This is a genomic window from uncultured Bacillus sp., assembly GCF_958411575.1.
Taxonomy (GTDB): domain Bacteria; phylum Bacillota; class Bacilli; order Bacillales; family Bacillaceae; genus Bacillus; species Bacillus spizizenii.
In genome coordinates, this window is sequence record NZ_CATYRA010000005.1 from 114083 (window position 1) to 171753 (window position 57671).

Genomic DNA, 57671 nt, shown 5'->3' on the forward strand with positions numbered 1-57671 from the left:
ACAAAAAAGGCTTAAACTATGCCAGATCCTATGATGAATCAAGGCCGGTCGTCAAAGATGCGCTCGCCTCAAACAAAAATCTGCAATATATCATTGATATCCATAGAGATTCAAGGCGCAAAAAAGATACGACGGCAACGATTAAGGGGAAAAGCTATGCCCGCGTAGCCTTTGTCGTCGGCAAAAAAAGCAAAAACTTTGAAGAAAATTATAAAATTGCGAGTGAGCTTCATAAGCTGATGGAGAAAAAATACCCCGGACTCAGTACAGGTGTCTTTTCAAAAGGCTCGCCAGGCGATAATGGTGTTTACAATCAGGATTTAACCGACAGAGCGCTTTTGCTCGAATTTGGCGGAGTAGATAATAATCTTGAAGAGCTGCAGCATGCGGCTGACGCAGCCGCGGACGTATTCAGCGAAATGTACTGGGATGCTGAAAAGGTCAACGCGGAGAGCGGCGAGACGAAAAAACAATAAGAAACAGGTGGTTGATTTGATTGCATACTTTGGCAAATGCTTGCTGCTTGTCACGATCATGTTTTTAGGCGTTCTGTTCGGCATGCAGCAGGCGAATAACGGGATGCTCAGTATGAAAGGTTATCATGACCCTTCACTTAAAGGGGCGTTTACGCTCACCGACGGAAAAAATAATGAAAAAGAAGCCTCGATCTTAGGAGAAACAGTCACAGCGAAAGATTTAGAAGAGAAACAAAAAGAGCTGGAACAGGTGGAAACGTTCAATGTGTTCTCTAAAGCCGGGAAAGCGCTTTCTGATACCGTAACCAACACTGCCCAGTCAATGTATGAATGGATACGCGATATGAATCAATAGGTGCGTGAAAGAGAAAAGCAGCCCAGGTATGACAGGGAACTTTTCTCTTTCTTGTTTTACATTGAATCTTTACAATCCTATTGATATAATCTAAGCTAGTGTATTTTGCGTTTAATAGTAGGAGTGATAGATTGTGACAGATAAAGAAAAGCGTTTAGAGAGGCAGTCGAGAATACGGAACTTCTCTATCATTGCCCATATTGACCACGGAAAATCGACCTTAGCGGATCGTATTTTAGAAAAAACGTCGGCAATCACTCAACGAGAAATGAAAGAACAATTGCTCGATTCTATGGATCTTGAACGTGAACGGGGCATAACGATTAAGTTAAACTCTGTTCAGCTTAAATACAAAGCAAAAGATGGAGAGGAATACATTTTTCACTTGATTGATACGCCGGGACACGTCGACTTCACGTACGAAGTATCCCGAAGCCTAGCTGCCTGCGAAGGAGCGATTCTTGTCGTGGATGCAGCACAGGGAATTGAAGCGCAGACGCTCGCCAATGTCTACTTAGCGCTTGACAACGATCTTGAAATACTTCCAGTCATCAATAAAATCGATCTGCCGAGCGCCGAGCCCGAACGCGTGCGCCAAGAGGTAGAGGATGTTATTGGCCTTGACGCATCAGAAGCCGTGCTTGCTTCAGCAAAAGCCGGTATCGGGATTGAGGAGATTTTAGAACAAATCGTAGAAAAGGTGCCCGCTCCGACCGGAGATCCGGAGGCGCCGCTCAAAGCACTGATCTTCGACTCACTTTATGACGCTTACCGCGGTGTCGTGGCGTATATCAGAGTTGTTGAAGGAACGGTAAAGCCGGGGCAAAAAATCAAAATGATGGCAACCGGCAAAGAGTTTGAAGTGACAGAAGTCGGTGTGTTCACGCCGAAAGCAACTCCGACAGATGAACTGACGGTCGGCGATGTAGGCTTTTTAACCGCTGCGATCAAAAATGTCGGTGATACACGCGTCGGTGACACGATAACAAGCGCGGCCGAACAAGCTGCCGAAGCATTGCCTGGATATCGCAAGCTGAACCCGATGGTGTATTGCGGTTTATATCCGATCGATACGGCCAAATACAACGATTTAAGGGAAGCTCTTGAAAAGCTTGAGCTGAATGACTCATCGCTTCAATATGAAGCAGAGACATCCCAAGCGCTCGGATTCGGTTTCCGCTGCGGATTTTTAGGTATGCTTCACATGGAAATCATTCAGGAGCGGATTGAGCGTGAGTTTAAAATCGACCTGATCACAACAGCACCGAGTGTTATATACGATGTGTATATGACAGACGGAGAAAAAGTGGTGGTTGATAATCCGTCAAATATGCCTGACCCTCAAAAGATCGAACGGATAGAAGAGCCGTATGTAAAAGCGACAATGATGGTGCCGAACGATTATGTCGGTGCAGTGATGGAGCTTTGCCAAGGAAAACGCGGCAATTTTATCGACATGCAATATTTAGACGCTAATCGCGTCAGCATTGTTTATGACATGCCATTAGCGGAAATCGTCTATGAGTTTTTTGATCAGCTGAAATCAAGCACAAAAGGCTACGCGTCCTTTGATTACGAACTGATCGGCTACAAACCGTCTAAACTTGTCAAGATGGACATTATGCTGAACGGAGAAAAAATCGACGCCCTTTCATTTATCGTGCATCGCGATTACGCGTACGAACGCGGAAAAGTAATTGTAGAAAAACTGAAAGAGCTCATTCCGCGCCAGCACTTTGAAGTACCGATTCAAGCGGCGATCGGCCAGAAAATCGTGGCCCGCTCTACCATAAAAGCGATGCGTAAAAACGTATTGGCTAAATGTTACGGCGGAGACATCTCGCGGAAACGGAAGCTTCTTGAAAAACAAAAAGAAGGAAAACGCCGAATGAAGCAGGTCGGCTCAGTTGAAGTGCCGCAAGAAGCATTTATGGCGGTCCTGAAAATGGACGACAGTCCGAAAAAATAATAGAAGCCGCCGCAGTCCTGTACTGCGGCTTCTTTCTGTAAAGAAGGTGAATACATTGAAATCAGCTTATATCCATATTCCATTTTGTGAGCATATTTGCCACTACTGCGATTTCAATAAATATTTTATTCAAAGCCAGCCTGTTGACGAGTATTTAAACGCGCTCGAACAGGAAATGATAAATACAATAGCAAAAACAGGAAAGCCTGACCTCAAAACGATCTTTATCGGAGGAGGCACGCCGACCTCTCTCTCTGAGGAACAGCTCAAAAAGCTGATGGATATGATCATACGAGTGCTGAAGCCCTCAAGCACCTTATCGGAATTTGCAGTTGAAGCGAATCCGGACGACTTGTCCGCAGAGAAATTAAACATATTAAAAGAATCCGGCGTAAATCGCCTCAGCTTTGGTGTCCAAACGTTCGAAGACGATCTGTTAGAAAAAATCGGCCGGGTGCACAAACAAAAAGATGTATTTGCTTCTTTTGAAAGGGCGCGGGAAATCGGTTTTGACAATATCAGTCTTGATTTAATGTTCGGGCTCCCGGGACAAACCCTCAAGCATGTGGATCATTCTTTAAACACTGCTTTATCGCTGGATGCCGAGCATTATTCCGTATACTCCCTCATTGTAGAGCCGAAAACGGTATTTTATAATTTGATGCAAAAAGGGCGGCTTCATCTTCCGCCGCAGGAGCAGGAAGCCGAAATGTATGAAATGGTGATGAGGCGCATGGAAGCTAACGGTATTCATCAATATGAAATCAGCAACTTTGCCAAGGCAGGTTTGGAATCAAAGCACAATCTGACGTATTGGAGCAATGAAGAATATTTCGGCTTCGGAGCAGGGGCCCACGGATATATCAGCGGCACACGGACAGTCAATGTAGGACCTGTCAAACATTACATTGACCTGATAGCCGAAAAAGGCTTTCCGTACAGAGATACACATGAAGTGACAACAGAAGAACAAATTGAAGAAGAAATGTTTTTAGGCTTGAGAAAAACAGCCGGTGTCAGCAAAAAACGATTTGCAGAAAAATACGGTCGTTCACTGGATGAACTTTTTCCAAACGTATTAAAAGATCTCACTGAAAAAGGGCTGATTCACAATTCTGAGTCTGCCGTTTGTTTGACTCATCAGGGGAAATTATTAGGTAATGAAGTTTTTGGCGCTTTTTTGGGTGAGTTATAATTGACATTTTTCTTGTGGTTTGATACTTTTGTTATAGAATTAGCACTCGCTTATCGAGAGTGCTAACAGAGGTGATGATGATGTTAACAAATCGTCAGCTGCTGATCCTTCAGGTCATAATCAACGATTTTATTAAATCGGCACAGCCGGTAGGATCAAGAACTCTTTCGAAAAAAGATGAAATCACATTTAGCTCTGCAACAATAAGAAACGAGATGGCTGACTTGGAAGAATTGGGCTTCATTGAAAAAACCCATTCATCCTCAGGACGAGTTCCGTCAGAAAAAGGGTATCGGTACTATGTTGACCATTTGCTTTCACCCGTCAAACTGACAAAAAGCGACCTGGACCAAATCCACTCGATCTTCAAAGAGAAAATTTTCGAGCTGGAGAAGACAGTTCAAAAATCAGCGCAAATTTTGTCCGATCTGACGAATTACACATCCATCGTACTCGGGCCGAAGCTGAGTGAGAATTATCTTAAACAGATTCAAATCATACCGATTCAGCCTGATATGGCGGTAGCAATTCTCGTTACCAATACAGGGCATGTGGAAAACAAAACAATTAATTTTCCAGCCAAAATGGATCTGTCTGATATTGAAAAACTGGTAAATATATTGAACGACCGTTTAAGCGGCGTTCCAATGGATGAACTGAATGAGCGCATATTTAAGGAAGTCGTCATGTACTTAAGACAGCACATTAAGAACTATGACAATATACTTGACGCGCTTCGTTCAACCTTTCATTCCACAAATCACGTTGAAAAATTGTTTTTCGGCGGAAAAATCAATATGCTGAACCAGCCGGAGTTCCATGATATCACCAGAGTTCGGTCGCTTCTCTCATTAATTGAAAAAGAACAGGATGTTTTAAAGCTCGTTCAATCCCCACACACGGGGATTTCGATTAAAATCGGGAAAGAAAACGACTATGAAGAGATGGAAAACTGCAGTCTGATTACGGCTTCTTATTCCGTTGATCAGAAGCAGATCGGCTCAATTGCGATCATCGGTCCGACCCGCATGAATTATTCCAGGGTTGTCAGCCTGCTTCAGCATGTGACTTCGGACTTGTCAAAAGCATTAACAAATTTGTATGATGAATAAGGGAATTTTGGCAAATTTTATCGAAGGGCAGCACCCGCCCTTCTCCTTACACTTTGAGGGAGGTGAACACAATGTCAGAAGAAAAACAAACCGTTGAACAAAACGAAACAGAAGAGCAAGAAGTCATTGAAGAACAAGCTGCCGCTGAAGAACAGCAGGAAGAAACAAATGAAAGCGAACTTCTTCAAAATCAAATTAACGAATTGCAAGGTTTGCTTGAGGAAAAGGAAAACAAACTTTTGCGTGTTCAAGCAGACTTTGAAAACTATAAACGACGCAGCCGTTTAGAAATGGAAGCGTCCCAGAAATACCGTTCTCAAAACATCGTTAGTGAATTGCTGCCGGCTCTAGACAGCTTTGAAAGAGCGCTTCAGGTTGAGGCCGACAATGAACAGACGAAAAGTTTGCTCCAGGGAATGGAAATGGTCCACCGCCAGCTCGTAGAAGCCTTGAAAAAAGAAGGCGTAGAAGCCATCGAAGCTGTAGGGCAGGAATTTGATCCGAACCTTCACCAAGCCGTTATGCAGGCTGAAGATGAAAACTACGGCTCCAACATTGTCGTTGAGGAAATGCAAAAAGGTTACAAGCTGAAGGATCGCGTCATTCGCCCTTCCATGGTTAAAGTGAATCAATAATTACATAGCAGGAGGTTATTCAAGTGAGTAAAGTTATCGGAATCGACTTAGGTACAACAAACTCATGTGTGGCAGTGCTTGAAGGCGGCGAGCCTAAAGTTATTGCTAACGCTGAAGGAAACCGCACAACGCCATCAGTTGTCGCATTCAAAAACGGCGAACGCCAAGTAGGGGAAGTGGCAAAACGCCAATCTATCACAAACCCTAACACAATCATGTCTGTTAAACGCCATATGGGTACTGATTACAAAGTGGAAATTGAAGGAAAAGATTACACTCCTCAAGAAGTGTCTGCTATCATCCTTCAACACCTTAAATCATACGCTGAAAGTTATCTTGGCGAAACAGTATCAAAAGCAGTTATCACAGTTCCTGCTTACTTTAACGATGCTGAGCGTCAAGCGACAAAAGACGCTGGTAAAATTGCAGGTCTTGAAGTAGAACGTATCATCAACGAGCCGACTGCAGCAGCGCTAGCATACGGACTTGATAAAACAGATGAAGATCAAACGATCCTAGTATACGACCTTGGCGGCGGTACATTCGACGTTTCCATCCTTGAACTTGGCGACGGTGTATTCGAAGTTCGTTCAACTGCCGGTGACAACCGTCTGGGCGGTGACGATTTTGACCAAGTGATCATCGATCACCTTGTGTCTGAATTCAAAAAAGAAAACGGCATTGACCTGTCAAAAGACAAAATGGCGCTTCAACGTTTGAAAGACGCAGCTGAAAAAGCGAAAAAAGATCTTTCCGGCGTATCTTCTACGCAAATTTCTTTACCGTTTATCACAGCTGGAGAAGCAGGACCGCTTCACCTTGAACTTACATTAACTCGCGCTAAATTCGAAGAGCTTTCTTCTCATTTAGTAGAGCGCACAATGGGCCCTGTCCGTCAAGCGCTTCAAGATGCAGGACTTACTGCAAGCGAAATCGACAAAGTCATTCTTGTCGGCGGATCAACTCGTATTCCTGCCGTGCAAGAAGCAATCAAAAAAGAAACTGGAAAAGAAGCGCATAAAGGCGTAAACCCGGATGAAGTTGTAGCGCTTGGTGCTGCGATTCAGGGCGGCGTTATCACTGGTGACGTAAAAGACGTAGTTCTTCTTGACGTTACACCGCTTTCTCTCGGTATTGAAACAATGGGCGGCGTGTTCACAAAACTGATCGACCGCAACACAACAATTCCGACAAGTAAATCACAAGTGTTCTCAACTGCTGCTGATAACCAAACAGCTGTTGATATCCATGTTCTTCAAGGTGAGCGCCCAATGTCTGCCGACAATAAAACACTTGGCCGCTTCCAGCTTACTGATATCCCGCCAGCACCGCGCGGCGTGCCTCAAATCGAAGTTTCATTCGATATTGACAAAAACGGTATCGTAAACGTAAGAGCAAAAGACTTAGGCACAGGAAAAGAACAAAACATCACAATCAAATCTTCTTCAGGTCTTTCTGATGATGAGATCGAACGCATGGTAAAAGAAGCGGAAGAAAATGCTGACGCTGATGCGAAGAAAAAAGAAGAAATCGAAGTCCGCAATGAAGCAGATCAACTTGTTTTCCAAACTGAGAAAACATTAAAAGATCTTGAAGGCAAAGTGGATGAAGAACAAGTGAAAAAAGCCAACGATGCCAAGGATGCTTTAAAAGCAGCGATTGAGAAAAACGAATTTGAAGAGATCAAAGCGAAAAAAGATGAGCTTCAAGCAATCGTTCAAGAGCTTTCTATGAAGCTTTACGAAGAAGCTGCTAAAGCACAGCAAGCTCAAGGCGGAGCAAATGCTGAAGGCAAAGCGGATGACAACGTTGTTGACGCTGAATACGAAGAAGTAAACGACGACCAAAACAAAAAATAAGTTTCTTTCTGAGTCAGCCCGTTTTTGGGCTGGCTGAAAAGAACATATTTCATAATCTGATTCAATGGTTAGAAAGTCAAAGTCAGGCATCTCTTGGCTTTGACTTTTTTTCTTGCCCGGGATAAAAGGAATTGAAAAATCATAATTCAAAATGATACAATCTAATTTATGTGAGAAATTCGGGAGAGTGAAGCGAGATGAGTAAGCGTGATTACTATGAAGTGCTGGGAGTAAGTAAGAGCGCTTCAAAGGATGAAATTAAAAAAGCTTATCGAAAGCTGTCAAAAAAATATCATCCTGATATTAACAAAGAAGCCGGATCAGATGAAAAGTTTAAAGAAGTCAAAGAAGCATACGAAACGCTGTCTGATGATCAAAAACGGTCTCATTACGATCAATTTGGCCATACTGATCCTAACCAAGGCTTCGGCGGCGGCGGTTTTGGCGGCGGCGACTTCGGCGGTTTTGGTTTCGATGATATTTTCTCAAGTATTTTCGGCGGTGGCACAAGACGAAGAGATCCAAACGCACCGCGTCAAGGTGCCGATTTGCAATATACGATGACCTTGTCGTTTGAGGATGCCGCTTTCGGTAAAGAAACAACGATTGAAATTCCTCGTGAGGAAACGTGTGATACATGTAAAGGCTCAGGTGCAAAACCTGGAACAAACCCGGAAACGTGCTCGCACTGCGGAGGATCCGGCCAGTTAAACGTGGAGCAAAATACACCGTTTGGAAAAGTCGTGAACAGACGGGTCTGCCACCACTGTGAAGGTACGGGCAAAATGATTAAAGACAAATGTGCGGATTGCGGCGGCAAAGGAAAAATTAAAAAACGCAAAAAAATTAACGTAACAATTCCAGCCGGTGTAGATGACGGGCAGCAGTTGCGTCTCTCAGGACAGGGTGAACCAGGCGTAAACGGGGGCCCTGCCGGGGATCTATTTGTCGTGTTCCATGTGCGTGCCCACGAATTCTTTGAGCGTGACGGAGATGATATTTACTGTGAAATGCCGTTAACGTTTGCTCAGGCCGCTCTTGGAGATGAAGTGGAAGTTCCGACGCTTCACGGGAAAGTGAAATTGAAAATCCCTGCTGGTACACAAACAGGGACAAAATTCAGGTTAAGAGGCAAAGGCGTTCAAAATGTCAGAGGCTATGGACAGGGTGACCAGCATATCGTCGTCCGCGTTGTCACGCCGACAAACTTGACAGATAAACAAAAAGACATTATCCGCGAATTTGCCGAAATCAGCGGAAACCTGCCTGATGAACAGGAAATGAGTTTCTTTGATAAGGTAAAACGCGCGTTTAAAGGCGATTAATTATTGGATGAGGAGTTGGTAGTTTTGAAATGGTCCGAATTAAGCATTCACACAACACATGAAGCGGTCGAACCTATCTCAAATATTTTGCATGAAGCTGGTGCGAGTGGGGTTGTGATAGAGGACCCGCTTGATTTAATTAAAGAACGTGAGAATGTGTACGGGGAAATCTACCAGCTCGACCCCAATGATTATCCGAACGAGGGTGTCATTGTCAAAGCATATCTGCCGGTCAACAGCTTTCTTGGAGAAACGGTAGAGGGCATTAAAGAAACAATTAATAATCTGCTCCTTTATGATATTGATTTGGGCAGAAACCACATCACAATTTCCGAAGTGAACGAAGAGGAATGGGCGACTGCTTGGAAAAAGTATTACCACCCTGTGAAAATTTCTGAAAAGTTTACGATTGTACCAACATGGGAGGAATACACGCCGGTCCATACGGATGAACTGATTATAGAAATGGACCCTGGTATGGCTTTCGGCACAGGCACACACCCGACAACCGTACTCTGCATTCAGGCGCTTGAACGCATTGTGCAAAAAGGTGATAAGGTGATTGATGTCGGTACAGGTTCCGGAATTTTAAGTATTGCGGCTGCAATGCTTGAGGCTGAATCGGTCCATGCTTACGATCTTGATCCCGTGGCTGTAGAAAGTGCACGCCTCAACCTCAAGCTGAACAAAGTGAGCGATATTGCTCAAGTAAAGCAAAACAATTTGTTAGACGGGATTGAAGGGGAACATGATGTGATTGTTGCCAACATTTTGGCTGAAGTCATTCTTCGCTTTACCTCACAAGCGTACAGCCTGTTAAAAGAAGGCGGCCATTTTATTACGTCGGGAATCATCGGGCATAAAAAACAAGAAGTTAGAGAAGCACTGGAACAAGCTGGCTTTACCATTGTAGAAATCCTTTCAATGGAAGATTGGGTCAGCATTATTGCGAAAAAATAACAGTTAGTAGGTGTCACAGCGTATGCAACGATATTTTATCGAGCTCACGAAGCAGCAAATGGAGGAAGCGCCGGCTTTTTCGGTTACCGGCGAAGATGTTCATCATATTGTGAACGTGATGAGAATGAATGAGGGAGATCAGATTATCTGCTGCTCTCAGGACGGCTTCGAGGCAAAATGTGAACTTCAATCTGTTTCCAAAGATAATGTGTCCTGCCTTGTGGTAGAATGGACGGATGAAAACAGAGAGCTCCCGATAAAGGTCTATATTGCGAGCGGCCTCCCGAAAGGAGATAAGCTTGAATGGATTATCCAAAAGGGGACTGAGCTCGGAGCTCACGCCTTTATACCTTTTCAAGCCGCGCGTTCTGTTGTTAAGCTGGATGACAAAAAGGCAAAGAAAAAGCGGGAAAGATGGGCGAAAATTGCGAAGGAAGCGGCTGAACAATCGTACCGTAACGAAGTGCCGCAAGTGATGGATGTCCATTCTTTTCAGCAGCTTCTTCAACGGATGCAAGATTTCGATAAATGTGTCGTTGCATACGAGGAGTCATCGAAGAAAGGTGAAATAAGCGCATTTAGCGCAGTTGTTAGACGCCTTCCGAAAGGATCATCCCTTTTGATCGTATTTGGTCCCGAAGGCGGTTTAACAGAAGCGGAGGTTGAACGGCTCACAGAGAAAGACAGTATGCCGTGCGGCCTTGGACCAAGAATTTTAAGGACAGAAACCGCTCCGCTATACGCGTTGAGTGCGATTTCTTATCAAACAGAGTTATTAAGAGGTGATCAGTAATGGCAACTGTTGCTTTCCATACGCTTGGCTGTAAAGTCAACCATTATGAAACAGAAGCAATCTGGCAGCTTTTCAAAGAAGCGGGCTATGAAAGAAGAGACTTTGAACAAACAGCTGATGTATATGTCATTAATACATGTACGGTAACAAATACGGGGGATAAAAAAAGCCGCCAAGTGATCAGACGCGCCATTCGTCAAAATCCTGACGGTGTCATCTGTGTCACAGGCTGCTATGCGCAAACCTCGCCTGCTGAGATTATGGCGATCCCTGGTGTCGATATTGTAGTCGGAACGCAGGATCGGGAAAAAATGCTCGGCTACATCGACCAATACCGTGAAGAACGCCAGCCGATTAACGGCGTCAGCAACATCATGAAAGCAAGAGTGTATGAAGAGCTTGATGTACCTGCTTTCACTGACCGGACAAGAGCGTCATTGAAAATACAGGAAGGCTGCAATAATTTCTGCACATTCTGTATCATTCCGTGGGCGCGCGGCCTACTTCGCTCCCGTGACCCTGAAGAAGTCATTAAACAAGCGCAGCAGCTCGTCGATGCCGGATATAAAGAAATTGTTCTTACAGGTATTCATACCGGCGGCTACGGCGAAGATATGAAAGATTACAACTTCGCAAAGCTCTTGAGCGAATTAGATACTCGTGTTGAAGGCGTTAAACGAATCAGAATTTCTTCAATTGAAGCCAGCCAAATCACAGACGAAGTGATCGAGGTCTTAGACCGCTCAGATAAGATTGTGAATCATTTGCATATTCCTATTCAATCCGGATCAAACACAGTGCTTAAACGGATGAGACGTAAATATACGATGGAGTTTTTTGCAGACCGTTTAAACAAACTGAAAAAAGCACTGCCAGGCTTAGCTGTTACTTCTGATGTCATTGTAGGGTTCCCTGGCGAAACTGAAGAAGAATTTATGGAAACCTATAACTTTATTAAAGAACATAAATTCTCTGAACTGCATGTTTTCCCTTACAGTAAACGTACAGGAACGCCAGCTGCGCGAATGGAAGACCAAGTGGATGAAAACGTAAAAAATGAACGTGTACACCGCCTGATTGCTCTATCTGACCAGCTTGCGAAGGAATATGCTTCTCAGTATGAAAATGAAGTGCTTGAGATCATCCCTGAGGAAGCGTATAAGGAAACGGAAGAAGAGAACATGTTTGTCGGTTACACAGACAACTATATGAAGGTTGTTTTCAAAGGTACGGAAGATATGATCGGCAAAATCGTGAAAGTCAAAATCCTAAATGCAGGCTATCCTTACAACGAAGGGCAATTTGTCCGTGTTGTTGAGGATGAAATAACTGAACACATGCGTTTGTCTTCTTAATCTAAAACCGGTGCATCTACATGTACCGGTTTTTTTTTATTTAGCTGGAATAAGAAAGTGAATCAATCGGTAAAACAAGTTTGTAAGCGGAAGAAATAAAAGAGCTGTCACCACATTAAATAAAAGGCTGAAATGGGCGATCCTTTGTGCGGGATCAGGGGATAACTGTTCTACAAAGCCGGTCGCTGCCGCCAGAAAAGGAAATACAAGAGCCACGCCCAGCACGTTAAACACCACATGGGCATACGCTGTCTGTTTCGCCGCATATCCGCCGGATACAGCAGCCATGACAGCTGTAATGCATGTCCCGATATTTGACCCGAGCACGACGCTCATCGCCTGTGTCAGTCCGATAATGCCTTCATTCATAAAGCTCATCAAAATGCCGATACAGACAGAGCTTGAGTGAATGATTGCAGTTAACACCATACCGATAAGCAAAGCGGACCAGTTTGAATCGTTAACATGGTAAAGAACTTCAGCTCCCGTTTTCAGCTTTGTAAGCGGCCCTGCAAGATGGCTGAACCCGCTGATGCAAAAAAAGATGATGCCGAGACCGAGGAAGCTTGTTCCCAGCTGTTTCAAAGGGTACCTGCCAGTCAGAAAAAACAATAAACCGCCTATCAAAAGAATCCAAATCAAAACATCCATTTTGATAGCAATAAATTCAGTTGTAAAGGTAGATCCGACATTTGTTCCCAGGATCATCGGTATCGTCCGCTTAAAAGAAAGAACGCCCGCACTGACAAAGCCGATGACAATAACCATAAAGGCTGAACTGCTCTGAAGAATCCCCGTAAATACAATGCTGATTAGAAACGCTTTTAACGGATGGTCCGTAAATAATAGCAAACGTTCTTCAATTTTTGAGTACGCCATTGAAATTAAGCCTTTTCGAAGCATGTTCATGCCTGCGAGAAAGAATAATATAAGAGCAGTAAAGCTAATCAGAATTAACATCCTATTCACCAACCCCTTTCTATCATTATATAGACAGGCAGTCCCACACATGACGGAAAAGTGAACTCACTTAGTTGACCTGACTGATGGCTTATATTATAATGTCAAAGTACATGTTTATATGTGTAACTTAAAGGTAGTCGATTGGTGTATTCGGAGGGAGGGAAAGAGAATGTCAAAAACGGTCGTTAGAAAAAACGAATCGCTTGAAGATGCTCTTCGTCGCTTCAAACGCAGTGTATCAAAGACAGGTACTTTGCAAGAAGCAAGAAAGCGCGAATTTTATGAAAAACCTAGCGTAAAGCGCAAGAAAAAGTCTGAAGCTGCTAGAAAACGCAAATTCTAAAAGAGGGTGGATTTATGAGTCTTCTTGAGCGTCTTAACCAGGATATGAAGCTATATATGAAAAACCGTGAGAAAGACAAACTGACTGTCGTTCGAATGGTTAAGGCTTCACTTCAAAATGAAGCAATTAAGCTTAAGAAAGACAGTTTGACCGAGGATGAGGAACTCACTGTCCTTTCTCGTGAACTTAAGCAACGTAAAGACTCCCTCCAGGAATTTTCAAACGCTAATCGTTTAGATTTAGTAGATAAAGTTCAAAAAGAGCTGGACATTTTAGAAGTTTATTTACCCGAGCAGCTGTCAGAAGAAGAACTGCTTACAATCGTAAATGAAACCATTGCTGAGGTTGGTGCGAGCTCAAAAGCGGACATGGGAAAAGTAATGGGTGCAATTATGCCTAAAGTAAAAGGTAAAGCTGACGGAAGCTTAATTAATAAGCTTGTCAGCAGTCAATTGTCTTAAATGGCGTAAAAAAGGACATCTTTCTAAGAGAGATGTCTTTTTTTATACATAAAAAAATGAAACCTTTGATACATTTGTTACGTATGAAGAGAAGGCACCTATTATAAATGGAAGGAGGGATACACCGCCCTTGCTTCAAACCAAAGGATTCCGTGCTGCTCTTTTGAGTATATTTTTACTTTCTTTATTAGGCGTACAGCTGAACGCCAAAGCAGAAAAACAAACGGTTTATGTGATCCCGGTTGAGAAAAATGTCGAACAGGGCCTCGCCTCGTTTTTGTCCCGTTCGTTACAGGATGCGAAAGAAGCACATGCAGATCACATTATTCTTGATATCAATACGCCGGGAGGATTGGTCAAATCAGCTATTGATATAGCGGACTCGATAACCGAAAGCGAGATCCCCGTAACTGCATATGTAAACAAACGTGCGTTGTCAGCTGGTGCATATATTGCCCTGCAAGCCGATAACATTTATATGGCACCTGGCGGAAAAATGGGAGCGGCCGCGATTATTGACGGTAAAGGCAATGCCGCTGACCAAAAAGCTGAATCACTTTGGCTGGCAGAGCTGGAAGATGCCGCAGTGAAAAATAATCGCGATCCGAAATATGCGCTTGCAATGGCTGACCCGGATATAGATGCCAAGGAAGCTGGCGCGCCGAAGGGAGATCTGCTGACACTTAACGCTGATAAGGCGATTGATGTAGGTTATTCAGAAGGCACGGCTGACAATTTATCCGTGCTCATTAAGAAGCTTGGATTGGAAAAGGCGGAAACTATCTATGCGAAGGAAAGTTTTGCAGAAAAGACAGCAAGATGGCTGACGAACCCGGTTATTGTTCCTATTCTGCTGACAATTGCTTTTTTAGGTCTGACAGTAGAGCTTTTTTCCCCAGGCGTCGGCATTCCTGGAACGGTTGGATTTATCGCCTTGTTGCTGTTCTTTTACGGGCATCTTGCAGCCGGCTTTGCCGGATACGAGACTGTTCTCCTCTTTATAGCAGGGGCGATCCTCATCTTGCTTGAGATATTCCTTCCCGGAGGAATCATTGGATTACTGGGCTTAGGAGCGATTATTGCGAGCCTGTTTTTAGCCGCAGGGAGCTTCACTGTCATGGCGGTTTCTCTCTTGATCGCCTCAGCTGTTTCTATTACAGCTTTCATCTTACTGACAAGGGTGTTGGGAAAGCGTATGAAATTCTTTAAGAAATTTGTATTAAATGATTCAACAAATACGGAGAACGGCTACGTATCAAATCAAACGCGCATGGACTTAATAGGTAAAGTAGGTGTAACCTTTACACCATTGCGTCCTGCTGGTACCGTTATTATTGATGATGAACGCCTTGACGTTGTTTCAGAGGGATCGTTTACAGAAAAGGATAAGAAAGTAAAAGTGGTTAAAGTGGAAGGCTCACGCATCGTCGTGAGAGAAATTTAAACAGAAACGAGGAGAATAGATATGGATCCATCAACACTCATGATTCTGGCTATTATCGTAGTAGGGATCATTGTTTTAGCTGTATTTTTTACATTTGTGCCTGTTATGCTTTGGATTTCAGCATTAGCAGCCGGAGTGAGAATAAGCATATTCACTTTAATCGGAATGAGGCTTCGCCGCGTTATACCAAACCGAGTGGTGAACCCACTGATCAAAGCGCATAAGGCTGGGCTTAATGTTGCCACCAATCAGCTTGAAAGCCATTATCTCGCCGGAGGAAATGTTGACAGAGTCGTCAACGCGCTGATTGCTGCTCAGCGAGCCAACATTGAACTATCATTCGAACGCTGTGCCGCTATCGATCTTGCCGGCCGCGACGTATTGGAAGCCGTTCAAATGAGTGTTAATCCTAAGGTGATTGAAACACCGTTCATTGCCGGTGTGGCTATGGACGGGATTGAAGTAAAGGCGAAAGCAAGAATTACAGTAAGAGCGAATATCGACCGTCTCGTTGGGGGAGCAGGGGAAGAAACCATTGTGGCCCGTGTCGGCGAAGGGATTGTCTCTACAATTGGTTCATCGGAAAGTCACAAAAAAGTGCTTGAAAACCCTGATATGATCTCTCAAACAGTGCTTGGAAAAGGATTGGACTCAGGAACTGCGTTTGAAATTCTCTCGATCGATATTGCTGATGTTGACATTGGCAAAAACATCGGAGCGATTTTACAAACCGATCAGGCCGAGGCTGATAAAAACATCGCGCAGGCAAAAGCGGAAGAACGACGTGCGATGGCTGTCGCTCAAGAACAGGAAATGCGCGCCCGCGTAGAGGAAATGCGCGCGAAAGTGGTAGAAGCCGAAGCGGAAGTGCCGCTTGCGATGGCAGAAGCTTTGCGTGAAGGGAATATTGGCGTCATGGACTACATGAATATCAAGAACATTGATGCTGACACAGAAATGCGTGATTCATTCGGCAAGCTGACGAAAGATTCGTCTGATGAAGACAAAAAATCATAATCTCTCTAAGAAGGGAGAACGCTGATGGAAGATATTCTGACCAATCCGCTCATTATCGCAGCGGTTATCGGAATCATTTCTATGATTTTCGGTAAAAAGAGCAAAGAGGAAAACAAAAACAGCCAAAACAGAAATAAACCTCAGCATGTGCAAACGGCTTCTCCTCAAAAGAAGCAGTCTGAAGATGCTCCTGCACCTATTCCTAACCGAATGGAACAGGTAAGACGGGAAGCGGAAGAAAGACGCAGGGAAACAGAAAGAAATCTGGAAGGGCTGGAACGTGATCTTACTGCAGTTAAACAAAAAGCAGTATACACAAAACAAAAAATGCTCCAGGTTAATAAAGACACTGTGGTACAGGGAATCGTCTTAGGAGAGGTATTCGGACCTCCAAGGGCGAAAAAACCTCACCATACGATGCGCTCGGCCCGTAAAAATTAAAGTGTTAGAACCTCCTTTCAAATCATACATATGAGATGAAAGGGGGTTCTTTTTGTATGGGGCAAAGAAAGAATCGTATGAAAGCTTGGCTGACAAGAGCATTGGAAATCCCCCCGGACGTTATGATGGATCTGCCGCGGATTACAATGGTTGGCAGACTTCATATCTACATAGAAAACCACAGAGGCCTTTTGCTTTTCAGTGAGAATGAAGTGAGGCTCATGCTGAAGCAGGGCCAGTGCATCATATCTGGTAAAAATTTTGTCATCAAGGCGATTCTTCCGGAAGAAATTCTTTTGGAGGGTACGATTGATGTCGTTCGATATGTTGAGTCATAAAGCCGAGGGGGAAATGTTGTGAAAAATAAATGGCTGTCTTTTTTTTCGGGTAAGGTCCAGCTTGAATTGACGGGAAGAGGGATTGAACGGCTCCTTAATGAATGCACAAGACAGGGGATTCCGGTCTTTCATGTCAAAAAAAAGAAAGAAGCCGTATCGTTATATATACAGCTTCAGGATGTACATGCCTTTCGGCGGGTGAGAAGAAAATTTGAATGTAAAGTCCGATTTATCAATCGGAAGGGTTTTCCTTTCCTGTTGCTGAAATCAAAGCTGAATATTGGGTTTACGATTGGTTTTGCAATGTTTTTCATCCTTTTGTTTTTGCTTTCCAATATGGTGTGGAAAATTGATGTGACAGGCGCTAAGCCTGAAACGGAACATCAAATGATGCAACATCTTAATGAAATCGGCGTCAAGAAGGGGCGTCTGCAGTTTTTAATGATGTCGCCTGAAAAAATACAAAAATCGTTAACCAATGGAATAGACAATATCACTTGGGTCGGAGTTGATCTGAAGGGGACGACCATTCATATGAAAGTCGTGGAGAAAAATGAGCCCGAAAAAGAAAAGTATGTTAGCCCGCGCGATATTATCGCCAAAAAGAAAGCAACCATTACAAGAATGTTTGTGCAAAAAGGACAGCCGATGGCCGCAATCCACGATCATGTAGAAAAGGGACAGCTGCTTGTTTCGGGACTGATCGGCAGTGAAGAGCATCAGCAGGAAGTCGCCTCAAAGGCAGAAATTTACGGAGAAACCTGGTACAGATCCGAAGTGACCGTCCCGCTTGAAACATTATTTAACGTCTATACGGGCAAAGTAAGGACAAAGCACAAGCTTTCTTTTGGCTCTTTGGCAATCCCGATCTGGGGGATGACGTTTAAAAAAGAGGAATTGAAGCACCCAAAAACAGAACAAGAAAAGCATTCGCTGAATTTTCTTGGATTTAAGCTCCCTGTATCCTATATCAAAGAGCAAACGAGAGAAAGTGAAGAGGCTTTGCGAAAATATACAAAAGAAGAAGCAGTTCAAGAAGGCATTAAATTGGGTAAACAGGATGTAGAGAATAAAATAGGCGAAGACGGCGAGGTGAAAAGTGAAAAAGTTTTGCACCAGACTGTTGAGAATGGTAAAGTAAAGTTGATTATTCTCTACCAAGTTATAGAAGATATCGTTCAAACCACACCTATTGTCAGGGAGACTGAAGAATGACAGAACATTTACTTGCGATGAATCAAAAACTGAAAAGCCCGGACGAGGCGCTTTCACTGTTCGGGAACCAAGATTCTTTTTTGAAATTGATGGAGAAAGATCTGAATGTAAATATCATTACGCGCGGCGAAACGATTTATGTTTCAGGCGATGAAGAATCGTTTCAGATTGCAGACAGGCTACTGGGATCGCTCCTCGCTTTAATTCGCAAGGGGATAGAGATCTCTGAACGTGATGTGATTTACGCCGTCAAAATGGCAAAGAAGAATGAACTTGAATACTTTGAAAGCATGTATGAAGAAGAAATTACAAAAACCGCAAAAGGCAAACCAATCCGTGTAAAAACGATGGGACAGCGGGAGTACGTGGCCGCTATGAAGCGGAATGACCTTGTATTCGGCATCGGCCCAGCGGGAACCGGGAAAACGTACCTGGCTGTCGTAAAAGCAGTCCATGCTTTAAAAAACGGACATATCAAAAAAATCATTTTAACAAGACCTGCCGTAGAAGCCGGTGAAAGCCTCGGTTTTCTCCCAGGTGACCTCAAAGAAAAAGTAGATCCTTATTTGCGCCCGCTGTATGACGCTCTTCATGATGTGCTTGGGGCAGATCATACAGAACGTCTGATGGAAAGAGGCATTATTGAAATTGCTCCGCTTGCATATATGAGGGGACGGACGCTTGATGATGCTTATGTTATACTTGATGAAGCACAGAATACTACGCCTGCTCAAATGAAAATGTTTTTGACGAGACTGGGTTTTGGCTCTAAAATGATCATTACAGGTGACGTTAGCCAAATTGATCTGCCGAAAGGCGTCAAATCGGGACTTGCAGTAGCGAAGGAGATGCTGAGAGGAATAGACGGCATTTCTATGATTGAGCTAGACCAGACAGACGTGGTCAGACATCCGCTTGTTGCGAAAATTATTGAAGCATACGATAAGCAAAATTAATGCTGAATGACCCGATCGCGCGTTATCGGGTCATTTTTATGATTGCTTATGGGCTTGATGTTTCAAGAGGAGGTTCTTGTGTTGAAAAAGAAGGGGAAGACCAAAAGCAGCTCAAAAAAATGGAGCAGCTTTAAAAATGCCCGCTCCATGCATGTACTGCTGTATCTTCTGCTGGCTGCCATTATGTTTGCTTTGCTCTTTGTACATGTTAAGCCGGAAACACTTGATTTAGACCTATTTTCAGTCAGCGACAAGACCATTTATGCTCCGGCAACCGTGGAAGATCAAAAAGCCACAGAGGAAAAAAAGCAAGCCGCTGAGGACGCGGTTGAAGATCAATATACCTTAAAAAAAGAATATACAGACAATCGGATTGACCTTGTGTCATCTATATTTGACAGTATCAGCGAAGTGAAAAAATCATCGGAAGAAGACAGCAAATCACCATCGGAAAAATCAATGGTTAAGTCTGTGAAGGACAAATTAACGTCAGATGTGAATGATTCCATATCAGAGGATTCTATCAAGACATTGCTGAAAGCAGACAGCGAAGACTTTTCTTTTGTCAGAGATACGGTCATCACGGCAGTGAATACGGTCATGAGCAGTGAAATCTCATCGGATAAACTATCTGATGCAAAGGATAAAGTAGAAAAAGAGCTAAAGGGCAATTCTATCCCATCTAAATACTTGGGGGCTGCGACAGAAATCGGGCGTTTTGCTATTATCCCGAATTACGTCTTTGATCCGAAAGCGACAGAGGCAAAGCGGCAGGAAGCGTCAGACAATGTCCAGCAGGTTCAGATCAAACAGGGTCAGGTGCTCGTGGAAGAAAATGACCTCATTGATCGGGAAGTGTACAGAAAACTTGAGCTGACCGGGTTATTAAATAACTCAAATCTCTTTAAACCGATCAGCGGCCTATTGATTATGATCGGACTTTTCATTGCAACACTTGTTTATTATTTTGAAAAACAGAAACAAAACCTAAAGTTTAAAAACCAATCCATCCTGCTGTTCTCCATTATCACAACGCTTTTGCTAGTTATTATGGAGGTTGTTAGTTTATTCCAGAAGATGGAATATCATAATATCGGCTATCTGGTCCCCATTGCGGCCGGCGCGATCTTAATCAAATTGCTGATGAATGAACGCATTGCCATTTTGGGAAGTATCATTCTTGCGATTTGCGGAAGTATGATGTTTAATCAGGGTGTGACAGGAACATTCAATTATGTCATAGGGATTTATTATTTGATCAGCGGGATTTCAGGTGTTTTATTTTTAGGAAAACACAATGCTAGATCAAAGATTTTGCAGACCGGGCTTTTCGTAGCGTTTATTAATATGGTTGTCGTTCTTTCCTTGTTATTGATCCAAAATACTGCGCTATCAGGTCTTGAAATCGGCACGTTAATGCTGATGGGCGTTGTGTCGGGATTTGCTTCGTCTGTATTGATCATCGGGCTTATGCCGTTTTTTGAGACAGGCTTTGGCATTTTATCCACTATGAGGCTGCTTGAGCTGTCTAATCCTAACCACCCGCTGCTGCGAAAAATATTAACAGAAACACCAGGTACATATCATCACAGTGTAATGGTCGCCAATTTGTCAGAGGCAGCCTGTGAGGCGGTTGGAGCCAATGGTTTGCTTGCAAGAGTCGGCGCGTATTACCACGATCTTGGAAAAACAAAGCGGCCGCAATATTTTATTGAAAACCAGATGAATATTGACAATCCGCATGACAAGCTGTCTCCTCAGCTGAGTAAAAATATCATCATTTCTCATACCACTGACGGTGCGAATATGCTGAGAAGCTATAAATTTCCGAAAGAGCTTGTCGACATTGCTGAGCAGCATCATGGAACCTCGCTTTTAAAGTTCTTTTATTATAAAGCGAAGGAAAAAGGCGACCAGATTACAGAAGAAGAGTTCCGTTATCCAGGACCAAAGCCGCAGTCAAAGGAAGCCGCGATTATATCAGTTGCTGACAGTGTTGAAGCGGCAGTCAGATCCATGCATAATCCAAATCCTGAACGAATTGAAAAGCTTGTCCGGGGTATTATATCCGATAAGCTTCAGGACGGACAGTTCAGTGAATGCGATTTGACATTTAAGGAGCTGGATACAATCGCAAAAACGCTCTGTGCAACATTAAAAGGAATTTTCCACTCCCGGATTGAATATCCGGAGGCTACTAAGAAGGTGAAATAGATGAGTTTACTGATTGATATCGTTGATGAAACGGGGAGTGTCTCTGAAGAGATGCTCAAAGAAGTAGAAAATCTGCTTCAATTTGCCGCTGAGCGTGAAGGCGTTCAGAATCAGGCTGAAGTTTCTGTCACGATCGTTACCAATGAAGACATCCAGCAGATCAATAAAGAATACCGAGGAAAGGATACGCCGACAGACGTCATCTCATTTGCTCTTGAAGAAGAGGGAGAAGGCGAGGTTGAAATCGTGGGCGCAGAAATGCCGCCTGTTTTAGGTGATATTATCATCAGTGCGGATCGCACAAGGGAGCAGGCGGAGGAATATAATCATTCTTTTAAAAGAGAGCTCGGATTTCTTGCCGTGCATGGATTTCTGCATCTTTTAGGATATGACCATATGACGAAAGAGGAAGAAGAGGAGATGTTTACTAAGCAAAAGGATTTGCTGGACGCCTATGGACTCAAGAGATCATAGAAATGAGCTGCAGCGATTCTTCAAAAGCTTCGTGCATGCAGGCCGGGGCATCTGGGAAACAGCGCGGACGGAGCGGAATTTCCAATTTCATCTCGCAGCCGCCTGCGCTGTTCTCATTTGCGGCTTCCTCGTGGAGCTCAGCCCGATTGAATGGGCGATTATTTTCCTTTTGATCGGAGGAATGTTTTCGCTGGAGCTTTTAAATACAGCAGTTGAACATACGGTTGATTTAATAACAGACAAACATCACCCTCTTGCTAAAGCGGCTAAGGACGCTGCCGCCGGGGCTGTTTGCGTTTTTGCCGTCATTTCGTGTATCATTGGTTTACTTATTTTTTTGCCAAAGCTGTAATGGCTGAAAATTCTTACATTTATTTTACATTTTTAGAAATGGGCGTGAAAAAAACCGCGCGATTATGTAAAATATAAAGTGATAGCGGTACCATTATAGGTAAGAGAGGAACATGTACACATGAACAAACAAGAATTGATAACAGAAGCTTTAAAAGCGCGTGATATGGCATATGCGCCGTATTCCAAGTTTCAAGTAGGAGCCGCTCTTCTTACCAAGGATGGAAAAGTGTACAGAGGCTGCAACATCGAGAACGCGGCATACAGCATGTGCAATTGCGCGGAGCGTACCGCTTTATTTAAAGCTGTTTCTGAAGGGGATACAGAGTTTCAGATGCTGGCCGTTGCGGCTGACACCCCGGGACCGGTATCTCCGTGCGGAGCCTGCCGCCAGGTGATTTCTGAGCTTTGCACAAAGGACGTTATTGTCGTACTGACTAATTTACAAGGACAAATAAAAGAAATGACTGTGGAAGAATTATTGCCAGGCGCATTTTCATCGGAGGATTTACATGACGAACGAAAGCTTTAAATCAGGATTTGTATCCATTATCGGAAGACCAAACGTAGGAAAGTCTACATTTTTGAACAGAGTCATTGGACAAAAAATCGCGATTATGAGCGATAAGCCCCAAACGACGAGAAACAAGGTGCAAGGAGTTTTGACGACAGGCACATCACAAACGATTTTTATTGATACACCAGGGATTCATAAACCTAAGCATAAGCTTGGGGACTTTATGATGAAAGTGGCGCAAAATACATTAAAAGAAGTCGATTTGATCTTGTTTATGATCAACGCCGAGGAAGGTTATGGGAAGGGCGACGAATTCATCATTGAGAAATTGCAGAAGATGTCTACGCCTGTATTTTTGATCGTAAACAAAATTGACAAAATTCATCCCGATCAATTGCTTCTGTTAATTGACGAATACCGCGGACGTTATCCTTTTAAGGAAATTGTTCCGATTTCTGCTTTAGAAGGAAATAATATCGAAACATTGCTCGCTCAGATTGAAGCGTATTTGCCGGAAGGGCCGCAATTCTATCCGAGTGATCAGGTAACCGACCACCCAGAGCGCTTTATCATTTCTGAATTAATCAGGGAAAAGGTACTGCATCTGACGAGAGAAGAAATCCCGCACAGCATTGCGGTAGCCATCGAATCCATCAAAGGACAGGACAACGGTTCTGTGCACGTAGCGGCAACGATTGTGGTCGAACGGGATTCCCAGAAAGGCATTGTGATCGGAAAAAAAGGAAGCCTGCTGAAAGAGGTTGGAAAAAGAGCGAGAGCGGATATTGAAGCACTGTTAGGCTCCCGTGTCTACCTTGAATTGTGGGTCAAAGTGCAGAAAGACTGGCGTAATAAAATGTCCCAGCTTCGCGATTTTGGCTTTAAAGAGGACGAATATTAATCTCCTTGCTGTGTCACTTTCTCACAGGAAGAGGGATACATTAGCAAATTTTGTTTAACATGAAATGGAGGACATCTGGTCAAGATAAAGGTAAGAATTTGGAATTTAGGTAAGCTAGTTTAACTACAGAAAGGTGGGTTTCTTGTGTTGAATTTTACCTGGAACGTATTTTCTCAAACAGGAAATGTTGATACGTATCTTCTTTTTAAAGAGCTGGAAAAAGAGAACATGGAAAGACCCGAAGAACTAGAAGATGAGCTAGCCCGATTTGATTATCCAATTTTATAAACCTCTTGGCCGCTCCTGCTTTAGGAAGGTGCGGAAATGCTGACAAAATGTGAAGGAATCGTTCTTCGCACAAATGATTACGGAGAGACGAATAAAATCGTTACATTACTGACAAGAGAACACGGAAAAATAGGTGTTATGGCAAGAGGCGCCAAAAAACCGAACAGCCGTTTATCAGCAGTCAGCCAGCCCTTTTTGTATGGTTCATTTTTAATGCAAAAAACATCAGGCCTTGGAACGCTTCAGCAGGGTGAAATGATCCTCAGTATGAGAGGCATCAGGGAAGATTTGTTTTTAACAGCATATGCTGCGTATATTGCTGAGCTAGTCGACAAAGGCACAGAAGAAAAGAAGCCAAACCCTTATTTGTTTGAATTCATTTTAGAATCATTTAAACAGCTGGATGAAGGAACAGATCCGGATGTCATCACCTTCATTGCTCAAATGAAGATGCTCGGTGTCATGGGGCTGTATCCTGAGCTGAATCACTGTGTGCATTGTAAAAGCCAGGACGGAACCTTTCATTTTTCTGTTCGTGATAACGGTTTTATTTGCCATCGCTGCTTTGAAAAAGACCCTTACAGGGTTCCAATTAAACCGCAAACGGCAAGGCTTTTGAGACTGTTTTATTACTTCGATCTATCGAGGCTGGGCAATGTGTCCTTAAAGCAGGAAACAAAAGCTGAATTAAAGCAAGTAATTGATTTGTATTATGAAGAATATTCAGGGTTATATTTAAAATCAAAGCGCTTTTTAGATCAAATGGAAAGCATGAAACATCTAATGGGTGAAAACAAAAGTTGACATCTGGTCCATCTTTTTATATGATCATTTATTATAAAATATGTTGCAGTGAGAGAAAGAAGTACTTGCGTTTACCTCATGAAAGCGACCTTAGGGCGGTGTAAGCTAAGGATGAGCGCGCAACGAAAGGCATTCTTGAGCAATTTCAAAAAAAGAGGCTGGGATTTTGTTCTCAGCAACTAGGGTGGAACCGCGGGAGAACTCTCGTCCCTATGTTTGCGGCTGGCAAGCATAGAGACGGGAGTTTTTTGGTTGCTGCCGCAGCATTTTATGAAGGAAAAGTGGAGGTGCTTGAAATGAATATTCAAGACATGATTCTAACATTGCAAAAGCATTGGTCCAGTCAGGGCTGTGTGCTTATGCAAGCTTACGATGTAGAAAAAGGGGCCGGCACGATGAGCCCGTATACGTTTTTGCGCAGTATCGGTCCTGAGCCGTGGAAAGTGGCTTATGTAGAGCCTTCCAGACGCCCTGCAGACGGCCGCTACGGAGAGAACCCGAACAGACTGTATCAGCATCATCAGTTTCAGGTCATTATTAAACCGTCTCCTGACAATATTCAAGAGCTGTATTTAGATTCCTTGCGCGCTCTTGGAATTGATCCCCTTGAGCACGATATTCGCTTTGTTGAAGACAACTGGGAAAATCCGTCTTTAGGCTGTGCAGGTCTTGGCTGGGAAGTATGGCTTGATGGAATGGAAATCACACAATTTACGTATTTCCAGCAGGTCGGAGGACTAGAATGTAAACCGGTTTCTGTAGAGATTACGTACGGAATTGAGCGTCTCGCGTCTTATATACAGGATAAAGAAAATGTTTTCGACTTAGAATGGACGTCAGGGTTTACAGTAAAAGATTTATTCATGATGGCGGAATACGAGCATTCTGTTTATACGTTTGAAACGTCAGATGTCGATATGCTGTTCCAATTGTTCAGCACGTATGAAAAAGAAGCGATTAAGCAAATGGATAACGGACTTGTTCATCCTGCATACGACTATGTGCTGAAATGCTCGCACACCTTCAACCTGCTTGACGCCAAAGGTGCGATCTCTGTTACCGAGCGGACAGGCTATATTGCAAGAGTGCGAAATTTAGCGAGAAAAGTAGCAAAAACCTATTATGAGGAACGAGAAAAACTAGGGTTCCCAATGCTTAAAGGGGAGGGTTCTTCTCATGAGTAAACAGGATTTACTTTTAGAGATCGGTTTAGAGGAAATGCCGGCGCGCTTTTTAAATGATAGTATGGTTCAGCTTGGTGAGAAGCTGACAGGCTGGCTTAAAGAAAAAAATATCACACACGGTGAAGTGAAGCTCTTCAATACACCAAGACGCCTTGCTGTCTTCGTAAAGGATGTAGCAGAAAAGCAGGATGATATAAAAGAAGAGGCGAAAGGGCCTGCGAAAAAAATTGCCCTTGATGCAGACGGCAACTGGACAAAAGCGGCAATCGGCTTTTCAAAGGGCCAAGGCGCAGACGTAAAAGACCTGTACATCAAAGAAGTAAAAGGCACAGAGTATGTATTTGTGCAAAAATTCCAAGCCGGCCAAGAAACGAAATCGCTTCTGCCGGAACTGAGCGGTTTAGTTACTAGCTTGCATTTCCCGAAAAACATGCGCTGGGGAAATGAGGATTTGCGTTATATCCGGCCAATCAAATGGATTGTCGCTTTATATGGACAGGATGTCATTCCATTTTCGATCACAAACGTTGAGTCTGGACGGACAACACAGGGACACCGTTTCCTTGGCCATGAAGTGTCAATTGAATTACCTTCCGCTTATGAAGAGCAGCTGAAAGAACAGCACGTTATTGCTGATCCTAACGCCCGGAAACAAATGATTCAATCTCAGCTGGAAGCAATGGCTGCAGAAAACAATTGGAGCATTCCAGTTGACGAAGATCTTCTAGATGAAGTGAATCATTTAGTAGAATACCCAACAGCTCTTTACGGTTCATTTGAATCTGAGTTTCTGTCCATTCCTGAGGAAGTGCTTGTCACGACAATGAAAGAGCATCAGCGCTACTTCCCTGTCAAAGACAAGAACGGAGAATTGCTGCCTCACTTTATCACAGTCCGAAACGGGAACAGCCACGCGATCGAAAATGTGGCACGAGGCAATGAAAAAGTGCTCCGCGCGCGTTTATCTGATGCTTCATTCTTCTACAAGGAAGATCAGAAACTAAACATTGATGCAAATGTGAAGAAGCTTGAAAACATTGTTTTCCATGAAGAGCTTGGTTCTCTTGCTGATAAGGTTAGAAGAGTTACTTCAATCGCAGAAAAGCTTGCCGGCCGTCTTCAGGCTGATGAAGATACATTAAAACACGTGAAGCGAGCTGCAGAAATTTCTAAATTTGATCTTGTCACGCATATGATTTATGAATTCCCTGAGCTCCAAGGAATTATGGGTGAAAAGTATGCGAGAATGCTTGGCGAAGATGAAGCTGTGGCTGCGGCAGTCAACGAACACTATATGCCGAGATCAGCAGGCGGAGAAACGCCTTCTACTTTCACCGGAGCTGTTGTAGCTATGGCGGATAAGCTAGACACAATCGTTTCATTCTTCTCTATCGGCGTTATTCCGACAGGTTCTCAGGATCCTTACGGGCTGCGTCGCCAAGCGAGCGGTATTGTTGCGATTCTTCTTGACCGCAACTGGGGAATTTCGTTTGAAGAGCTGTTTACTTTCGTACAAACGGATAAAGAAAATGAACTGCTGGATTTCTTCACTCAGCGTCTGAAATATGTCTTGAATGCTGAACAGATCAGACACGATGTCATCGACGCCGTGCTGGAAAGCTCTGAGCTTGAGCCGTACTCAGCGCTGCATAAAGCACAAGTTCTGGAACAAAAGCTTGGTGCACCCGGCTTTAAGGAAACAGCTGAAGCATTAGGCCGAGTGATCTCTATCAGTAAAAAAGGAGTCCGTGGAGACATTCAGCCTGATCTGTTTGAAAATGAATACGAGGCAAAACTGTTTGATGCCTACCAAACAGCGAAGCAAAACCTGCAGGAAAACTTCAGCAAAAAAGATTATGAGGCGGCACTTGCTTCACTTGCAGCCTTAAAAGAACCGATCGATGCTTACTTCGATCATACAATGGTTATAGCGGATAATGAGACATTAAAGGCAAACCGTTTGGCGCAAATGGTAAGCTTGGCGGATGAGATCAAGTCCTTTGCGAATATGAATGCCCTTATTGTAAAATAAAGAGAGAAAAGGCGGTTGCTGTGTGATCGGTAATCGTCTTTTCCCCATTTATGAGTTTTTTTGTTTGATTACAAGATATTTACGATATAATATGGATTATTATTTCTTTACATAGATATGAAGTAAAAAGGTGGTGAGTACGATCGAACTAAATAAACGGCAAGAACATATTTTGCAGATTGTAAAAGAAAACGGGCCGATTACAGGGGAGCATATTGCAGAAAAGCTGAACCTAACCAGGGCAACATTGCGTCCGGATTTAGCCATACTCACCATGTCAGGATTCCTTGAGGCGCGCCCGAGAGTCGGTTATTTCTACACTGGGAAAACCGGAACACAGCTTTTGGCAGATAAACTCAAAAAGCTTCAGGTGAAAGACTTTCAATCTATCCCCGTCGTGATTCATGAAAATGTTTCTGTATACGATGCGATTTGTACCATGTTTTTAGAAGATGTAGGTACTCTGTTTGTGGTGGACCGCGATGCTGTTTTAGTCGGGGTGCTTTCACGAAAAGACTTGCTGAGAGCGAGCATAGGCCAGCAGGAGCTTACATCTGTCCCTGTTCACATCATCATGACAAGGATGCCGAATATTACAGTGTGCAGACGCGAGGATTATGTGATGGACATTGCAAAGCACTTGATAGAAAAACAAATTGATGCACTGCCTGTCATCAAAGATACCGATAAAGGCTTTGAAGTAATCGGCAGAGTGACAAAAACAAATATGACAAAAATACTTGTCAGTTTATCTGAAAATGAAATCATATAAGATCGCAAACTAACGGGGGGATAATATGAATAACCGCATCATCTATGTTGTATCGGATTCCGTCGGTGAAACGGCTGAATTGGTAGTAAAAGCAGCGCTCAGCCAATTTAACGGTTCAGCAGACGATACACATGTCAGAAGAATTCCTTATGTTGAAGATATAGGCACTATCAATGAAGTGATTTCACTTGCAAAGGCAGACGGCGGCATTATCTGTTTCACACTAGTGGTGCCCGAAATCAGAGAATATTTGATTGCCGAAGCGGATAAAGCAAATGTTTTATATTATGATATTATCGGCCCGTTAATTGATAAAATGGAAACAGCCTACGGTTTAACAGCGAAATACGAACCGGGGCGGGTACGCCAGCTTGATGAAGACTATTTCAAAAAAGTGGAGGCTATCGAGTTTGCAGTTAAATACGATGATGGACGTGATCCAAGAGGGATTTTAAAAGCTGATATCGTTTTGATCGGGGTATCCAGAACATCTAAAACCCCGTTGTCTCAATATCTCGCCCACAAGCGCCTGAAGGTTGCCAATGTTCCGATTGTTCCCGAGGTTGACCCGCCGGAAGAACTCTTTAACGTGGATCCGAAAAAATGTATCGGTTTAAAGATTAGCCCGGATAAACTGAATCATATCAGAAAAGAACGGTTAAAATCACTTGGGCTTAATGACAAAGCGATCTATGCAAATATCAACAGAATCAAAGAGGAACTGGAATATTTCGAAAAGATTGTGGACCGGATCGGGTGCCAGGTTGTTGATGTTTCAAATAAAGCGGTTGAAGAAACAGCAAATATTATCCATCATCTCAAAACAAAAAACATGTAACTCAGGACGCTCTATCCTGGGTTTTTGGCTATGCCAAAAGGGAATAATGAAAAATAATAGCATCTTTGTGAAGTTTGTATTATAATAAAAAATTGTGATAAAATGATTAATTTTAGGTTTAAGGTTCGTGTGATACGAATAAACTATTATGGGTAAGATGTCAAGAATTTCTCCCGGAAATTTTTCGACAAATTCATATACGTCCGGCAATAAAGGATGTGCGATTTTGCTTGCTTTTATGCAGGAGTTTAATGGAGGGATGGAGAATTACTCTTCTTAATGAACAAGAAAAGACGATTTTTGTCGATGCAGATGCTTGTCCGGTAAAAGATGAAATTTTACAAACAGCATCCGAGTATGAAGTTCAAGTTCTTTTTGTCGCTTCATTTGAACATTATCAGCTTTCCAGAAGCAATGAAGAAAAATGGAAGTATGTTGATCCTCATAAAGAAGCTGCTGATTTATATATCGCAAATCACGTAAAACCGGGAGATATTGTTGTGACGCAGGACATCGGATTAGCATCCCTGCTGTTGAACAGAAATGTCTCCGTCATGTCGGAAAGAGGGCGTCTTTACAAAGAAGGCACGATTGATTTTGCTCTTGAGAGCCGTCATTTTTCCGGCAAACAAAGGAGAAAAGGCATATACGCCAAAGGGCCTAAAAAATTGAATAAAGAAGATCGTGAACGATTTATTACACTGCTGCAAAAAATCCTGTCGAACGATGAAGGGATTTTGCACTAAAGCATCGAATAATGTACGACGGAGTGTTATAAGATGGGAAATCGGATACCAGATGAAATTGTGGATCAGGTGCAAAAGTCGGCAGATATCGTTGAAGTCATAGGTGATTATGTTCAATTAAAGAAGCAAGGCCGAAACTACTTTGGACTCTGTCCTTTTCATGGAGAAAGCACACCTTCGTTTTCCGTATCGCCCGACAAACAGATTTTTCATTGCTTCGGCTGCGGAGCGGGCGGCAATGTTTTCTCTTTTTTAAGGCAGATGGAAGGCTATTCATTTGCCGAATCGGTTTCTCACCTTGCTGACAAATACCAAATTGATTTTCCAGATGATATAACAGTCCATTCCGGAGCCCGGCCAGAGTCTTCTGGAGAACAAAAAATGGCTGAGGCTCATGAGCTCCTGAAGAAATTTTACCATCATTTGTTAATAAATACAAAAGAAGGTCAAGAGGCGCTGGATTATCTGCTTTCAAGGGGCTTTACGAAAGAGCTGATTGATGAGTTTCAGATCGGCTATGCTCTTGATTCTTGGGACTTCATTACGAAATTTCTCGTAAAGAGAGGCTTTAGTGAGGCGCAAATGGAAAAAGCGGGGCTCCTGATCAGACGTGAAGACGGAAGCGGATATTTTGACCGTTTTAGAAACCGCGTCATGTTTCCGATCCATGATCATCACGGGGCTGTTGTTGCTTTCTCAGGCAGGGCTCTTGGCAGCCAGCAGCCTAAGTATATGAACAGTCCTGAAACACCGCTCTTTCATAAAAGTAAACTGCTTTACAATTTTTATAAGGCCCGCCTTCATATCAGAAAGCAGGAAAGAGCAGTCTTATTTGAAGGATTTGCCGATGTCATATCGGCCGTAAGCTCGGGTGTAAAAGAAAGCATAGCGACAATGGGAACGTCTCTGACAGATGATCATGTCAAGATCCTGAGAAGAAATGTCGAAGAAATCATTCTTTGCTATGACTCTGATAAAGCCGGTTATGAAGCCACTTTAAAAGCTTCAGATCTTCTGCAAAACAAAGGCTGCAAAGTCAGAGTTGCAATGATTCCTGACGGGTTGGACCCTGACGATTACATCAAAAAGTTCGGCGGGGAAAAATTTAAAAACGACATTATCGACGCCAGTGTCACCGTAATGGCGTTCAAAATGCAATATTTCCGAAAGGGAAAGAACCTGTCTGATGAAGGAGACCGCTTAGCTTACATTAAAGACGTACTGAAAGAAATCAGCACGCTTTCAGGGTCTCTTGAGCAGGAAGTCTATGTAAAACAGCTTGCTTCAGAGTTTTCGCTTTCACAGGAGTCTTTAACCGAGCAGCTGTCTGTTTTCAGCAAGCAAAACAAACCTGCTGACAATGCTGACAATGGCGGTGAAACGAAAACGCGGCGAGCGCATCTGACGACAAAGGCAAGGCAAAAACGTCTGCGTCCGGCGTATGAAAATGCAGAAAGGCTGTTACTTGCCCACATGCTTCGAGATCGGAGCGTTATCAAAAAAGTGATTGACCGGGTAGGCTTTCAATTTAATATTGATGAGCACCGCGCATTAGCCGCCTATCTTTACGCTTTTTATGAAGAAGGTGCCGAGCTGACGCCTCAGCATCTGATGGCCAGGGTGACGGATGATCAAATTAGCCAGCTTTTGTCAGATATACTAATGCTTCAAATTAATCAAGAGCTCAGCGAAGCCGAGTTATCAGATTATGTAAAAAAAGTGTTGAATCAAAGAAATTGGTCAATGATAAAAGAAAAAGAGGCGGAAAGAGCCGAAGCTGAAAGGCAAAAAGATTTTTTAAGAGCTGCTTCTCTGGCTCAAGAAATCGTTACATTGAACCGATCTTTAAAATAACTGGAAAAACCGGTGAGAAGCATTTATTGGCAATGATTCCTTGCGGAGGAGCAAATAGATCGCTTAACCTCATCATGAATTGTCATTTCATTATTCGCACATTGTTAAAGGCAGTTCACATAGAAAACGCCTGAATGGACCGAATAAGAATCATACCGCTTATAGAATTCGTTGCAAGCTTTGGAAGGAGGGATCCATAATGGCTGATAAACAAACCCACGAGACAGAATTAACATTCGATCAAGTAAAAGAGCAATTAACAGAGTCTGGTAAAAAACGTGGCGTTTTGACATATGAAGAAATTGCCGAGCGTATGTCCAGCTTTGAAATTGAATCAGACCAAATGGATGAGTATTATGAATTTTTAGGTGAACAAGGTGTTGAATTAATTAGTGAGAATGAAGAAACAGAAGATCCTAATATTCAGCAGCTTGCCAAAGCCGAAGAAGAATTTGACCTTAATGACCTAAGTGTACCGCCTGGTGTCAAAATCAATGACCCAGTTCGTATGTATCTAAAGGAAATCGGCCGGGTTAACCTTCTTTCTGCAAAAGAAGAAATCGCCTACGCTCAAAAGATTGAAGAGGGTGATGAAGAATCTAAACGCAGATTGGCTGAAGCGAACCTGCGGCTTGTTGTCAGTATCGCAAAACGGTATGTCGGACGCGGAATGCTGTTTCTTGACCTGATCCAGGAAGGCAACATGGGTCTGATGAAAGCCGTTGAAAAATTTGATTATCGCAAAGGTTATAAATTCAGTACGTATGCTACGTGGTGGATCAGACAGGCGATTACTCGCGCCATTGCCGATCAGGCGAGAACGATCCGGATTCCCGTTCATATGGTTGAAACCATTAATAAATTAATCCGTGTGCAGCGTCAACTACTGCAAGATTTAGGCAGAGAACCGACACCTGAAGAAATTGCGGAAGATATGGATTTAACACCTGAAAAAGTACGCGAAATCTTAAAGATTGCACAAGAGCCGGTATCGCTGGAAACACCGATCGGTGAAGAGGATGATTCGCATCTTGGTGATTTCATTGAAGACCAGGAAGCCACTTCACCTTCAGACCACGCCGCATATGAGCTATTGAAAGAGCAACTGGAAGATGTACTTGATACGTTAACTGATCGTGAAGAAAATGTATTGCGTCTTCGATTCGGACTTGATGACGGCCGTACAAGAACATTAGAAGAGGTCGGCAAGGTATTTGGAGTAACGAGAGAACGTATTCGACAAATCGAAGCCAAAGCGTTGCGGAAACTAAGACATCCTAGCAGAAGTAAACGTTTGAAAGATTTCCTCGAATAAGATGGAACGGGTCTTGCAGATCCGTTCTTCTTTTTTCAAAAAGATATATGGATAATATGCCTTTATTTTACTGAAAAATGATGTCATTTGCAAATGGACATTGTGATGAAAAATTTAAATATGAATCCATATTTTCTATTGTAAGCGTATACAATACATTATACAATAGAATAAAATGGATATCAGAGAAATAGGCATGTTTCTATTCAATTTTGTATAAAGTGTGAATAAAAAACTTTTGTATAGCAATCCATTTACTTTTTGTAAAAATAAGTTAGAATAAGAAGTGTTTACATAGGGGGAAGGATCAAAAAGGGGGAAGGGAAATGAAATGGAACCCGCTTATTCCATTTTTACTGATCGCTGTTTTAGGAATTGGCCTAACTTTCTTTTTATCAGTAAAGGGGCTTGATGACTCTCGGGAGATTGCAAGCGGCGGAGAAAGCAAATCTGCTGAAAAGGAAGATGCAAACGCTTCACCGGAGGATATTTACAAGGCAAACTGCATCTCGTGCCATGGTGAAAATTATGAAGGTGTTTCAGGTCCGAGCTTAAAAGGTGTAGGGGATAAAAAAGATGTCAGTGAAATTAAAACAAAGATCGAAAAAGGTGGTAATGGAATGCCTTCCGGTCTTGTTCCGGCTGATAAGCTAGATGATATGGCAGAGTGGGTGTCAAAAATTAAATAAAAAATCTATCTTTCTCCTAATACGTTCTCAGGCCGCCGAGATGTTCTCGACAGCCTTTTATTTTTGTCTGCGTATGTAGACTGCACATGAAAAGAAATAAACTGAAAATCATTCGCTCAGCTTGGATTCCGGGCTGATTTTTTATATGATAGTAAAGGAAAAATGATTGAGAAAAGTTGTGATGAAAAGTGAACGAATTAAAATTATCTAAACGATTGCAAACAGTAGCGGAATACATACCGAATGGAGCAGTGATGGCCGATATCGGGTCTGACCACGCTTACCTTCCTTGTTATGCGGTGCTGAATCATAAAGCCAGCGGGGCAATTGCGGGAGAAATAACAGACGGCCCGTTTTTGTCTGCCAAGCGGCAGGTTGAAAAATCAGGCTTAAGCGCGCACATTTCTGTAAGGCAGGGAGACGGCCTGGAAGTCATTAAAAAAGGTGAAGTAGATGCCATTACGATTGCAGGAATGGGCGGATCTTTAATCGCTCACATTTTAGAAGCGGGTAAAGACAAATTAACGGGGAAAGAACGGCTTATTTTACAGCCGAATATTCATGCTGTTCATATCAGGGAGTGGCTTTTTAAAGAAGGATATGCGCTGACAAATGAAGTGATCCTTGAAGAAGACGGAAAGTGCTATGAGGTGCTTGTCGCCGAAGCAGGAGACAGAGATGCGGCTTATGCTGGTATTTCTTTATCAGCTGGTATGCTCGTCGGCCCTTTCTTGGCAAAAGAAAAGAGTGCTGTCTTTTTGAAAAAATGGACACAAGAGCTTCAGCACACGCAAAACATTTATGAACAGATCAGCCGAGCTGCAAGTACAGAGCAAAATAAACAGAAATTAAAGGAGCTCACCGATCGAATGGAGCTGCTAAAGGAGGTTATCGATCATGGCTAAAAGCGTAAATGGGCAGCAGATCATCCAACTGTTTGAACAATTTTCCCCGAAAGCCTATGCGGTCGAAGGCGATAAAATTGGCCTGCAAATCGGCACCTTAAACAAACCGATTAAAAATGTGATGGTTACACTTGATGTGTTGGAGAGTGTTATCGATGAAGCGATTGAAAAAGAGGTTGATTTGATTATTGCACACCATCCTCCTATTTTCAGGCCTCTCAAGCATATTTCAACAGATCAGCCTGCCGGAAGGTTAATTGAAAAGTGTTTGAAGCATGATATCGCTGTTTATGCAGCTCATACAAATTTAGACATTGCGGACGGCGGCGTAAATGACTTGCTTGCTGAAGCATTAGAGCTGATTGAAACGGAGGTGCTGGTGCCTACTTATACTGATCCCCTGAAAAAGCTGGCCGTATACGTGCCGAAGGAATATGAAGAGCAGGTCAGAACAGCGCTTGGAAATGCGGGAGCCGGCCATATCGGAGAATACAGCCATTGCGCATTTTCATCTGAAGGAATCGGCAGCTTTAAGCCATTGGACGGCGCCAAGCCTTTTATCGGTGAAGTGGGAGAGCTTGAGCTTGTTCATGAAGTTAGGCTAGAGACTGTGTTTCCTAAAAGCATCGAAAAAGCTGTTATAAATGCAATGATAAAAAGCCATCCATATGAAGAAGTCGCTTACGACATCTATCCTGTCGAACAGGCTCTTGCCGAAAAAGGGCTCGGCCGTGTCGGAACACTTAAAAATGAGATGACGCTTAAGGAATTCGCTTTATTTGTAAAAGACAAGCTTGAAGTGAATGGCGTCAGAATGGTGGGTGAAGCTGACAGCGTGGTGAAGAAGGTAGCTCTTCTAGGCGGAGATGGAAACAAGTATATTCATCAAGCGAAACGAAAGGGCGCCGATGTTTACGTTACAGGAGATTTATACTTCCATGTGGCTCATGATGCGATGATGCTAGGCCTGAATGTTGTTGATCCGGGCCATTACGCGGAAAAAATCATGAAAGAAGGCGTCACGAGAAGATTGACGTCTATGTGCAAGGATAAGAAGCTAGACGTAAATATCTTTGTTTCTGAAACAGATACAAATCCATTTACATTTCTATAAAAAAACTGAGGCTTATACAGCCTCAGTTTTTTGCTTTTACTTTCGGGAGTATTTTTTTGAGCGGTACATTGTGTTCCGTTGTCCAAGTTGATGGATCTTCATGCTCATACTGTTCCAAAAAGCGAATGACTTCTTTTGTGATCGGCGTTGGTGTTGAAGCCCCCGCAGTAACTGCAACGGTATTAACGCCTTTCAGCCATTCGAGCTTTAATTCGCTTAGGTCACCAATTCGGTATGCTTTTGTGCCGGCTATTTCCTCTGACACTTGAGCGAGCCTATTTGAATTGTTGCTTTTCGGGTCGCCGACAACGATTGTTAAGTCCGCTTTTTTCGCTTGTTCTGATACAGCTTCTTGCCGTACTTGAGTAGCGAGGCAAATCTCTTGATGATATTCGACATGAGGATATTTCTCTTTGACAAGCTCCATGATGTCGTGAACATCCCATTGAGACATCGTTGTCTGATTGGTCACGATTAATTTCTCTGCTTGGATATCAAGGTTTTTCACATCTTCTTCTGTTTCAACTAAGTGAACGATCTCAGGCGCTACGCCGACGGCTCCTTCAGGCTCTGGATGCCCTTTTTTGCCGACATAGATCACGTGATAACCTTTGTCTTTCATCTCTAGAATTAAATTGTGAGTTTTTGTCACATCTGGACATGTAGCATCAATTGCGACTAATCCTTTTTCCTCAGCGATTCTTCTGACTTCGGGAGAAACACCATGCGCAGTGAAAATAACAGTTCCTTTTTCAACCTGCTTCAGGATGTCCAGACGGTTAGCACCGTCCAAAGTAAAGATTCCTTCCTCTTCAAACGCATCAGTGACGTGTTTATTATGAACAATCATCCCGAGTATATAGATGGGTCTTGGCAAGCTTTTATCTAGTGACGCGTTTTTGGCAATGACCATAGCATCAACTACACCATAGCAATAGCCGCGCGGCGAAATTTTAATTACGTCCATTTTCGGTTGTCCTCCAATACTGAAGTGAGTAAAGGCAATATAAAAAGCCGTAATCAAACGGCTCTATTCTTGCATTCTTCTGATCTCATTATAGCCAATCTCACTTCAGATATCAAAGAATGTTAAATATATAATCTCGGCTTTGAACTGCCTGATGTTCTTTTCGGAGAAGAAGAGGCAGCTTCATTTTTCTTCGGGGCAGATGTTTTTGATTTTGGTTCTTTACTATCAGATGTTTTTGATTTCTTAGATAGAGAAGAACTTTTTGGTTGTGATTTTTTGTTCCCATCTGAGATTTTGGCTTCAGCCTCGTTCTCTGTTTCCGAGGTTTCTTGTGAATCTGTTTGATTTTCATTTTCCTCATTGCTCTCTGTATCATCACTTTTACTTAATTGGCTGTACAGCTTCATCATTGCCGGCAGATTGCGGACTAATGGGCCGTACTGCTGGATCATGGGCGTGACTTGCTGTGCCATGCCGAGCACTTTTTGCACATTCCCGAGCATGCTGGATAAAGATGCAGGATTGGCGATATTTTGAATGCTTTGCAGACCTGCTCCCCCGCTCGCTGCTGCGCCTGCTCCTGGAGCTCCGGCGCCGCCAGCGCCTCCTCCGCCGGGTAAGAACTTTGACAGCATCCCTTTTAAGCCTCCGCCCGCACCATTTCTCGCCCCGGCATTTGTCTGAGGAAGAAATTGTCCGGATTGCTGAAAACCTTGCTGCTGCGGTCCAAATGAAGGTCTTGGCATATTAGGCGGTCTTCTGCCCATCATTTGCTGATTTGGCATGGGGCGGGGCGGTCCGGGCTGCGGATAATTTCTCATCGGCTGCTGCGGTGAAAACATACTTGTACCTCCTTTCAGCTCTCTCTGCTATTAGAATATGCATGGGCTGCGGTATTTGCTTTACATAACTGAATAAAACAAACGCCTTGCAAACGTGGTGTTTTTATGCAAAATCGGGTATAATGTGATGATGGACACATAATGTGCCGCTTTAAGGAGCTGGGAAAAATGAAAGAAACGAAATTTGAACTTTATGAATTGAAACCATTTATTATAGATGCAGTACACCGCCTTGGTTTTTACGAACCGACTGATATTCAGAAAAGGCTGATTCCTGCAGTGTTAAAAAAAGAGAGCGTGATCGGCCAGTCACAGACGGGAACTGGAAAGACACACGCTTATTTACTGCCTTTATTAAACAAAATCGATCCTGCCAAGGATGTCGTGCAGGTTGTCATTACGGCTCCGACTAGAGAGCTTGCCAACCAGATTCATCAGGAAGCGCTTAAAATCACACAGGGTGAGGAAGGCAGCCAGATTCGCTCGAAATGTTTTATCGGAGGCACAGATAAACAAAAATCGATTGATAAACTGAAGATACAGCCGCATCTTGTTGTCGGTACGCCCGGACGGATTGCTGATTTAATCAAAGAACAGGCATTAAGTGTTCATAAAGCGGAATCTCTCGTCATTGATGAAGCGGATTTAATGCTGGACATGGGATTTATTGCAGATGTAGATTACATTGGTTCCCGCATGCCTGAGGATCTGCAGATGCTTGTGTTCTCAGCGACGATTCCGGAAAAGCTGAAACCATTTTTGAAAAAATATATGGAAAATCCGAAATACGCCCACGTGGAGCCAAAACAGGTGACTGCTGCGAAAATCGAGCATATTCTCATTCCTTCGAAACATCGTGACAAGGACAAGCTCCTTTTTGACATCATGTCTCATCTGAATCCATACTTGGGCATTGTGTTTGCCAATACGAAAAACACTGCTGACCATATCGCTCAATATTTAACTGGAAAAGGTCTGAAAATCGGGCTGCTGCACGGCGGATTAACGCCTCGTGAGCGGAAAAAAGTCATGAAGCAGATCAATGATTTGGAATTCACTTATGTCATTGCAACTGATCTTGCCGCAAGAGGCATTGATATTAAAGGTGTCAGTCATGTTATCAACTATGAGCTGCCGGATGATCTCGATTTCTATATTCACCGTGTGGGCAGAACGGCTCGCGCCGGCTCATCAGGGCAAGCGATGACCATTTACGAGCTTTCTGATGAGGATGCATTAGCCAGACTTGAGAAAATGGGCATCGAATTTGATTACTTAGAGCTTGAAAAGGGCGAGTGGAAAAAAGGCGATGACCGCCAGCGCCGCAAAAAACGCAAAAAAACGACGAACGAAGCGGATGAAATTGCGCATCGTCTTGTGAAAAAGCCGAAAAAGGTAAAACCTGGATATAAAAAGAAAATGAGCTACGAGATGGAGAAAATCAAGAAAAAACAGAGAAGAAACCAATCTAAAAAAAGAAAGTAGGGGAACCTGTTGTTGAGAATAGGCTCACACGTCTCTATGAGCGGAAAACATATGCTTCTTGCTGCAAGCCAGGAAGCAGTCTCTTATGGAGCGAACACGTTTATGATCTATACAGGCGCACCGCAAAATACGCGCCGAAAGAAAATTGAAGACTTAAATATAGAAGCTGGCCGGGCACATATGCAAGAAAACGGCATTGACGAGATTATCGTACACGCGCCTTATATTATTAATATTGGCAACACGACAAATCCGTCCACTTTTGAGCTTGGTGTCGATTTTCTTCGTTCTGAAATTGAACGGACAGCGGCCATCGGAGCGAAGCAAATTGTCCTTCACCCGGGCGCTCATGTGGGAGCGGGAGCTGAAGCAGGCATCAAAAAAATTATTGAAGGTTTGAATGAAGTGATTGATCCGAATCAAAATGTCCAAATTGCATTAGAAACAATGGCAGGAAAAGGATCAGAATGCGGCAGAAGCTTTGAGGAGCTTGCACAGATTATCGATGGCGTTACGCACAATGAGCATTTGTCAGTATGCTTTGACACGTGCCATACACATGATGCCGGATATCAGATTGTCGAAGACTTTGACGGAGTGCTGAATGAGTTCGATAAAATCGTCGGTATTGACCGTATTAAAGTGCTTCATATCAATGACAGCAAAAATGTAAAAGGTGCAAGAAAAGACCGTCATGAAAACATTGGCTTTGGCGAAATCGGATTTGACGCACTGCAATATGTTGTTCACCACGAGCAGTTAAAAGACATTCCAAAAATTCTTGAAACGCCGTATGTCGGTGAAGATAAAAAGAATAAAAAACCGCCATACCGTTTCGAGATTGAAATGCTGAAAGAAAAACAATTTGATGACACATTGCTCGAAAAGATTTTACAGCAATAAAAAATGGGGGATAGCTCCCCCATTTTTTAGGTTGTAAATTGTTTGAATAGTTCATTAACAGTTTGGGCTGTTTCTTTTGATGTAATTGCCTCTACTTGTTTCAGCAGCCGCGTTCGTTCACTCTCATTAAAAATGTTCACATTTTTCCCGTATAACAGGTTTGCTACTTCAATGGCCTGCGGTCTTGTTAAACTGATTCCGTATTGTTTTGAGTACTTCAGCAAATCGTCAGCAGTAGCCTGATTAAGCCGCTGCAAAATAATTCTTTGAAATAAAATCATCGACCATTCCACCTCCAGACTTAATGTATGGGCAAAACAGTAAAATGTGTCAGTGTTTAATGGTAAAATAGATTTATAATGTATTTAAAATAGTTATTGCAGGAAAGGAGATTTTATGACCCCAACAAAACAACATAAGAGAGAAACATTTTCCCACTTTATTTTCAGGGTCTTCATGATTCTGTCAGGAGCTGCATGTGCGGCTGTAAGTATCGAATTATTTTTAATCCCCAACGATTTTATTGATGGCGGGATCATCGGTGTATCACTAATTTTAGACCACCTCTTTAAGTCAACCCCAATTCTGAATTTCGCTTTATTCGTTGTCGTGTTAAACATTCCTTTTATGATCTTCGGATATAAATATATCGGTAAGACCTTCCTTGTCTCTACGATGATTGGGATTGTTGGGCTTGCTGTTATTGAATCCTCGCTTCACCATGTAGAAGCCATTACAACTCAGCCTATCTTGGCCACTGTGTTCGGAGGTCTTTTACTCGGCTTTGGAGTCGGGCTCGTTATTCGAAACGGAGGTTCAATGGATGGTACAGAAATTCTCGGTATTTTGCTGACGAAAAAGTTGCCGTTTTCAGTAGGTGAGTTCGTTATGTTCATCAATGTATTCATTTTCATTTGGGCTGTTTTTGTGTTCGGTCCTGAGCAAGCAATGTACTCTTTCATGACTTATTATATTGCGATGAAAACAATTGATGCCGTAATTCAGGGGCTTGATGAAACAAAAGCTGTCATTATAGTGTCTGATCAGTATGATGAGATTTCCGACGCGATTTTGCACCGTCTCGGTCGCGGAACAACCAAGCTGAAAGGGAAAGGCGGATATACGGACGAAGAAAAGGACGTGATTTACGCGGTTGTCACAAGGCTGGAAGTGACTAAGCTAAAATCGATCGTGTTTGAAGTCGATCAAAATGCATTCATAACAATTATGAATACTCATGAAACGAGAGGCGGGAAATTCAAAAACGCAATCCACTAGCTTTCATTTACTTTTATTCATTTTATGGGTATAATTTTATCTGCAGTAGAGAAAATGGCTTGCTGGTCAGACAGCTGCCATTTTCTTTTTCATACATGTGATACGTTCTTAAGCAAAGCGAAAAGGGGGAACCTTCATGAACGTACAAGAAGCGCTGAACCTATTGAAAGAAAATGGATATAAATACACAAACAAACGGGAGGATATGCTGCAGCTTTTTGCTGATTCAGACAGATATCTTACCGCTAAAAACGTACTGTCTGCATTAAATGATGATTATCCCGGCTTAAGCTTTGATACAATCTACAGAAACCTTTCTTTATATGAAGAACTTGGTATTTTGGAAACAACCGAGCTGTCCGGTGAAAAACTCTTCCGATTTAAGTGTTCATTTACCCATCATCATCATCACTTTATTTGTCTTGCCTGTGGTAAAACCAAGGAAATTGAATCATGTCCGATGGACAAGCTTTGTGATGATTTGGATGGCTATCAGGTCAGCGGGCATAAATTTGAGATTTACGGCACATGCCCTGAATGTACAGCGGAAAATCAAGAAAGCACGACTGCGTAATTGCATATATATATATGAGAGAAGGAGCCCAGTTTGGCTCCTTTTTCAGTTATTGACACGTATGAAGTGATGTTTGTTTTTATTCATCCATTGAACGGCTTCTAGCCAGTTGTTTACTCTGATGATGTTTGAATCAATCGGAAGCTGATTATATGGGGAATTGAATAAAATGACCGGTATATTGGCTTCTTTCGCGATCATCATCGCGTTTCCGTGATGATCCTCAAAAAACAAGTCGATGTTATGTTTTTTGACTGCCTCAACTTTATGATGACCGCCAACGAGTTCGATGTGGTCGTAGTGAATGTTTTGTCTGTCAAACCATTCATAGGTAATATCAGTTAAATGAGTCCGTCTCGCTGTAATATAAATAAGCTTGTGCTCCTCTTTGAGGAGGTCAAGTGACTGTTTTGCATGCTGTGCAAGCAATGCTTCCTTATATATGATCGCTTCATTTTGATTCATCCAATCCCAAAATTCTTCCTGCGTAATGTTTAACAGCTTTGTTAAATCATAATCCGTCATATCGTTTAATGAAATGGAAAGATTAAACGAGCGGTTCAAATAAGGGACGAATGTATCCTGAGCCGTGATTGTGCCGTCAATATCTATTCCTAAGCGTAACATGCCCACACTCCTTCAGTTTCATCCCTTCAAGTGTAACATAAACAATTGACATTAACAGAAAAGTTTAGCAAACATGAATCAGGCGAAATAGACCAAACTATAAAAGCTCCTTTAATAAAAACAGAAGGGGGAATTGAAGGTGGCAAACGATTACGAAAAACGTGATAACAACGGCTACTATGTTGACCATGGTTCTGAAGGAACAAATATAACCCGCGACAATGATGGTTTTTTTGAGGAAACGGCTGCTGAAATCGCCGAGCCTTACCGTGCTGCTGACCGCAGCAATGACCGAGACAATGACCGCAGCGGCGGCAATGTCAATGAAGGACGGGGAATAGGGTATATTGCTTTAGCCTTGTCCATTATTTCATTGTTTGTACTGCCTGTTTTATTGGGAGCTGCCGGTATTATTGTCGGCTATATCGCAAGAAGAAGAGGTGCCCAAGGCCTTGGAGCTTGGGCGATGGGTATCGGTGTCATCTCATTAGTGCTTGGAATATTTATTATTCCTTTCTTCTAATACAAAAAAGCTTGACGGGTTCCCGTCAAGCTTTTTGTGTCTCTTCTTTTAATTCTGCTTTTTCGGCTTCAAGCTTTGCATAGTGTTCCTCAGCAAGAATGTCGATTTCTTTCTTGAGTTCCTCTACCATTGTTTCCTCAGGGACTTTACGGACAATTTTCCCCTTCCGGAACAGCAGCCCTTCGCCGCGAGCTCCGGCGATGCCGATATCAGCTTCTCTTGCTTCACCAGGTCCGTTTACGGCGCAGCCAAGAACAGCAACTTTAATCGGCGCTTTTACCTTAGAAATATATTCTTCCACTTCATTGGCAATGCTGATCAGATCAATCTCAATACGGCCGCAAGTCGGACATGAGATGAGCGTGGCAGCATTGGAGGCTAAACCGAAAGATTTCAGAAGCTCTCTTGCTACTTTTACCTCTTCCACAGGATCTGCGCTTAATGAAATGCGCAGGGTGTTCCCGATGCCCTTGCTTAAAATCGCGCCGAGTCCTGCTGCGCTCTTTACTGTGCCGGCAAACAGTGTTCCTGACTCGGTGATCCCGAGGTGGAGCGGGTAATCAAATGCTTTCGCCGCTTTTTCATAAGCCTCGATTGCGAGGTTCACGTCAGACGCCTTCATGCTGACAATAATATCGTGAAAATCGAGATCTTCAAGAATTTTAATGTGATGAAGTGCGCTTTCTACCATTCCATCGGCAGTCGGATAACCGTATTTTTCTAAAATCCGTTTTTCAAGTGAACCGGCGTTTACTCCGATTCTGATCGGAATCCCTTTTTCTTTCGCCGCTTGAACGACCGCTTCGACTTTTTCGCGGCGGCCGATGTTGCCGGGGTTGATTCGGATTTTATCTGCGCCGCCTTCAATGGCTTTTAACGCAAGTTTATAATCGAAATGTATGTCAACAACGAGCGGAATGGAAATGCGTTTTTTAATATCCGCAATGGCGTTTGCCGCACGTTCATCCGGACATGCTACCCGGACGATTTGGCATCCGGCTTCAGCCAAACGGTTAATTTCCGCAACCGTTGCTTCTACATCATGTGTTTTTGTTGTTGTCATGCTTTGGATGACAACTTCATTGTTGCCGCCTATTGTTAAAGGTCCCACTTTGACGGGACGCGTTTTTGTACGATGTGTGATTTCACTCACTTGCAATCGCTCCTTAATTGTAGTTGCCGCTTCTAGATATAACAATTCTAGTATGGTTTATGTGAATTTATTTTACAAATTATATTGTAACAGTGTCTTCGCCAAACTGACAAGAAATTAACGTTAATTAAGGGTAGACCGGGAATTTGTACGCTGTTCCTGCTTGAATGGCGTTGGCTTTCACATTCGGATTCAGTGTTTCAAAATCCTTTACAATGTCGTCTGGAGAACCTGCTGATCCGACAATCGACATAACCGTATCACCCGGGTTTACATTCACTGTTTTATATGCTGGTTCTTGTGCAGCCGTTTTTGCTGATGCTTCGTAGACAGGGAGGTCCTGAATGGGTATCGTTCCAATTTTAAGATCATAAAAAAGAATAAAAAGAATAAAAACAAAACTGCATACAAAAGTGAGACGCTTCATCGCTTTTCCTCCCGCATACGAAATTTTATACCATAGTATGCTTGTCCAATTAGATTCATGACAAAAGAAAAGAGACTGCGAAAGCAGTCTCGGATTATACAGCAGCTTTTTTGGAAGGAATCTCTTTTAAAACAAGAAACAGAATGACAAAGTTGACAAACCAGTTCAGCAAAAATTCACTAGGAACTGTCACTTCTAACGCACGCATAATCGTAAAGAATATAGTCGAAAGGGTGATGGAATAAGCAGAAAGCTTCCAGAGCTGATGGTAGGACAGATGTTTTTTCTGTGAATTCTTAATGATTACCCCGATAAGCGCTAAAAAGGATACTTCAATAAATTTTCCTGCGGCTGTTACGAGAAAAATGAGAGCCGAGAGAACAGTTACGATCATCGTTTTATTTTGATTTAAACCTGCAATGATATCTTTTTTCTTTAACTCTGAAGGCATCATTGAGTAAGGCATCTCTTGGGCTTGTCCGTCAATGGCCAAAACAAATTTGTTCTGAAGGATGCCGATTGCGTTTTGCTTTGCTTCAATTTGTTCGGTGCCGTAGGCGTCTGTCGGATCAAATACGATAACGAAACCATTTGCCTGCGATTCCGTGGCTTTTTTCTCATCCGTTTGAAGTTTGCCGTTTGAAATTGTGAAATCAGGGAAATCTTTGTTTAAAACGGTTTTAAAGCCGTTCATTGATTTTACGGTCCCTGAGCTTACATAATAAGCGGTTGGAATTGCAAAAAGGACAGAGAGCAAAAATACATAAAGAATCGCTTTTCCGATTCCTTGAAATCTTGTTTTTGCAATATCACGGGGAGAGTATGTACTTTTGATGAAAAGCTGAAATACATTCACTATCTTCACTTCCTAGCTATACTAATATATGTTGCTTATTGTATCGTTGCCTGCGTGTGAATACAAGGAAGACATGAAGAAGATGGATGTAAAAAGGGAGGATGGATGTCATGGATTTGTTGTATTGGCTGGTGATTGCGGCGGTATTTATCATCGCCTTTATCGGGCTGGTGTATCCCGTTATTCCAAGTGTAGTATTTATCGTTGCCGGTTTTGTATTGTATGGATTTTTGTTTTCATTCGGTCCGTATTCTTATATGTTCTGGCTTATTGAAGCTGTTTTTGCCGCAGTATTATTCGCCGCAGATTACGTGTCTAATCTGCTTGGAGTCAAAAGGTTCGGCGGAAGCAAAGCCGCCATATGGGGAAGCACGATCGGTTTATTAATCGGGCCTTTCGTCATTCCGGTTGCGGGGATCATCTTAGGGCCGTTTATCGGGGCGGTTTGTGCAGAACTTATCGTCCATCAAAAGGACTTAAAGTCAGCATTTAAAATCGGTCTCGGCTCGCTCATTGGCTTTTTAACAGGGGTTATTGCAAAAGGCATCATACAGCTTTTGATGATCGGCTATTTTTTATGGACGGTCCTATAATAATTGCGGGCGGCAGGTTTAATGGGACGGATTATCGGTTAAAGTGAAATATGTCCGCTGAAATGAGCCAACTTGTGAGCATTTTCATTGATTACAAAGCATTCTTTTGTTACATTGAATGAAGAAAGGCTCGCTGTGAAGCGGCATTTCAGTACATATATATTAAGGAGGAATTATCATGGCTTACGAACTTCCAGAATTACCTTATGCGTACGATGCTTTAGAACCGCATATCGACAAGGAAACTATGACTATTCACCATACGAAACACCACAACACATACGTTACAAATTTAAACAAAGCGGTTGAAGGAAACACTGCACTTGCAAACAAATCAGTTGAAGAGCTTGTTGCAGATCTTGACTCTGTTCCTGAAAACATCCGCACTGCAGTCCGCAACAACGGCGGCGGACACGCGAACCACAAATTATTCTGGACACTTTTATCTCCAAACGGCGGAGGAGAACCGACTGGCGCGCTTGCTGATGATATCAACAGTGTATTTGGAAGCTTTGACAAATTCAAAGAGCAATTCGCAGCTGCAGCAGCTGGACGCTTCGGTTCTGGCTGGGCATGGCTTGTTGTGAACAACGGCAAACTTGAAATCACAAGCACGCCAAACCAAGATTCTCCGCTTTCTGAAGGCAAAACGCCTATCTTAGGTCTTGACGTTTGGGAGCATGCTTACTACCTTAACTATCAAAACCGCCGTCCTGACTACATTTCAGCGTTCTGGAATGTTGTAAACTGGGACGAAGTGGCTCGTCTATACAGCGAAGCAAAATAATGACACGAGCAAGGCCCTCAATATAGGGCCTTGTTTTTTTATGTCTTCTTTTTACATATCTCGGTTTGAGTGAGACAGACTAAGGGATAGTAAAGGGGAGTCAGTAATGAGCAAACTAAAAAAAGTGATTGGCGATGTAGACGTAAACAAAGGATTACTCTTTCTGCTGACCATTGGCGGGCTTTATTCGCTGGGGATTGCCCTGTCCAATACATTTGTTAATGTGTATCTTTGGAAGCAGTCAGGGAAATTTATTGATTTGGCGATATATAATTTATCCATTGTGACAATGCAGCCGATAACCTTTTATTTGGCTGGTCGGTTAGCCAAAAAAATAGACAGGGTGTTCATTTTAAGGTTCGGTGTGATTTTTTTAGCTGCCTTTTATTTAAGTGTTCTTTTAGCCGGAGAAACGGCGGCCAGCCGGCTTGTGCTGATCGGCGCGGTGCTCGGAGTGGGTTATGGCTTTTATTGGCTTGCGTTTAACGTGCTGACCTTTGAAATAACAGAGCCGGATACGCGAGACTTTTTCAACGGATTTATGGGCATTCTGTCTTCCTCTGCAGGAATGATCGGCCCGATTGTAGCGGGATTCGTGATCTCAAGGCTTGAAAATAATACGGGTTATACAGTGATTTTCAGTCTCTCCCTCAGTTTATTTGCCCTAGCTGTCGTGATGAGCTTTTTCTTAAAACGGAGAGAATCAAAGGGCCGTTTTATGCTGAGCAAAGTATTTGGAGAGCGCCATAGCAATATGAACTGGCGGAGAATTACGAATGCGCATTTTTTTCAGGGTTTGAGAGAAGGGATTTTTGTCTTTTTAATCAGTGTATTTGTATTTATTGAGACAAACAGCGAACTGGCCCTCGGCACATTTGGCCTCGTCAACTCAGCTGTTTCCTTCTTTGCCTACTACTTTGCATCCAGATTGATTAAGAAAAAGAACAGAAAAAAATCGATTTTGCTGGGCGGACTTATTCTGTATGGAGCGCTGTTTTTGATTCTGTTTCATATGAGCTTTACGACATTATTGACATACGGCGTTTTTATTGCTATCGGCTATCCACTTTTGCTCGTGCCATATGTATCACTTACATATGATGTGATAGGACGGGCGAGGCATGCCAGAAAAGCAAGAATTGAATATATCGTGCTGAGGGAATTGTTTTTAAACGCCGGCAGGATTGTCTCCATTTTATGCTTTCTTCTGATTGTGGCCCTGCTGAAAGAGGATGTGGGAATTCCTTTGTCACTTGCGATATTAGGTATAGGACATCCGCTGATTTATTACTTTGTCAAGGATATCCGTTTTAAGGAGAAAGAAGAGGAAAATGAAACCATGGAAGAAGACGGCCAAAAACGGGTAACTGAACCGAATCTTTTAAAAGGCGAAAGATAATTTTTTTGTCAAAAAGGGGTTATCTGTAGAAAAAAGTCGAAAAAACCTTTAAAATGAAAACTGGCACTCTTACTTGAGTGTCTTTTCTTTCTGTAAATAGAAAAAGGTGATGTTATGAGGAGAAATAAACCAAAAAAGCAAAATCATAAAGAGAAAAAGAAGTCGCTTCCGATCCGGCTGAATATTTTATTCTTGGCTGCCTTTGTCATATTTACCTGGATTATTGTAGAACTGGGCATCAAGCAGATCGTGCAAGGCGATGATTACAAAAATCAAGCTAATAAGCAGGAACAAAGTGAAGTCAGCTCGGCGGTGCCGCGCGGGAAGATTTATGATCGAAACTTTAATGCCATCGTGACAAATAAGGCCTTAAATGCAATCACATACACCAGATCTAAATCGACCACGCAAGAGCAACGTTTAAAGATCGCCAAAAAGCTGTCTGAAATGATTAAAGTCGACACAAAAAAAGTAACAGAACGGGATAAAAAAGATTATTGGATTTTGACTAGACCGAAAGAAGCGAAAAAACTGATTACCTCTAAAGAAAGACAGCAGGTTGAAGACAAAAAATTATCCGATGACGATTTATATCAGCTACAGCTAAAACGGATTACTGATAAGCAGCTCAATGAACTGACGGATAAAGACATGCAGATCCTCGCTATCAAAAGACAGATGGATTCAGGATATGCATTGACCCCTCAATATATCAAAAATGAAGATGTATCAGCGAAAGAAATGGCAGTCGTGAGTGAACATTTAGACGAACTGCCAGGTGTTGATGTTACGTCCGATTGGGAACGTGAATATCCGTATAAAAACCTTCTTCGCTCAGTGCTTGGAAGTGTTTCCAGCTCTGATGAAGGATTGCCGTCCAACTTGCTCGACCATTATCTGTCGCTTGGCTACAGCCGAAATGACAGGGTCGGAAAAAGTTATCTGGAATACCAATACGAAAGCCTTCTGCAGGGCCAAAAAGCAAGAGTTGAAAATATCACAGATTCAAACGGCAATGTGACGGGAACAAAAACGGTTTCTGAAGGCAAAGCCGGTAAAGATCTCGTGCTTACGATTGATATTGATTTACAAAAAGAAGTGGAAAAAATTATTGAGAAAAACCTCAAATCTGCTAAAGCAAGACCAAGCACTCAATTGTTAGACCGGGCATTCGTTGTCATGATGGATCCAAGAAACGGTGAAGTGCTGACAATGGCGGGCAAGCAGATTAAACAAGAAAATGGAAAATATAAAATTGACGATTACGCGCTAGGAAATATGACGTCATCTTATGCCATGGGTTCGGCTGTCAAAGGTGCAACCGTTCTGACAGGCTTGCAAACAGGTGCCATCAACCTGAATACAGTTTTTCAGGATGAACCATTGTATATTGGCCAGGATAAAAACGGTAAAAAATCTTGGACAACTTTAGGACCAGTTAACATTCAAAGAGCCTTAGAGCAGTCTTCCAACGTATTTATGTTTAAAACTGCGATCGCGCTTGGAAAAGGTGAATATAAACCGCATCAAGCTTTACCAATTGATACTACGGCCTTTGATACATTCCGGAATTACTTCAGCCAATTTGGATTGGGTGTCAAAACTGGAATTGATCTTCCGAATGAAATGACAGGCTATAAAGGAACAAACAGATTAACGGGATTCTTGCTTGACTATGCGATCGGCCAGTACGATACGTATACACCGCTGGAGCTGGCGCAATACGTATCAACGATTGCAAACGGAGGCTACCGCTTGAAGCCCCAGCTTGTAAAGGAAGTCAGAGAACCTAATGCTGAAAAAGGGATCGGTGCTGTCGTGCAATCCGTTCAGCCGGAAGTGCTGAATAAAATCGACATGAAGAGTGAATACATTAAAGAAGTACAGGCCGGGTTCAGACGAGTGATGACAAAAGGAACAGCTGCCAGCCAATTTGCATCAGCTTCATATCAGCCTGCGGGCAAAACAGGAACAGCACAGTCCTTCTATGATGGGCCTGATAAATCAAAAACAGGAACAGGGACTTATAATACGACACTTGTCGCTTATGCGCCGGCTGATAATCCTGAGATTGCGATCTCTGTCGTAGTACCTTGGGCTTATATTGATTATGGCGCTAAATATACCATTACAAACGAAATCGGCAGAGAGGTATTGGATAAATATTTTGAGCTGAAATCGAAGCAGGACAAAGAAGATACACAGCAAAAGAATAAAGATAAAATCGAAGAGAATGCAGAAAACACAACGTCTTCTGATAACTAAAAAGAAACGCTCACATGATGTGGGCGTTTTTTTTATACAAAAAAACGCATTGATTTACAAAACCTTAACATTCGATTCAAACCCTTTTTACACAGAACCTTTACTCTATACGTGTAGGACAAATTACACATTATACGCAGGGGGAATTCAGGAAATGAAAAAAAACAAATTGGTGCTTATGCTTCTGATGGCTGCTTTTATGATGATTGCAGCTGCATGCGGAAATGCAGGAGAAAGTGAAAAATCGAATGGCGATTCTGCAAAAGGAGAAGGAAAGGCATCAGGTTCTTTAACCATTTCTGGTTCATCGGCTATGCAGCCATTAGTACTTGCAGCCGCAGAAAAATTTATGGAAGAAAACCCTGATGCAGATATACAGGTACAAGCTGGCGGTTCTGGAACAGGGCTTTCTCAAGTTTCTGAAGGAGCTGTGCAGATCGGAAATTCAGACGTTTTTGCTGAAGAAAAAGAAGGGATCGATGCAAAAGCGCTTGTCGATCATCAAGTCGCAGTAGTTGGCATGGCAGCAGCTGTAAACCCTGATGCTGGTGTAAAGGATATTTCAAAAGATGAATTGAAAAAAATCTTCACTGGCAAAATCAAAAACTGGAAAGAGCTTGGCGGCAAAGACCAAAAGATTACACTTGTAAACCGTCCTGATTCTTCTGGCACACGTGCTACATTTGTGAAATATGCGCTTGACGGAGAAGAACCTGCAGAAGGCATTACTGAAGATTCTTCCAACACAGTGAAAAAGATCATTGCTGACACTCCGGGAGCGATTGGATATCTTGCATTTTCATATTTAACAGATGACAAAGTAACTGCTCTATCTATTGACGGCGTAAAACCTGAAGCGAAAAATGTTGCAGCTGGCGAGTATCCGATCTGGGCTTATCAACACTCTTATACAAAAGGTGAAGCGACAGATTTAGCTAAAGAATTTCTTGATTATCTAAAGAGTGAAGACATTCAAAAAAGCATTGTTACTGACCAAGGCTACATTCCGGTTACTGATATGAAAGTGACACGCGATGCCAACGGGAAGCAAAGCTGATCTCAATAAAAAGAGGAGTGCGGGGACAACCGTTTCTCCTCTTAACACATTCATAGGAGTGTAAAACAATGATAAACAATAGAGAAAATATGTCTGTGAGCGAGCGTTTGATCAGCTCAAGGCAAAATCGGCAATTGGATGAAGTTCGAGGAAGAATGATTGTGACAGCTTGTGCGCTTATTATGATTGCGGCATCTGTTGCGATCACTATTTTCCTCGGCGTTAAGGGGCTGCAATCTTTTCTTGTAAATGGTGTAAGCCCAATTGAATTCTTAACGAGCCTAAATTGGAACCCTACAGATACTGATCCGAAATATGGAGTGCTGCCATTTATTTTTGGATCATTTGCAGTAACGATTCTTTCTGCTCTCATTGCTGCGCCGCTTGGCATTGCAGGTGCGATTTTCATGACAGAAATTGCGCCGAATTGGGGAAAGAAAGTGCTGCAGCCGGTAATTGAGCTTTTAGTCGGCATTCCATCTGTTGTTTATGGATTCATAGGTCTTACAGTATTGGTACCATTTATCGCCCAGTTCAAATCGAGCGGAACAGGGCACAGTTTATTGGCGGGAACGATTGTCCTTTCTATCATGATTCTGCCGACCATCACATCGATCTCTGCTGATGCGATGGCTTCCCTTCCGAAGAGCTTAAGAGAAGGTTCTTACGCGTTAGGTGCGACTAGATGGCAGACGATCAGAAAAGTATTAGTGCCTGCAGCCTTTCCAACATTAATGACGGCTGTTGTGCTTGGTATGGCACGGGCGTTTGGTGAGGCTTTGGCTGTTCAGATGGTCATTGGAAATACAAGAGTATTGCCAGAAAGCCTGTTTGACACTGCTGGAACACTGACAACGATCATCACGCTGAATATGGGCCACACCACATACGGCAGTGTTGAAAACAATACGCTGTGGTCAATGGGGCTTGTGCTCCTGGTGATATCATTCTTGTTCATCTTGCTGATTCGCTACTTGTCATCTAGGAGGAAAGTGTAATGAACCGCAAAATAACAGATAAACTGGCGACTGGAATGTTTGGTTTGTGCGCAGCCATTATCGCTGCAATTCTAGTAGGCTTGTTCTCCTATATTATTATAAACGGTGTTTCACAGCTCAGCTTCGACTTTATTACGACAAAATCGAGCGCCATTGCAGCTGGAGGAGGAATACGCGACCAGCTGTTTAACTCCTTTTATATTTTGTTTATTACGATGCTGATTACAATTCCGCTCGGTGTGGGCGGCGGAGTGTTCATGGCTGAGTACGCGCCTAATAACAGAGTGACTGATTTCATCAGAACATGTATAGAGGTGCTTTCATCTCTTCCGTCTATTGTCATTGGGATGTTTGGATTATTGATGTTTGTCAATTTAACAGGCTGGGGATATACGATCATAGGCGGGGCGCTTGCGTTAACTGTTTTCAACCTTCCTGTCATGGTGCGTGTGACTGAAGATGCGATCCGTTCAGTCCCTAAAGATCTGAAGGAAGCCTCTCTCGCGTTAGGTGTATCACGCTGGCATACTGTAAAAACGGTTTTAATTCCAAGTGCGATTCCTTCTATCATCACAGGAGCAATTTTAGCGTCAGGAAGGGTGTTCGGGGAAGCGGCGGCATTATTATTTACAGCCGGTCTGACAACGCCGCGTCTTAATTTTACAGAGTGGAACCCGTTTTCTGAAACATCGCCGCTTAATATTTTCAGGCCAGCTGAAACACTTGCGGTCCACATTTGGAACGTAAATACGCAAGGAATCATTCCGGATGCTGAAGCGATTGCCAACGGAGGTTCTGCGGTGCTGGTGATTTCTGTTCTTGTGTTTAATCTCGCAGCAAGATGGCTTGGCACAATGATCTACAAAAAGCTTACGGCAAATTAGAACGGAAAGAGGCGACAAAACATGTCTGTACAAATGGTAAAAGAAAAGCCTGAGCGCACTGTTTTCGTTCCAAAACAGCGCCACGTGCTCGAAGTGAAAGATCTGTCTATTTTTTACGGCACTAAACAAGCGGTCCACCATGTGAATATGGATATTGAAAAGAATGCGGTGACCGCTTTGATTGGGCCATCAGGATGCGGAAAGTCGACTTTTTTGAGAAACATTAACCGAATGAATGACTTAATTCCGTCTGCAAGAGCTGAAGGTGAAATCCTTTATGAAGGATTAAATATACTGGGTGGAAATATTAATGTTGTCAGCTTAAGAAGAGAAATCGGAATGGTTTTCCAAAAACCGAATCCCTTTCCGAAATCGATCTATGCGAATATCACCCATGCATTGAAATATGCCGGAGAGCGGAATAAAGCTGTTTTAGATGAGATTGTGGAAGAAAGCTTAACAAAAGCTGCGCTCTGGGATGAGGTGAAGGATCGTTTGCATTCATCTGCACTCTCGTTATCAGGCGGCCAGCAACAACGTTTATGTATCGCGAGAACGCTTGCGATGAAGCCGGCCGTTCTTCTGCTGGATGAACCAGCTTCAGCGCTAGATCCGATTTCAAATGCAAAAATAGAGGAATTAATTACAGAATTAAAAAGTGAATACTCGATTATTATTGTCACGCACAATATGCAGCAGGCTCTGCGGGTTTCTGACCGGACGGCATTCTTTTTAAACGGCGAGCTTGTAGAATACGGACAGACTGAACAAATTTTCACCAGTCCGAAGCAGCAAAAGACAGAGGATTATATTAACGGGAAATTCGGATAGGAGGGCAGCAATGAGTATTGCTACCGAAGCTGTAATGAAACAGGAAGTCTATCAAGTCAACGGAATGAACTTATGGTATGGACAGCATCATGCTTTGAAAAATATCAATTTGAGCATTCATGAAAACGAGGTCACGGCGATTATCGGGCCATCAGGATGCGGGAAATCGACCTTCATTAAAACATTGAATTTAATGATTCAAATGACGCCGAATGTAAAACTTGCTGGTGAGCTGAACTATAATGGCAGCAACATTTTAAAGGGTAAAGTGGATATCGTGGATTTACGAAAAAATATTGGTATGGTATTCCAAAAAGGGAATCCGTTTCCGCAATCTATCTTTGATAATGTTGCTTATGGACCGAGAGTCCACGGCACCAAAAATAAAAAGAAGCTTCAGGATATTGTGGAAAAGTCATTAAAAGACGTGGCGTTATGGGATGAAGTGAAGGATCGTTTGCATACATCAGCCCTTTCGCTATCAGGCGGCCAGCAGCAGCGTCTTTGTATCGCCAGAGCGCTTGCGACAAATCCTGATATTTTGCTGATGGATGAACCGACATCTGCGCTAGATCCAATTTCAACGAGAAAAATTGAAGAACTCATTCTTGAGCTGAAAAATAAATATACGATTGTCATCGTCACGCACAACATGCAGCAGGCAGCACGGGTTTCTGATCAAACCGCCTTTTTCTACATGGGCGAGCTTGTTGAATGCGACAATACCAATAAAATGTTCTCTAACCCGCAGGATCAAAGAACTCTCGATTATATTACAGGAAAGTTTGGGTGAAAAAAAACAGGCTGACTGTCAGCCTGTTTTTTTATCGTGTTAACGTCTTTACGATCTTTTTGAAACTCATGTCAGATTTTACTTTAAACTCGCCGGCGCGGATTTCTTTGTGATAGCCGGCATCAATGACATAGTCGTTAAAGTCTTGAGCCGAGGAGATGATGCCTTCTTTTTCAAGAATAGCAGATACATCTGCGGTGCTCATGCCGTCTTTAATGGTGAGTTTGTACGTTTTGACTTTGTCTGTTTTCGTGTCTGAGCTGCTGTCATCGTTCAAGGATTTCTCTTTTGAATCGAGAAGTTTTTGATATTCATCACGGTTAACAGATACCATTTTTTTAGAATCAAGGTAATTGTTCACGTCTTGTTCGGTTACTGTTTTATTTTCTTTTACAGCAGCGGCCTGATCTTCGTCTGTCAGATAAAAAACAGCTGCAAGAACGGATGTCGCTAAAATGATACCGCCAGCAAATGCCTGAATGCCTCGTTTTGTCATACGAGCACCTTCTCGTTATCTTTGATAATCGTATTCACGTCTTCCACTGATACATGCTCAGCTTTAGCAATGGCTTCAGCGGACATGCCGTTATTATATTTAGAAAGTATTTGTTTAGCGATCTTTTGATTAATGTCGCTATGCTTTGATTTGCGGATGACAAGGTTTGTTTCCAGTAATTCTTCCTCAAGCACTGTCATTTTCTTTTTGAGCTTGTAAATTTCCTGCATCGCAGAAAGCTGCAGTGTTTCGAGCTCCTGTTCTACATCTTTCATCGGATCTCTTTGAGAATATGAGAATGCAATTAGCGCTATACTGACGATAAACAACGCAATAATAGCAATTTCCACGTTTCATCACCTTCTATTCTTTTTTTATCCTTCTTTTTTATACCATAAAACCAATGGATTCTAAAGGAATTCGCGAAAAAAACGAGATTTTGTCGAGAAATCTTTCTTTGCTTCGGCTCAATGTAATGGTTTAATAGGAACACTGAGTGAACGATAGGAAAGGAGAATGTTTGAAGTCCATGGATAAATACCCATTTCCCTATAATATACGACATAAGCTTTCTTTTTTTAGGGACACATTCGACATGATCATTCAAAACGCTCACACCCTGACTGTGCGATGGGAAATATCGGAAGAAACAATGCGGTTGGCTGAAGCGGTACTTTTTGAAAAACCGCAGGATATGATAAAAGAATTGCGCATTGTCATCAAAAGAAAAGGCATCGAAGCTGTCAGGACAAAGCGCACATCGTATCATAAAGGGGAATGGACAATTGGACAGGCGGCTGGTGATGCTGTATACCGGGCTGAATATAGAATTGTTAACTCAATGAATGTCTCTCTCAAGCTTGCTGGTACAAAGGGCATCTATCTTGCGGAAAATGGGATTAGTGATATAAACAGCTTTCAGTCTGAGGACGCGCACATCAGGTGGGAGAAGCAATTTTCTGCCTACACGTGTTATGGGAGAGGAGAAAAAGAACGATGAACGTTCTCATGCTTTCACTCGAACATCCCCATGAGCCGAAAAGCGGGCTCGGTGTCCATTTAAACCGTCTCATTTCCTATTTAAAACTGCATATCAACGTTACGGTTTGTACTCCAAGCAGGCGGATGTTTTCATATGCGCAGTTTGAAGATTTTATAGCTGATGCCAACTTTACAATGGTTCAGCATGTATTATCCTGCAATAAACGCTTTGATCTGATTCATGCCCATGACGACATGACAGCCCCCGCTGCTCATGATTTGAAACAACGGCTTGGCCTTCCGCTTGCTGCGACAATCCACGGACTTGAAAGTGAAAGGAAGAAGGCTTGCCAAGAAGCACCGCATCCATACAGACTTCAGACCGAACGGCTCCTTTTAGAATCCGCTGATGAACTGATTGTATTAAGCACTTTTATGAAACGGGCTCTTGATAAGGCAGCACGGAAAAAAATAACCGTGATCCCGAGTCCTGCATCTCTAGAAGAAGAGAAAGGGCAAATTCCACGGAGTATGAATAAAAGGTTCCTATTTTCATTTGGTAGGTTTGTTCCGGAAAAAGGGTTTTCTCAGCTGTTAAAGGTATTTGCTATCTTGAGGCAGCGCCAGCCAGATCTGCATTTAGTGATGGCTGGGGAAGGGCCGTCTGTGTCCTCCTATGAGAAATTGGCTGCAGCATTGAACCTGAAGGAACATGTCATGTTCCTGCCGTTTCTGCATA

General features: G+C 42.8%; 62 protein-coding genes (2 of these 62 running past the window's edge). 52 read left to right on the top strand and 10 right to left on the bottom strand.

All coding sequences use genetic code 11. From position 1 onward, the window contains the following. The 11 genes from spoIIP to mtaB all read left to right on the top strand — a co-directional run. Window positions 1-476 carry the end of a spore autolysin SpoIIP gene (spoIIP, locus tag Q5C82_RS10000; RefSeq protein ID WP_003226159.1) on the top strand. 730 nt of this gene lie to the left of the window's left edge, so only the last 476 of its 1206 coding nucleotides appear in the window; its start codon lies beyond the left edge, outside the window; it ends in the stop codon at window positions 474-476. Between the two features lie 16 nt (window positions 477-492). Beyond that, entirely contained in the window at window positions 493-831 is a 339-nt protein-coding gene (locus tag Q5C82_RS10005; RefSeq protein WP_003226161.1) for a YqxA family protein, read from the top strand. A 133-nt stretch (window positions 832-964) separates the two neighbouring features. Further along, the gene (lepA, locus tag Q5C82_RS10010) at window positions 965-2800 is read left to right on the top strand and encodes a translation elongation factor 4 (RefSeq protein ID WP_003226163.1); all 1836 of its coding nucleotides are present in this window, start codon (window positions 965-967) and stop codon (window positions 2798-2800) included. Window positions 2801-2855: 55 nt separating this feature from the next. Further along, on the top strand, window positions 2856-3995 hold the full coding sequence (gene hemW / locus Q5C82_RS10015; protein WP_003226165.1) for a radical SAM family heme chaperone HemW: 1140 nt from the start codon (window positions 2856-2858) through the stop codon (window positions 3993-3995). Between the two features lie 80 nt (window positions 3996-4075). After that, complete coding sequence (gene hrcA / locus Q5C82_RS10020) at window positions 4076-5107, top strand: heat-inducible transcriptional repressor HrcA (protein ID WP_003226167.1); 1032 nt, start codon at window positions 4076-4078, stop codon at window positions 5105-5107. A 71-nt stretch (window positions 5108-5178) separates the two neighbouring features. Then, entirely contained in the window at window positions 5179-5742 is a 564-nt protein-coding gene (gene grpE / locus Q5C82_RS10025) for a nucleotide exchange factor GrpE (protein WP_003226169.1), read from the top strand. Window positions 5743-5765: 23 nt separating this feature from the next. Beyond that, a complete protein-coding gene (dnaK, locus tag Q5C82_RS10030; RefSeq protein ID WP_003226171.1) occupies window positions 5766-7601 on the top strand; it encodes a molecular chaperone DnaK in 1836 nt (611 codons plus the stop codon). Between the two features lie 197 nt (window positions 7602-7798). Continuing rightward, a complete protein-coding gene (gene dnaJ, locus Q5C82_RS10035; protein WP_003226173.1) occupies window positions 7799-8926 on the top strand; it encodes a molecular chaperone DnaJ in 1128 nt (375 codons plus the stop codon). A gap of 24 nt (window positions 8927-8950) precedes the next feature. Beyond that, complete coding sequence (prmA, locus tag Q5C82_RS10040) at window positions 8951-9886, top strand: 50S ribosomal protein L11 methyltransferase (RefSeq protein WP_003226175.1); 936 nt, start codon at window positions 8951-8953, stop codon at window positions 9884-9886. Between the two features lie 22 nt (window positions 9887-9908). Beyond that, window positions 9909-10679: a 16S rRNA (uracil(1498)-N(3))-methyltransferase gene (locus tag Q5C82_RS10045; RefSeq protein WP_003226177.1), complete on the top strand. Its 771-nt coding sequence runs from the start codon at window positions 9909-9911 to the stop codon at window positions 10677-10679. Further along, window positions 10679-12034 (top strand): tRNA (N(6)-L-threonylcarbamoyladenosine(37)-C(2))-methylthiotransferase MtaB, encoded by a 1356-nt coding sequence (mtaB, locus tag Q5C82_RS10050; protein WP_003226178.1) that lies wholly within the window; start codon window positions 10679-10681, stop codon window positions 12032-12034. The genes Q5C82_RS10045 and mtaB overlap by 1 nt, the downstream gene beginning before the upstream one ends. A gap of 36 nt (window positions 12035-12070) precedes the next feature. Here the strand turns inward: mtaB and Q5C82_RS10055 are convergent, their stop codons facing one another. Next, window positions 12071-12994, bottom strand: a complete 924-nt coding sequence (locus Q5C82_RS10055) for a Na/Pi symporter (RefSeq protein WP_003226181.1) — start codon at window positions 12992-12994, stop codon at window positions 12071-12073. 172 nt (window positions 12995-13166) lie between these two features. Between Q5C82_RS10055 and rpsU the strand changes: the two genes are divergently transcribed. The 25 genes from rpsU to Q5C82_RS10180 all read left to right on the top strand — a co-directional run bounded on the left by rpsU (window position 13167) and on the right by Q5C82_RS10180 (window position 36210). Continuing rightward, window positions 13167-13340, top strand: coding sequence for a 30S ribosomal protein S21 (gene rpsU, locus Q5C82_RS10060; RefSeq protein WP_003152957.1), 174 nt, complete (start codon window positions 13167-13169; stop codon window positions 13338-13340). Between the two features lie 14 nt (window positions 13341-13354). Continuing rightward, complete coding sequence (locus Q5C82_RS10065; protein ID WP_003226182.1) at window positions 13355-13801, top strand: GatB/YqeY domain-containing protein; 447 nt, start codon at window positions 13355-13357, stop codon at window positions 13799-13801. Window positions 13802-13931: 130 nt separating this feature from the next. Then, window positions 13932-15245 (top strand): nodulation protein NfeD, encoded by a 1314-nt coding sequence (locus tag Q5C82_RS10070; RefSeq protein WP_003226184.1) that lies wholly within the window; start codon window positions 13932-13934, stop codon window positions 15243-15245. A gap of 21 nt (window positions 15246-15266) precedes the next feature. Then, window positions 15267-16262, top strand: a complete 996-nt coding sequence (floA, locus tag Q5C82_RS10075; RefSeq protein WP_003226187.1) for a flotillin-like protein FloA — start codon at window positions 15267-15269, stop codon at window positions 16260-16262. A gap of 24 nt (window positions 16263-16286) precedes the next feature. Further along, window positions 16287-16703: a hypothetical protein gene (locus tag Q5C82_RS10080; protein ID WP_003226188.1), complete on the top strand. Its 417-nt coding sequence runs from the start codon at window positions 16287-16289 to the stop codon at window positions 16701-16703. A 56-nt stretch (window positions 16704-16759) separates the two neighbouring features. Then, window positions 16760-17041: a sporulation protein YqfC gene (gene yqfC, locus Q5C82_RS10085; RefSeq protein ID WP_003226191.1), complete on the top strand. Its 282-nt coding sequence runs from the start codon at window positions 16760-16762 to the stop codon at window positions 17039-17041. 18 nt (window positions 17042-17059) lie between these two features. Then, window positions 17060-18256: a sporulation protein YqfD gene (gene yqfD, locus Q5C82_RS10090; protein ID WP_003226193.1), complete on the top strand. Its 1197-nt coding sequence runs from the start codon at window positions 17060-17062 to the stop codon at window positions 18254-18256. Continuing rightward, window positions 18253-19212, top strand: coding sequence for a PhoH family protein (locus tag Q5C82_RS10095; protein WP_003226195.1), 960 nt, complete (start codon window positions 18253-18255; stop codon window positions 19210-19212). Before yqfD ends, Q5C82_RS10095 begins: the two co-directional genes overlap by 4 nt. Window positions 19213-19290: 78 nt before the next feature. After that, window positions 19291-21426: a cyclic-di-AMP phosphodiesterase PgpH gene (gene pgpH, locus Q5C82_RS10100; protein WP_079996420.1), complete on the top strand. Its 2136-nt coding sequence runs from the start codon at window positions 19291-19293 to the stop codon at window positions 21424-21426. After that, on the top strand, window positions 21427-21900 hold the full coding sequence (gene ybeY, locus Q5C82_RS10105; protein WP_003226199.1) for an rRNA maturation RNase YbeY: 474 nt from the start codon (window positions 21427-21429) through the stop codon (window positions 21898-21900). Continuing rightward, window positions 21881-22252 (top strand): diacylglycerol kinase family protein, encoded by a 372-nt coding sequence (locus Q5C82_RS10110; RefSeq protein WP_003226203.1) that lies wholly within the window; start codon window positions 21881-21883, stop codon window positions 22250-22252. Before ybeY ends, Q5C82_RS10110 begins: the two co-directional genes overlap by 20 nt. A 120-nt stretch (window positions 22253-22372) precedes the next feature. After that, window positions 22373-22783 carry a cytidine deaminase gene (locus tag Q5C82_RS10115; protein ID WP_003226204.1) on the top strand — a complete coding sequence of 137 codons (411 nt, stop codon included), beginning with the start codon at window positions 22373-22375 and terminating at the stop codon, window positions 22781-22783. After that, the gene (era, locus tag Q5C82_RS10120) at window positions 22764-23669 is read left to right on the top strand and encodes a GTPase Era (RefSeq protein ID WP_003226207.1); all 906 of its coding nucleotides are present in this window, start codon (window positions 22764-22766) and stop codon (window positions 23667-23669) included. Before Q5C82_RS10115 ends, era begins: the two co-directional genes overlap by 20 nt. Before the next feature lie 144 nt (window positions 23670-23813). After that, a complete protein-coding gene (locus Q5C82_RS10125; protein WP_003230053.1) occupies window positions 23814-23957 on the top strand; it encodes a YqzL family protein in 144 nt (47 codons plus the stop codon). A gap of 36 nt (window positions 23958-23993) precedes the next feature. Beyond that, entirely contained in the window at window positions 23994-24761 is a 768-nt protein-coding gene (gene recO, locus Q5C82_RS10130; protein ID WP_003226211.1) for a DNA repair protein RecO, read from the top strand. A gap of 296 nt (window positions 24762-25057) precedes the next feature. Further along, window positions 25058-25945 (top strand): glycine--tRNA ligase subunit alpha, encoded by an 888-nt coding sequence (glyQ, locus tag Q5C82_RS10135; protein ID WP_003226213.1) that lies wholly within the window; start codon window positions 25058-25060, stop codon window positions 25943-25945. Beyond that, window positions 25938-27977, top strand: a complete 2040-nt coding sequence (gene glyS, locus Q5C82_RS10140) for a glycine--tRNA ligase subunit beta (protein ID WP_003226215.1) — start codon at window positions 25938-25940, stop codon at window positions 27975-27977. The genes glyQ and glyS overlap by 8 nt, the downstream gene beginning before the upstream one ends. Before the next feature lie 133 nt (window positions 27978-28110). After that, window positions 28111-28749, top strand: a complete 639-nt coding sequence (ccpN, locus tag Q5C82_RS10145) for a transcriptional regulator CcpN (RefSeq protein ID WP_003226217.1) — start codon at window positions 28111-28113, stop codon at window positions 28747-28749. 25 nt (window positions 28750-28774) lie between these two features. After that, window positions 28775-29587: a pyruvate, water dikinase regulatory protein gene (locus tag Q5C82_RS10150; protein WP_003226219.1), complete on the top strand. Its 813-nt coding sequence runs from the start codon at window positions 28775-28777 to the stop codon at window positions 29585-29587. 251 nt (window positions 29588-29838) lie between these two features. Beyond that, window positions 29839-30333 carry a YaiI/YqxD family protein gene (locus Q5C82_RS10155; RefSeq protein ID WP_003226221.1) on the top strand — a complete coding sequence of 165 codons (495 nt, stop codon included), beginning with the start codon at window positions 29839-29841 and terminating at the stop codon, window positions 30331-30333. A 33-nt stretch (window positions 30334-30366) separates the two neighbouring features. Beyond that, window positions 30367-32187 (top strand): DNA primase, encoded by a 1821-nt coding sequence (gene dnaG / locus Q5C82_RS10160; protein WP_003226223.1) that lies wholly within the window; start codon window positions 30367-30369, stop codon window positions 32185-32187. 199 nt (window positions 32188-32386) lie between these two features. After that, window positions 32387-33502: an RNA polymerase sigma factor RpoD gene (rpoD, locus tag Q5C82_RS10165; RefSeq protein ID WP_003226225.1), complete on the top strand. Its 1116-nt coding sequence runs from the start codon at window positions 32387-32389 to the stop codon at window positions 33500-33502. Between the two features lie 326 nt (window positions 33503-33828). Next, a complete protein-coding gene (gene cccA / locus Q5C82_RS10170; RefSeq protein ID WP_003226226.1) occupies window positions 33829-34191 on the top strand; it encodes a cytochrome c550 in 363 nt (120 codons plus the stop codon). A 254-nt stretch (window positions 34192-34445) separates the two neighbouring features. Continuing rightward, complete coding sequence (gene trmK, locus Q5C82_RS10175; protein WP_003226227.1) at window positions 34446-35096, top strand: tRNA (adenine(22)-N(1))-methyltransferase TrmK; 651 nt, start codon at window positions 34446-34448, stop codon at window positions 35094-35096. Further along, entirely contained in the window at window positions 35089-36210 is a 1122-nt protein-coding gene (locus tag Q5C82_RS10180) for a Nif3-like dinuclear metal center hexameric protein (RefSeq protein ID WP_003226229.1), read from the top strand. Before trmK ends, Q5C82_RS10180 begins: the two co-directional genes overlap by 8 nt. A gap of 22 nt (window positions 36211-36232) precedes the next feature. Here the strand turns inward: Q5C82_RS10180 and Q5C82_RS10185 are convergent, their stop codons facing one another. Then, window positions 36233-37177 (bottom strand): 4-hydroxy-3-methylbut-2-enyl diphosphate reductase, encoded by a 945-nt coding sequence (locus Q5C82_RS10185; protein ID WP_003226231.1) that lies wholly within the window; start codon window positions 37175-37177, stop codon window positions 36233-36235. Between the two features lie 122 nt (window positions 37178-37299). After that, the gene (gene vrrA, locus Q5C82_RS10190; RefSeq protein ID WP_003226233.1) at window positions 37300-38022 is read right to left on the bottom strand and encodes a VrrA/YqfQ family protein; all 723 of its coding nucleotides are present in this window, start codon (window positions 38020-38022) and stop codon (window positions 37300-37302) included. Between the two features lie 168 nt (window positions 38023-38190). Here vrrA and cshB point away from each other — a divergent pair, with 168 nt between their 5' ends. Both cshB and Q5C82_RS10200 read left to right on the top strand, forming a co-directional pair. After that, window positions 38191-39507, top strand: a complete 1317-nt coding sequence (gene cshB / locus Q5C82_RS10195) for a DEAD-box ATP-dependent RNA helicase CshB (RefSeq protein ID WP_003226234.1) — start codon at window positions 38191-38193, stop codon at window positions 39505-39507. 9 nt (window positions 39508-39516) lie between these two features. Next, complete coding sequence (locus Q5C82_RS10200; protein WP_032727307.1) at window positions 39517-40410, top strand: deoxyribonuclease IV; 894 nt, start codon at window positions 39517-39519, stop codon at window positions 40408-40410. A gap of 26 nt (window positions 40411-40436) precedes the next feature. Here the strand turns inward: Q5C82_RS10200 and Q5C82_RS10205 are convergent, their stop codons facing one another. Continuing rightward, entirely contained in the window at window positions 40437-40691 is a 255-nt protein-coding gene (locus Q5C82_RS10205; RefSeq protein ID WP_003226238.1) for a DUF2624 domain-containing protein, read from the bottom strand. A 115-nt stretch (window positions 40692-40806) separates the two neighbouring features. On the opposite strand from Q5C82_RS10205, the gene Q5C82_RS10210 reads away from it, so the two are divergent. Together Q5C82_RS10210 and zur are read left to right on the top strand one after the other, a co-directional pair. Beyond that, window positions 40807-41688: a YitT family protein gene (locus Q5C82_RS10210; protein WP_003226239.1), complete on the top strand. Its 882-nt coding sequence runs from the start codon at window positions 40807-40809 to the stop codon at window positions 41686-41688. A gap of 136 nt (window positions 41689-41824) precedes the next feature. Beyond that, on the top strand, window positions 41825-42262 hold the full coding sequence (gene zur, locus Q5C82_RS10215) for a zinc uptake transcriptional repressor Zur (RefSeq protein WP_003226241.1): 438 nt from the start codon (window positions 41825-41827) through the stop codon (window positions 42260-42262). 45 nt (window positions 42263-42307) lie between these two features. On the opposite strand, the gene Q5C82_RS10220 is transcribed toward zur, so the two are convergent. Next, window positions 42308-42889: a hypothetical protein gene (locus tag Q5C82_RS10220; RefSeq protein ID WP_003226243.1), complete on the bottom strand. Its 582-nt coding sequence runs from the start codon at window positions 42887-42889 to the stop codon at window positions 42308-42310. A gap of 133 nt (window positions 42890-43022) precedes the next feature. Here Q5C82_RS10220 and Q5C82_RS10225 point away from each other — a divergent pair, with 133 nt between their 5' ends. After that, on the top strand, window positions 43023-43412 hold the full coding sequence (locus tag Q5C82_RS10225; protein WP_079996419.1) for a DUF308 domain-containing protein: 390 nt from the start codon (window positions 43023-43025) through the stop codon (window positions 43410-43412). A 25-nt stretch (window positions 43413-43437) separates the two neighbouring features. On the opposite strand, the gene ispG is transcribed toward Q5C82_RS10225, so the two are convergent. The 3 genes from ispG to Q5C82_RS10240 form a co-directional block, all read right to left on the bottom strand. Then, complete coding sequence (gene ispG, locus Q5C82_RS10230) at window positions 43438-44571, bottom strand: flavodoxin-dependent (E)-4-hydroxy-3-methylbut-2-enyl-diphosphate synthase (RefSeq protein WP_079996409.1); 1134 nt, start codon at window positions 44569-44571, stop codon at window positions 43438-43440. Window positions 44572-44692: 121 nt separating this feature from the next. After that, window positions 44693-44992 (bottom strand): LysM domain-containing protein, encoded by a 300-nt coding sequence (locus Q5C82_RS10235; RefSeq protein WP_003226250.1) that lies wholly within the window; start codon window positions 44990-44992, stop codon window positions 44693-44695. Window positions 44993-45086: 94 nt separating this feature from the next. Continuing rightward, a complete protein-coding gene (locus tag Q5C82_RS10240) occupies window positions 45087-45848 on the bottom strand; it encodes a DUF1189 domain-containing protein (protein WP_003226252.1) in 762 nt (253 codons plus the stop codon). 110 nt (window positions 45849-45958) lie between these two features. Between Q5C82_RS10240 and Q5C82_RS10245 the strand changes: the two genes are divergently transcribed. From Q5C82_RS10245 to pstB (Q5C82_RS10285), 9 genes are all read left to right on the top strand, one after another. After that, window positions 45959-46441 carry a DUF456 domain-containing protein gene (locus Q5C82_RS10245; protein ID WP_003226254.1) on the top strand — a complete coding sequence of 161 codons (483 nt, stop codon included), beginning with the start codon at window positions 45959-45961 and terminating at the stop codon, window positions 46439-46441. A gap of 178 nt (window positions 46442-46619) precedes the next feature. Continuing rightward, window positions 46620-47228 carry a superoxide dismutase SodA gene (sodA, locus tag Q5C82_RS10250; RefSeq protein ID WP_003226255.1) on the top strand — a complete coding sequence of 203 codons (609 nt, stop codon included), beginning with the start codon at window positions 46620-46622 and terminating at the stop codon, window positions 47226-47228. A gap of 106 nt (window positions 47229-47334) precedes the next feature. After that, window positions 47335-48627, top strand: coding sequence for an MFS transporter (locus Q5C82_RS10255; protein WP_003226258.1), 1293 nt, complete (start codon window positions 47335-47337; stop codon window positions 48625-48627). A 114-nt stretch (window positions 48628-48741) separates the two neighbouring features. Continuing rightward, a complete protein-coding gene (gene pbpA / locus Q5C82_RS10260) occupies window positions 48742-50892 on the top strand; it encodes a penicillin-binding protein 2A (protein ID WP_003226259.1) in 2151 nt (716 codons plus the stop codon). A 154-nt stretch (window positions 50893-51046) separates the two neighbouring features. After that, window positions 51047-51949, top strand: a complete 903-nt coding sequence (locus Q5C82_RS10265; RefSeq protein ID WP_003226261.1) for a phosphate ABC transporter substrate-binding protein — start codon at window positions 51047-51049, stop codon at window positions 51947-51949. Window positions 51950-52017: 68 nt separating this feature from the next. Next, window positions 52018-52947 (top strand): phosphate ABC transporter permease subunit PstC, encoded by a 930-nt coding sequence (gene pstC / locus Q5C82_RS10270; RefSeq protein WP_003226263.1) that lies wholly within the window; start codon window positions 52018-52020, stop codon window positions 52945-52947. After that, entirely contained in the window at window positions 52947-53831 is an 885-nt protein-coding gene (gene pstA / locus Q5C82_RS10275; protein ID WP_003226265.1) for a phosphate ABC transporter permease PstA, read from the top strand. Before pstC ends, pstA begins: the two co-directional genes overlap by 1 nt. Before the next feature lie 21 nt (window positions 53832-53852). After that, entirely contained in the window at window positions 53853-54662 is an 810-nt protein-coding gene (gene pstB, locus Q5C82_RS10280) for a phosphate ABC transporter ATP-binding protein PstB (RefSeq protein ID WP_003226267.1), read from the top strand. A gap of 10 nt (window positions 54663-54672) precedes the next feature. Then, window positions 54673-55455, top strand: a complete 783-nt coding sequence (gene pstB / locus Q5C82_RS10285) for a phosphate ABC transporter ATP-binding protein PstB (protein WP_003226269.1) — start codon at window positions 54673-54675, stop codon at window positions 55453-55455. 31 nt (window positions 55456-55486) lie between these two features. Here pstB (Q5C82_RS10285) and Q5C82_RS10290 read toward each other — a convergent pair whose 3' ends face one another. Together Q5C82_RS10290 and Q5C82_RS10295 are read right to left on the bottom strand one after the other, a co-directional pair. Continuing rightward, entirely contained in the window at window positions 55487-55951 is a 465-nt protein-coding gene (locus Q5C82_RS10290) for an endolytic transglycosylase MltG (RefSeq protein WP_003226271.1), read from the bottom strand. Continuing rightward, a complete protein-coding gene (locus Q5C82_RS10295; protein ID WP_003226272.1) occupies window positions 55948-56301 on the bottom strand; it encodes a hypothetical protein in 354 nt (117 codons plus the stop codon). The genes Q5C82_RS10290 and Q5C82_RS10295 overlap by 4 nt, the downstream gene beginning before the upstream one ends. A gap of 179 nt (window positions 56302-56480) precedes the next feature. On the opposite strand from Q5C82_RS10295, the gene Q5C82_RS10300 reads away from it, so the two are divergent. Then, on the top strand, window positions 56481-56951 hold the full coding sequence (locus tag Q5C82_RS10300; RefSeq protein ID WP_003226274.1) for a hypothetical protein: 471 nt from the start codon (window positions 56481-56483) through the stop codon (window positions 56949-56951). Continuing rightward, window positions 56948-57671, top strand: partial view of a glycosyltransferase family 4 protein gene (locus Q5C82_RS10305; RefSeq protein WP_003226275.1) — the 5' portion only. The gene runs 356 nt beyond the window's last position; 724 of the gene's 1080 nt are visible here — the first part of the coding sequence; its start codon is at window positions 56948-56950; the stop codon falls past the right edge of the window. The genes Q5C82_RS10300 and Q5C82_RS10305 overlap by 4 nt, the downstream gene beginning before the upstream one ends.

Bases quoted from the DNA above. Each gene is read 5' to 3' on its own strand.
- hrcA (WP_003226167.1), top strand. From the start codon at position 4,076: ATGTTAACAAATCGTCAGCTGCTGATCCTTCAGGTCATAATCAACGAT.
- grpE (WP_003226169.1), top strand. From the start codon at position 5,179: ATGTCAGAAGAAAAACAAACCGTTGAACAAAACGAAACAGAAGAGCAA.
- dnaJ (WP_003226173.1), top strand. From the start codon at position 7,799: ATGAGTAAGCGTGATTACTATGAAGTGCTGGGAGTAAGTAAGAGCGCT.
- Q5C82_RS10045 (WP_003226177.1), top strand. From the start codon at position 9,909: ATGCAACGATATTTTATCGAGCTCACGAAGCAGCAAATGGAGGAAGCG.
- mtaB (WP_003226178.1), top strand. From the start codon at position 10,679: ATGGCAACTGTTGCTTTCCATACGCTTGGCTGTAAAGTCAACCATTAT.
- Q5C82_RS10055 (WP_003226181.1), bottom strand. From the start codon at position 12,994: ATGTTAATTCTGATTAGCTTTACTGCTCTTATATTATTCTTTCTCGCA.
- rpsU (WP_003152957.1), top strand. From the start codon at position 13,167: ATGTCAAAAACGGTCGTTAGAAAAAACGAATCGCTTGAAGATGCTCTT.
- Q5C82_RS10065 (WP_003226182.1), top strand. From the start codon at position 13,355: ATGAGTCTTCTTGAGCGTCTTAACCAGGATATGAAGCTATATATGAAA.
- floA (WP_003226187.1), top strand. From the start codon at position 15,267: ATGGATCCATCAACACTCATGATTCTGGCTATTATCGTAGTAGGGATC.
- Q5C82_RS10080 (WP_003226188.1), top strand. From the start codon at position 16,287: ATGGAAGATATTCTGACCAATCCGCTCATTATCGCAGCGGTTATCGGA.
- yqfC (WP_003226191.1), top strand. From the start codon at position 16,760: ATGGGGCAAAGAAAGAATCGTATGAAAGCTTGGCTGACAAGAGCATTG.
- Q5C82_RS10095 (WP_003226195.1), top strand. From the start codon at position 18,253: ATGACAGAACATTTACTTGCGATGAATCAAAAACTGAAAAGCCCGGAC.
- ybeY (WP_003226199.1), top strand. From the start codon at position 21,427: ATGAGTTTACTGATTGATATCGTTGATGAAACGGGGAGTGTCTCTGAA.
- Q5C82_RS10110 (WP_003226203.1), top strand. From the start codon at position 21,881: ATGGACTCAAGAGATCATAGAAATGAGCTGCAGCGATTCTTCAAAAGC.
- Q5C82_RS10115 (WP_003226204.1), top strand. From the start codon at position 22,373: ATGAACAAACAAGAATTGATAACAGAAGCTTTAAAAGCGCGTGATATG.
- era (WP_003226207.1), top strand. From the start codon at position 22,764: ATGACGAACGAAAGCTTTAAATCAGGATTTGTATCCATTATCGGAAGA.
- recO (WP_003226211.1), top strand. From the start codon at position 23,994: ATGCTGACAAAATGTGAAGGAATCGTTCTTCGCACAAATGATTACGGA.
- glyQ (WP_003226213.1), top strand. From the start codon at position 25,058: ATGAATATTCAAGACATGATTCTAACATTGCAAAAGCATTGGTCCAGT.
- glyS (WP_003226215.1), top strand. From the start codon at position 25,938: ATGAGTAAACAGGATTTACTTTTAGAGATCGGTTTAGAGGAAATGCCG.
- Q5C82_RS10150 (WP_003226219.1), top strand. From the start codon at position 28,775: ATGAATAACCGCATCATCTATGTTGTATCGGATTCCGTCGGTGAAACG.
- Q5C82_RS10155 (WP_003226221.1), top strand. From the start codon at position 29,839: ATGGAGGGATGGAGAATTACTCTTCTTAATGAACAAGAAAAGACGATT.
- dnaG (WP_003226223.1), top strand. From the start codon at position 30,367: ATGGGAAATCGGATACCAGATGAAATTGTGGATCAGGTGCAAAAGTCG.
- rpoD (WP_003226225.1), top strand. From the start codon at position 32,387: ATGGCTGATAAACAAACCCACGAGACAGAATTAACATTCGATCAAGTA.
- cccA (WP_003226226.1), top strand. From the start codon at position 33,829: ATGAAATGGAACCCGCTTATTCCATTTTTACTGATCGCTGTTTTAGGA.
- trmK (WP_003226227.1), top strand. From the start codon at position 34,446: ATGGCCGATATCGGGTCTGACCACGCTTACCTTCCTTGTTATGCGGTG.
- Q5C82_RS10180 (WP_003226229.1), top strand. From the start codon at position 35,089: ATGGCTAAAAGCGTAAATGGGCAGCAGATCATCCAACTGTTTGAACAA.
- Q5C82_RS10185 (WP_003226231.1), bottom strand. From the start codon at position 37,177: ATGGACGTAATTAAAATTTCGCCGCGCGGCTATTGCTATGGTGTAGTT.
- vrrA (WP_003226233.1), bottom strand. From the start codon at position 38,022: ATGTTTTCACCGCAGCAGCCGATGAGAAATTATCCGCAGCCCGGACCG.
- cshB (WP_003226234.1), top strand. From the start codon at position 38,191: ATGAAAGAAACGAAATTTGAACTTTATGAATTGAAACCATTTATTATA.
- Q5C82_RS10205 (WP_003226238.1), bottom strand. From the start codon at position 40,691: ATGATTTTATTTCAAAGAATTATTTTGCAGCGGCTTAATCAGGCTACT.
- Q5C82_RS10210 (WP_003226239.1), top strand. From the start codon at position 40,807: ATGACCCCAACAAAACAACATAAGAGAGAAACATTTTCCCACTTTATT.
- zur (WP_003226241.1), top strand. From the start codon at position 41,825: ATGAACGTACAAGAAGCGCTGAACCTATTGAAAGAAAATGGATATAAA.
- Q5C82_RS10220 (WP_003226243.1), bottom strand. From the start codon at position 42,889: ATGTTACGCTTAGGAATAGATATTGACGGCACAATCACGGCTCAGGAT.
- Q5C82_RS10235 (WP_003226250.1), bottom strand. From the start codon at position 44,992: ATGAAGCGTCTCACTTTTGTATGCAGTTTTGTTTTTATTCTTTTTATT.
- Q5C82_RS10245 (WP_003226254.1), top strand. From the start codon at position 45,959: ATGGATTTGTTGTATTGGCTGGTGATTGCGGCGGTATTTATCATCGCC.
- sodA (WP_003226255.1), top strand. From the start codon at position 46,620: ATGGCTTACGAACTTCCAGAATTACCTTATGCGTACGATGCTTTAGAA.
- Q5C82_RS10255 (WP_003226258.1), top strand. From the start codon at position 47,335: ATGAGCAAACTAAAAAAAGTGATTGGCGATGTAGACGTAAACAAAGGA.
- pbpA (WP_003226259.1), top strand. From the start codon at position 48,742: ATGAGGAGAAATAAACCAAAAAAGCAAAATCATAAAGAGAAAAAGAAG.
- Q5C82_RS10265 (WP_003226261.1), top strand. From the start codon at position 51,047: ATGAAAAAAAACAAATTGGTGCTTATGCTTCTGATGGCTGCTTTTATG.
- pstC (WP_003226263.1), top strand. From the start codon at position 52,018: ATGATAAACAATAGAGAAAATATGTCTGTGAGCGAGCGTTTGATCAGC.
- pstA (WP_003226265.1), top strand. From the start codon at position 52,947: ATGAACCGCAAAATAACAGATAAACTGGCGACTGGAATGTTTGGTTTG.
- pstB (WP_003226267.1), top strand. From the start codon at position 53,853: ATGTCTGTACAAATGGTAAAAGAAAAGCCTGAGCGCACTGTTTTCGTT.
- pstB (WP_003226269.1), top strand. From the start codon at position 54,673: ATGAGTATTGCTACCGAAGCTGTAATGAAACAGGAAGTCTATCAAGTC.
- Q5C82_RS10290 (WP_003226271.1), bottom strand. From the start codon at position 55,951: ATGACAAAACGAGGCATTCAGGCATTTGCTGGCGGTATCATTTTAGCG.
- Q5C82_RS10300 (WP_003226274.1), top strand. From the start codon at position 56,481: ATGGATAAATACCCATTTCCCTATAATATACGACATAAGCTTTCTTTT.